The 54,427-nt window shown below is 37.4% G+C and carries 47 protein-coding genes and 1 tRNA gene (1 of these 48 cut by a window edge); 25 read left to right on the top strand and 23 right to left on the bottom strand.

What is annotated here, in order from left to right; translation table 11 throughout:
* On the bottom strand, nucleotides 1–1,657 hold a 1,657-nt coding region (locus tag GY065_RS06440), incomplete at its 3' end, for a DUF6531 domain-containing protein (RefSeq protein ID WP_202984043.1).
* Between the two features lie 604 nt (nucleotides 1,658–2,261).
* On the opposite strand from GY065_RS06440, the gene GY065_RS06435 reads away from it, so the two are divergent.
* Complete coding sequence (locus GY065_RS06435) at nucleotides 2,262–2,684, top strand: hypothetical protein (protein WP_174833501.1); 423 nt, start codon at nucleotides 2,262–2,264, stop codon at nucleotides 2,682–2,684.
* A 502-nt stretch (nucleotides 2,685–3,186) separates the two neighbouring features.
* Here GY065_RS06435 and GY065_RS06430 read toward each other — a convergent pair.
* The 6 genes from GY065_RS06430 to GY065_RS06410 all read right to left on the bottom strand — a co-directional run bounded on the left by GY065_RS06430 (nucleotide 3,187) and on the right by GY065_RS06410 (nucleotide 7,550).
* On the bottom strand, nucleotides 3,187–3,414 hold the full coding sequence (locus GY065_RS06430; protein WP_174833500.1) for a hypothetical protein: 228 nt from the start codon (nucleotides 3,412–3,414) through the stop codon (nucleotides 3,187–3,189).
* A gap of 126 nt (nucleotides 3,415–3,540) precedes the next feature.
* Complete coding sequence (locus GY065_RS06425) at nucleotides 3,541–4,227, bottom strand: hypothetical protein (protein ID WP_174833499.1); 687 nt, start codon at nucleotides 4,225–4,227, stop codon at nucleotides 3,541–3,543.
* 243 nt (nucleotides 4,228–4,470) lie between these two features.
* Nucleotides 4,471–4,599, bottom strand: a complete 129-nt coding sequence (locus GY065_RS13365) for a hypothetical protein (RefSeq protein ID WP_256433024.1) — start codon at nucleotides 4,597–4,599, stop codon at nucleotides 4,471–4,473.
* 269 nt (nucleotides 4,600–4,868) lie between these two features.
* Nucleotides 4,869–5,300, bottom strand: coding sequence for a hypothetical protein (locus GY065_RS06420; RefSeq protein ID WP_174833498.1), 432 nt, complete (start codon nucleotides 5,298–5,300; stop codon nucleotides 4,869–4,871).
* Between the two features lie 956 nt (nucleotides 5,301–6,256).
* On the bottom strand, nucleotides 6,257–6,688 hold the full coding sequence (locus GY065_RS06415) for a hypothetical protein (RefSeq protein WP_194241836.1): 432 nt from the start codon (nucleotides 6,686–6,688) through the stop codon (nucleotides 6,257–6,259).
* Between the two features lie 511 nt (nucleotides 6,689–7,199).
* On the bottom strand, nucleotides 7,200–7,550 hold the full coding sequence (locus tag GY065_RS06410; RefSeq protein ID WP_174833497.1) for a hypothetical protein: 351 nt from the start codon (nucleotides 7,548–7,550) through the stop codon (nucleotides 7,200–7,202).
* Nucleotides 7,551–7,911: 361 nt separating this feature from the next.
* Here GY065_RS06410 and GY065_RS06405 point away from each other — a divergent pair, with 361 nt between their 5' ends.
* Together GY065_RS06405 and GY065_RS06400 are read left to right on the top strand one after the other, a co-directional pair.
* Nucleotides 7,912–8,145 (top strand): hypothetical protein, encoded by a 234-nt coding sequence (locus tag GY065_RS06405; protein ID WP_174833496.1) that lies wholly within the window; start codon nucleotides 7,912–7,914, stop codon nucleotides 8,143–8,145.
* Between the two features lie 1,545 nt (nucleotides 8,146–9,690).
* Nucleotides 9,691–10,545, top strand: a complete 855-nt coding sequence (locus GY065_RS06400; protein WP_174833495.1) for a WlaTC/HtrL family glycosyltransferase — start codon at nucleotides 9,691–9,693, stop codon at nucleotides 10,543–10,545.
* 357 nt (nucleotides 10,546–10,902) lie between these two features.
* On the opposite strand, the gene fabI is transcribed toward GY065_RS06400, so the two are convergent.
* The 4 genes from fabI to GY065_RS06380 form a co-directional block, all read right to left on the bottom strand.
* A complete protein-coding gene (gene fabI, locus GY065_RS06395; RefSeq protein ID WP_174833494.1) occupies nucleotides 10,903–11,712 on the bottom strand; it encodes an enoyl-ACP reductase FabI in 810 nt (269 codons plus the stop codon).
* Between the two features lie 156 nt (nucleotides 11,713–11,868).
* The gene (gene trxB / locus GY065_RS06390; protein WP_174833493.1) at nucleotides 11,869–12,825 is read right to left on the bottom strand and encodes a thioredoxin-disulfide reductase; all 957 of its coding nucleotides are present in this window, start codon (nucleotides 12,823–12,825) and stop codon (nucleotides 11,869–11,871) included.
* 134 nt (nucleotides 12,826–12,959) lie between these two features.
* The gene (locus tag GY065_RS06385; RefSeq protein ID WP_174833492.1) at nucleotides 12,960–13,151 is read right to left on the bottom strand and encodes a zinc-finger domain-containing protein; all 192 of its coding nucleotides are present in this window, start codon (nucleotides 13,149–13,151) and stop codon (nucleotides 12,960–12,962) included.
* Nucleotides 13,152–13,243: 92 nt separating this feature from the next.
* Nucleotides 13,244–14,167, bottom strand: coding sequence for a branched-chain amino acid transaminase (locus GY065_RS06380; RefSeq protein ID WP_174833491.1), 924 nt, complete (start codon nucleotides 14,165–14,167; stop codon nucleotides 13,244–13,246).
* A 330-nt stretch (nucleotides 14,168–14,497) separates the two neighbouring features.
* Here GY065_RS06380 and GY065_RS06375 point away from each other — a divergent pair, with 330 nt between their 5' ends.
* From GY065_RS06375 to pyrF, 3 genes are all read left to right on the top strand, one after another.
* Nucleotides 14,498–14,839, top strand: a complete 342-nt coding sequence (locus tag GY065_RS06375; protein WP_174833490.1) for a lipopolysaccharide assembly LapA domain-containing protein — start codon at nucleotides 14,498–14,500, stop codon at nucleotides 14,837–14,839.
* 1 nt (nucleotide 14,840) lies between these two features.
* Complete coding sequence (gene lapB / locus GY065_RS06370) at nucleotides 14,841–16,025, top strand: lipopolysaccharide assembly protein LapB (protein WP_174833489.1); 1,185 nt, start codon at nucleotides 14,841–14,843, stop codon at nucleotides 16,023–16,025.
* Nucleotides 16,026–16,247: 222 nt separating this feature from the next.
* Nucleotides 16,248–16,976 carry an orotidine-5'-phosphate decarboxylase gene (pyrF, locus tag GY065_RS06365; RefSeq protein ID WP_174833488.1) on the top strand — a complete coding sequence of 243 codons (729 nt, stop codon included), beginning with the start codon at nucleotides 16,248–16,250 and terminating at the stop codon, nucleotides 16,974–16,976.
* A gap of 75 nt (nucleotides 16,977–17,051) precedes the next feature.
* Here the strand turns inward: pyrF and ubiM are convergent, their stop codons facing one another.
* Entirely contained in the window at nucleotides 17,052–18,266 is a 1,215-nt protein-coding gene (ubiM, locus tag GY065_RS06360) for a 5-demethoxyubiquinol-8 5-hydroxylase UbiM (protein WP_174833487.1), read from the bottom strand.
* Nucleotides 18,267–18,446: 180 nt separating this feature from the next.
* Here ubiM and GY065_RS06355 point away from each other — a divergent pair, with 180 nt between their 5' ends.
* From GY065_RS06355 to prmB, 4 genes are all read left to right on the top strand, one after another.
* Entirely contained in the window at nucleotides 18,447–19,073 is a 627-nt protein-coding gene (locus GY065_RS06355; protein ID WP_174833486.1) for a Smr/MutS family protein, read from the top strand.
* 428 nt (nucleotides 19,074–19,501) lie between these two features.
* The gene (locus GY065_RS06350; RefSeq protein ID WP_174833485.1) at nucleotides 19,502–19,816 is read left to right on the top strand and encodes a DUF2062 domain-containing protein; all 315 of its coding nucleotides are present in this window, start codon (nucleotides 19,502–19,504) and stop codon (nucleotides 19,814–19,816) included.
* Between the two features lie 10 nt (nucleotides 19,817–19,826).
* The gene (locus GY065_RS06345) at nucleotides 19,827–20,333 is read left to right on the top strand and encodes a type IV secretion protein Rhs (protein WP_174833484.1); all 507 of its coding nucleotides are present in this window, start codon (nucleotides 19,827–19,829) and stop codon (nucleotides 20,331–20,333) included.
* Nucleotides 20,334–20,410: 77 nt separating this feature from the next.
* Nucleotides 20,411–21,316: a 50S ribosomal protein L3 N(5)-glutamine methyltransferase gene (prmB, locus tag GY065_RS06340; RefSeq protein WP_174831748.1), complete on the top strand. Its 906-nt coding sequence runs from the start codon at nucleotides 20,411–20,413 to the stop codon at nucleotides 21,314–21,316.
* Between the two features lie 44 nt (nucleotides 21,317–21,360).
* Here prmB and GY065_RS06335 read toward each other — a convergent pair whose 3' ends face one another.
* The 3 genes from GY065_RS06335 to clpB form a co-directional block, all read right to left on the bottom strand.
* Entirely contained in the window at nucleotides 21,361–21,834 is a 474-nt protein-coding gene (locus GY065_RS06335; protein WP_100116833.1) for a CYTH domain-containing protein, read from the bottom strand.
* Nucleotides 21,835–21,931: 97 nt separating this feature from the next.
* Nucleotides 21,932–23,092 (bottom strand): serine hydrolase, encoded by a 1,161-nt coding sequence (locus GY065_RS06330; protein WP_202984042.1) that lies wholly within the window; start codon nucleotides 23,090–23,092, stop codon nucleotides 21,932–21,934.
* 328 nt (nucleotides 23,093–23,420) lie between these two features.
* Nucleotides 23,421–25,994: an ATP-dependent chaperone ClpB gene (gene clpB, locus GY065_RS06325; protein ID WP_037395109.1), complete on the bottom strand. Its 2,574-nt coding sequence runs from the start codon at nucleotides 25,992–25,994 to the stop codon at nucleotides 23,421–23,423.
* 559 nt (nucleotides 25,995–26,553) lie between these two features.
* Between clpB and GY065_RS06320 the strand changes: the two genes are divergently transcribed.
* Nucleotides 26,554–26,898 carry a hypothetical protein gene (locus GY065_RS06320; RefSeq protein WP_174833482.1) on the top strand — a complete coding sequence of 115 codons (345 nt, stop codon included), beginning with the start codon at nucleotides 26,554–26,556 and terminating at the stop codon, nucleotides 26,896–26,898.
* Nucleotides 26,899–27,539: 641 nt separating this feature from the next.
* Here GY065_RS06320 and GY065_RS06315 read toward each other — a convergent pair.
* From GY065_RS06315 to yaaA, 5 genes are all read right to left on the bottom strand, one after another.
* Nucleotides 27,540–30,800 (bottom strand): type I restriction endonuclease subunit R, encoded by a 3,261-nt coding sequence (locus tag GY065_RS06315; protein WP_174833481.1) that lies wholly within the window; start codon nucleotides 30,798–30,800, stop codon nucleotides 27,540–27,542.
* Between the two features lie 5 nt (nucleotides 30,801–30,805).
* Nucleotides 30,806–32,035: a restriction endonuclease subunit S gene (locus GY065_RS06310; protein WP_202984041.1), complete on the bottom strand. Its 1,230-nt coding sequence runs from the start codon at nucleotides 32,033–32,035 to the stop codon at nucleotides 30,806–30,808.
* On the bottom strand, nucleotides 32,035–34,290 hold the full coding sequence (locus GY065_RS06305; RefSeq protein WP_174833480.1) for a class I SAM-dependent DNA methyltransferase: 2,256 nt from the start codon (nucleotides 34,288–34,290) through the stop codon (nucleotides 32,035–32,037). The genes GY065_RS06310 and GY065_RS06305 overlap by 1 nt, the downstream gene beginning before the upstream one ends.
* 963 nt (nucleotides 34,291–35,253) lie before the next feature.
* Nucleotides 35,254–35,344: transfer RNA gene (locus GY065_RS06300), tRNA-Ser, on the bottom strand.
* A gap of 107 nt (nucleotides 35,345–35,451) precedes the next feature.
* A complete protein-coding gene (gene yaaA, locus GY065_RS06295; protein WP_174833479.1) occupies nucleotides 35,452–36,234 on the bottom strand; it encodes a peroxide stress protein YaaA in 783 nt (260 codons plus the stop codon).
* A gap of 210 nt (nucleotides 36,235–36,444) precedes the next feature.
* On the opposite strand from yaaA, the gene GY065_RS06290 reads away from it, so the two are divergent.
* The 3 genes from GY065_RS06290 to GY065_RS06280 all read left to right on the top strand — a co-directional run bounded on the left by GY065_RS06290 (nucleotide 36,445) and on the right by GY065_RS06280 (nucleotide 39,909).
* Nucleotides 36,445–37,629, top strand: a complete 1,185-nt coding sequence (locus GY065_RS06290) for an O-succinylhomoserine sulfhydrylase (RefSeq protein ID WP_174833478.1) — start codon at nucleotides 36,445–36,447, stop codon at nucleotides 37,627–37,629.
* A gap of 149 nt (nucleotides 37,630–37,778) precedes the next feature.
* Nucleotides 37,779–38,108 carry a thioredoxin TrxA gene (gene trxA, locus GY065_RS06285; protein ID WP_100116569.1) on the top strand — a complete coding sequence of 110 codons (330 nt, stop codon included), beginning with the start codon at nucleotides 37,779–37,781 and terminating at the stop codon, nucleotides 38,106–38,108.
* A gap of 538 nt (nucleotides 38,109–38,646) precedes the next feature.
* A complete protein-coding gene (locus tag GY065_RS06280) occupies nucleotides 38,647–39,909 on the top strand; it encodes an MFS transporter (protein ID WP_174833477.1) in 1,263 nt (420 codons plus the stop codon).
* Between the two features lie 99 nt (nucleotides 39,910–40,008).
* Here GY065_RS06280 and GY065_RS06275 read toward each other — a convergent pair whose 3' ends face one another.
* The 3 genes from GY065_RS06275 to aroA form a co-directional block, all read right to left on the bottom strand.
* Entirely contained in the window at nucleotides 40,009–41,397 is a 1,389-nt protein-coding gene (locus GY065_RS06275) for a phosphomannomutase/phosphoglucomutase (protein WP_174833476.1), read from the bottom strand.
* Between the two features lie 89 nt (nucleotides 41,398–41,486).
* The gene (ruvB, locus tag GY065_RS06270; protein WP_174833475.1) at nucleotides 41,487–42,527 is read right to left on the bottom strand and encodes a Holliday junction branch migration DNA helicase RuvB; all 1,041 of its coding nucleotides are present in this window, start codon (nucleotides 42,525–42,527) and stop codon (nucleotides 41,487–41,489) included.
* Between the two features lie 80 nt (nucleotides 42,528–42,607).
* Entirely contained in the window at nucleotides 42,608–43,921 is a 1,314-nt protein-coding gene (aroA, locus tag GY065_RS06265; RefSeq protein WP_174833474.1) for a 3-phosphoshikimate 1-carboxyvinyltransferase, read from the bottom strand.
* 192 nt (nucleotides 43,922–44,113) lie between these two features.
* Here aroA and GY065_RS06260 point away from each other — a divergent pair, with 192 nt between their 5' ends.
* The 11 genes from GY065_RS06260 to hisS form a co-directional block, all read left to right on the top strand.
* Complete coding sequence (locus tag GY065_RS06260) at nucleotides 44,114–44,731, top strand: hypothetical protein (protein WP_174833473.1); 618 nt, start codon at nucleotides 44,114–44,116, stop codon at nucleotides 44,729–44,731.
* A 220-nt stretch (nucleotides 44,732–44,951) separates the two neighbouring features.
* Nucleotides 44,952–45,626: a (d)CMP kinase gene (gene cmk, locus GY065_RS06255; RefSeq protein WP_174833472.1), complete on the top strand. Its 675-nt coding sequence runs from the start codon at nucleotides 44,952–44,954 to the stop codon at nucleotides 45,624–45,626.
* Nucleotides 45,627–45,853: 227 nt separating this feature from the next.
* Nucleotides 45,854–47,536 carry a 30S ribosomal protein S1 gene (rpsA, locus tag GY065_RS06250; RefSeq protein WP_174833471.1) on the top strand — a complete coding sequence of 561 codons (1,683 nt, stop codon included), beginning with the start codon at nucleotides 45,854–45,856 and terminating at the stop codon, nucleotides 47,534–47,536.
* 6 nt (nucleotides 47,537–47,542) lie between these two features.
* Nucleotides 47,543–47,860 (top strand): integration host factor subunit beta, encoded by a 318-nt coding sequence (locus tag GY065_RS06245; protein ID WP_100116562.1) that lies wholly within the window; start codon nucleotides 47,543–47,545, stop codon nucleotides 47,858–47,860.
* A 148-nt stretch (nucleotides 47,861–48,008) separates the two neighbouring features.
* Complete coding sequence (gene zapE, locus GY065_RS06240) at nucleotides 48,009–49,169, top strand: cell division protein ZapE (protein WP_174833470.1); 1,161 nt, start codon at nucleotides 48,009–48,011, stop codon at nucleotides 49,167–49,169.
* A gap of 88 nt (nucleotides 49,170–49,257) precedes the next feature.
* On the top strand, nucleotides 49,258–49,683 hold the full coding sequence (gene ndk, locus GY065_RS06235; RefSeq protein WP_174833469.1) for a nucleoside-diphosphate kinase: 426 nt from the start codon (nucleotides 49,258–49,260) through the stop codon (nucleotides 49,681–49,683).
* A gap of 251 nt (nucleotides 49,684–49,934) precedes the next feature.
* Nucleotides 49,935–51,017, top strand: coding sequence for a 23S rRNA (adenine(2503)-C(2))-methyltransferase RlmN (rlmN, locus tag GY065_RS06230; protein WP_174833468.1), 1,083 nt, complete (start codon nucleotides 49,935–49,937; stop codon nucleotides 51,015–51,017).
* A 4-nt stretch (nucleotides 51,018–51,021) separates the two neighbouring features.
* Complete coding sequence (gene pilW, locus GY065_RS06225) at nucleotides 51,022–51,789, top strand: type IV pilus biogenesis/stability protein PilW (RefSeq protein WP_174833467.1); 768 nt, start codon at nucleotides 51,022–51,024, stop codon at nucleotides 51,787–51,789.
* Nucleotides 51,789–52,676, top strand: a complete 888-nt coding sequence (locus tag GY065_RS06220; protein ID WP_174833466.1) for a RodZ domain-containing protein — start codon at nucleotides 51,789–51,791, stop codon at nucleotides 52,674–52,676. Before pilW ends, GY065_RS06220 begins: the two co-directional genes overlap by 1 nt.
* 1 nt (nucleotide 52,677) lies before the next feature.
* Nucleotides 52,678–53,946, top strand: a complete 1,269-nt coding sequence (gene ispG / locus GY065_RS06215) for a flavodoxin-dependent (E)-4-hydroxy-3-methylbut-2-enyl-diphosphate synthase (RefSeq protein WP_174833465.1) — start codon at nucleotides 52,678–52,680, stop codon at nucleotides 53,944–53,946.
* 66 nt (nucleotides 53,947–54,012) lie between these two features.
* Nucleotides 54,013–54,427, top strand: the start of a protein-coding gene (gene hisS / locus GY065_RS06210; protein WP_174833464.1) for a histidine--tRNA ligase. The gene runs 878 nt beyond the window's last position; only the first 415 of its 1,293 coding nucleotides appear in the window; it begins with the start codon at nucleotides 54,013–54,015; its stop codon lies off the right edge, out of view.

Genomic DNA, 54,427 nt, shown 5'->3' with positions numbered 1-54,427 from the left:
GACGGTGATAGGTCATGCGCCGGTCGCTGTTGTAGGCAAATTCGCGGGTCTGGCGGTTCTCGGCATCAAAGACCTGTTGCAAATCACCCTGTTCGGTGTACTGGTAACGGTTCAGTAAGCGGCTGCTGCCGTCGCTTAGCTCTTGGCGGATTTCGGTCACGCGCTGCGGATGGCGCTGATCCTGATAGTGCAGGCTGATGCGGGCGGCGTTGTCGTTATCGGCAATTTCGACGATGCGGCTACGGGAATCGCGGTAGATAAGTAACTGGTTGTCGTTACGGTCCTGCAGCATGCTCAGCAGCAGACGTCTGGGGTTGTTGGGATCGGGCTCGAACAGGCGGTAGAGGCCGTCATCATCTTCAATTACCCAGCAATCCTGCTCACCGCGGCGGATGGTGAGATTTTTATTGATGCCGCGCATGCCGTGGTTGGGAAGGAGGGCTTCAATCTCAAGTTGTCGTCCCTGTTCGTCGGTATAGATGGCGGCGCAGGAACCGTCGGGCTGAGGATCGATTTCCATTTCGATTTCATAGCCTACGCTCCAGCCGGTACCGAACATGTTGTAATTGCGGGTGTCGACGCTGTTGTAAAAGCGCTGCCATTCGAAAGGCAGGTGAGCGGGCAGGGAGAAGTCGAGCTCTTCAGAACCGTCAAGTATTTTGGCGCCAGTAGGTATATGAACAGGATGACCGGATTTTAGTGCGTCTACCAGGGTCGAGGTAATCATACTGCTACCAGCACCAATCATAAAATCTGTAGCGAAACAGAATATTTTTGTGCAAATTTTACCGGGACGCCTTGCCGCCATGATGACAGAAAGTATCAGGCCGATTGGGTGTTTGCCACTTTTGATTTCGCGGACAACAACAGACTCTCCGCCGATACGTACATTGTTGGAAACTTTAACGCTGCCTTCGCAATCTTCGGTGACTTTGGCTTCGCAGGTACTGCGGTCATTGCTGCGTACCGCCGGCTGGCTGTTGATATAAACTTTCTTGGAACCTTCAGCCATATATTCGGCCGCACCTGTAATCGATCCTATTGCGGCAGTGGTGACACTAATCCCGAGCTCCAGAACACCCAGTGCAGGTGAACTTGGCATACCTATATCGGAGAAAGAAGACGGGTGTTTTTTACAACTAATTTTGTCGTCATCTCTGGGTTCGGTTGTATTCGGATCCGGCGAAGCGACGGTCGGTCTGACCATTTGTTTTAGGGTTTTTCCTATTCCTTTCAATATATTGCCAGCTGTGTCGATAAAACTTTCCGGTTGTTGCGGTTGTTCATTATTTGCTATTTCTTGAGCTGGTTTTACTATGCCTGCTGCACGGGCGGAAGGTAAGCTATTGGTACGAGTATTTTGGGAACCGGTTTTAATCTTACCATCTTCGGATAGCGGAAATATGCTGCTGGCTGCTTCAGCTAACCCTGATATTAACTTGTCACCTCCTGTAAGGTTCATGACTACACCAACAAGTATACCTATGGCAAATGCAGCCAGTCCGCCAGTTGCTACCGTGCCAAAGATTGCCAGGCTTACTGCGGCTGTTATGGCCGCATAACAGGCTATTTCAACGGCAGCCTCTACAAGATCTGCGAGCATGGAGGTATGTAAAAGAATGTCTCCCTCACGGGCTGCCCAGTATGCTTTCCCCATATTGAATTTCCCTGTTTGTAAATTAAAATAAAATATGTAAATTAATATTAATATATTATAATATTAATATAATAAATAACTCAAATATATATAATTTAATATAAATTAATATTTTTTAGCTAATGTTATTTTTATATAATTTAACTAAAGATATTATATTTTTTAAATATATGAATTATTTGAAATACTGATAAATGGACAAACAGACTGTATTTACTGTGTTAATTTATTCGTCGGGATGGAGTAAGCAGATTTTTGGAAAAGATACAAAATTGATTTGTTGAAAATAGTGTAAACTATCTGGATGATAGTCAATACTGCTGTTAAAGGTTGAGATATTAGTTTATAAAATATGAGTGAATAAAAATCAAAAAGAATTATTAAAAAGGGAATATTAAAAAGTTAATTTTTATCAGAAATTAAAATAATGAAGATAATTTTACTATTTATATTAATATTTATTAAGTAACGATGTTTTTAGTAGAATCAACCCAATAGATGAGATATCAAATAATCTAGATAATAAAATAGAAGCTAATTTTACTACTATAAATCAATTATCTGAAATTCTTTTAAAAAAAGATATTGATGTTTTTCAGAAAGAATGGAAAAAGAAGTTAATAAAAAATGTAACCGGGTATATTCTAATATTGATATTTATTTGTTTGGGCAGGAAGATAAATTTAGTTATCCGTTATGTTTACTGAGTGAACAAAATTCTATAATTAATGAATTAATTTTACTGATAAATCATCAAAAAATATTAGTGAATACTGAATTACAACAATTTATGACTAACATTCCAGAACAAAAACAGTACAATATTTATTTTAATCTATTAACAGAAAAATATGCTTTAAAATTTTGTAGTTCATTTTATACTTCAACTGATATCAAAGATTGTATAAAACGTTTTTTATTGGCTCAATATATTTCAGAGGAATATGGATTTAAACTTACAGTAGATAAAAGTTATTTATATGATTCACAGAATTTGGCTGATAAAACAAAAAATATATTAAGTTAGAGGAGATAAAATAGAATTATTAGGTTATGAAAATAATTTTTATAAAATCGAATATATGTAGCAAAAGAAAATAAGATAATAAAAAAATGGCTGCACTGCTCTGTTATTAATGCTTATATCTCAGATTAATAATGCAAAAATTTTAAGTCTTAATTTGTAATCAGTTTTATACTAAGTAACTTAAATCAAAAAGAACATATATCTATGTTTAATTAAAATTTAATAAGAAAATTAAATTAGATTAAATAAATAAAAATTTATAGAAAAATGATGTATTTAGTAAAAGGTTAAGCAAAACCAAACCAGCAATTTATAATCAAAAAATCATAAAAACATTTCTGTAAATAGAAATTTTTGGAATCAAATGGTTGTCAGTTTATTTGATAAGATTTTCCATCGTTTATACACTCAAGTTTTTAAATTTATTCTATTAGATGTTTTTTGATTTTCATGCATGGTTCCTTTTTGTCATGTTATCATATTTTGGGACAATTGCATGAAATTAATTAAGATTGATGACAATATGAGTATGCTGATGCTTCAAGTCATTTGGTAAATATTTTTCTAAAATATTTTCATCATCATCAACTAAAATAACATGAATAGAACAACTCTCTTTTAATGAAAAAAGTGCTGATGCTAACTCAGTGAAGCGTTGTTTTTGTAGTTTAATTGATAAAGGGTCATCATCTTCATAAATTTTTGATTCCGATATCTTTAATTCCTGCAAAGATCGCAACTTCTGTATTTTTGTTAAAGTTAATGGTTTTACTTGAGTATGATATAACTCTAATTGCTTAACTTGATTTAAGAATCCTTGATCTAACCATTGATTAAAGAGTGTATCTTCAATAGATCAGATAGATAGATTATTGGCAAAAATATTCTGCTTTGCTTGTAAATGATTAAAGGTTTTAAAATCAATCTCCAAATCATCGCGAGGAACTAAGCATGATACATAAGCATAATCGCCTTTTACAATCACTTGTTGAATTTGATTTTGAACATTAAAAAACAATTCTAATTCACCTGTATGATGTGTGCCTTGATAATCTAAATAGCGCGATTGAATTTTTTTAAATGAATTATTTTCCCATTGCAAAAACCATTCTCTGTCGCCCGTGGTTTCAGTAATATCAATATGTTTTTCTTCGTATTGTTTTAACCTACCCGTACCGTCAGGATAAAAACTGATATCTTTTACAATCCAACCATTAATACAAAGTGATTCACCAGATACAAATCCTGCAAAATAATCATAAAATAAGCCAGTAAATGGCTTACCAAGATAAGTATAAGGAATATCATTCATCTCATAGTCAAAATCTCCACCATGGATAAGTCCAGAATCTACTTTTATCATACTGTTAGTTTCAAAAAAACCATAATCTCGACTGCCAGTAATCTTTCCGTTGGTTATTTCATAGACTTTATAGAGCTGATTATCACGATGATCGTACGCCTCGCCGGTAAATAAAATGTCATTATAAAAATAGTAATTACTACGATTTTCTAGTTGATTGAGTTCTATTCTGACTATCATGTTATTATCTCCATAATCTTTTAATTATCAACGCGACCAGTAGGAATATTAATTCCTTTTGATTTAGCGAGAATACAGCTACAATGTCGACAGGCAGGGAAGGCTTTACCTTGCTCGTATTCGGTTAACTGTGGTATAGACCGTATTCTCTGTCTGAATACTTTCCCTGATACATCAGACTCTGTTGTACTGGGATATATATTCCGTTTCCTGTATCAGTTTCCCTGGCTGGAACTTTGTTTCTTAAATAATCTCACCGACTTTCTTTGTCAGCTTTTCTTGTGTGCAGTTGCTAATTACTGATTCTGTGTCTGTACGCATTAGCAGTTCAAAACTGTCTGCTTCGCGATATATATGTACAGACATTCCCATTTGTCAGCGCCGTTTTTCTAAATGATTTGCGGTCTGTCCTGTATTAAAATGGTAAAGTAGGCTATCTTTGTCATCGGTGTATTTCTATCCTCCAGCTGAGTTCATCAATGTATCCGTAGTGTTACGATAGTCGAATTAAACTTAAGGGCTTAAGTAAAAGAAGCGAGTTATTTGGTGGATTAAACAGAAATTTAATAATAAACTTAGAAATATTAATTTCTTTCACGGTTTATTAAATATATTGTAGTTAATCATTTTAAATATATTATTCATAATGTTTGAAATTTTGATAAACAATAATTTCCTTTTTCATAAATACAACTAATTAAAACATTTCCTTCTGTTTGAATAGCTGCTACACGATCACAGCAATATTGTTGATTAACAGACCATTCTATATTAGCAATATCAAGATAATTTAAAATAAGTTCGAAACTGGTTTCTGGATATAAAATAATATTGTCTAGTAATGAAACTGGATAATGAGTTAAATCAAACCCTAATGAATATATTTTGAAATTAATGATTCTTATTTGTAATGCTTTAAAAAAATAAGAAAATCCTCTATTTTTGTTCAATTTGTCAAAATAATGCTTCTTTCCTAAATCCTTTTTTTTGAAATAAGAATATATGTCTTCTTCTGCTAATCCAACTTTTAACTTCAAATACATTCCTGTTCTAAGAAAATTAGTTAAGTCCATTAAATCTCCAATATTATTGAGTATCGAACTATAATATAGTTCAAATACAATAAGTATAAATACTAATAATGATATACTTACATTGCTAATTTGGTTAGTCATTTTATTTATAATTAAATACTATTCACCTACATGTATTCATCAAATATTTGAAACTTTGATAATCGATAATCGCCTTTATCGTATACACAACCAATGAGAGTATTTCCTTCGGTTTTAATTGTGAGTTCACGGCTATAACAATACTTTTGGTAAAAAGACCATTTTATATCAGCGATATCAAGATATTTTATAATGAGTTCAAAACTCGTTTTTGAAGATATAGTGATATCATTAAGTAACGTGACCGAATGACAGGCCGGATCAAATTGTAATGAATATATTTTAGAATTAATCACCATTATTTCTAGTGCATTATAAAAATAAGAAAATCCTTCATTCTTATTCAATTTATTATAATAGTGTTTTTTACTTAAATCTTTTTTTTTAAAATGGAATATATTTTTTTTTCTTTTAAGCCAACTTTTAGTTTTAAATATACTCCAGTTCTAAGAAAATTAGTTAAATTCATTAATTCTCTCCAATATTGTTGAAAACCTATTCATGCAACACTCCGGTTATTCTAAATTAATTTTATAATAATTTAATACATTTTTAAAGGCAATCCAAAGATTTAAATATTTGTACTTTAACTTGCCTCATAAATTTTATTCTCATTCAACCTTATATAAATTTATCTGCTTGATTAATTTATTTCTTACTCTCTATATAAATCATACTAACTGAAAAATAGTATAGAGCAGCCTGGTTTTTCTATTTAAATAATGTCTCTGAAATCTCATTACTCAACGACAAGCTCATTAGTAATAGCAATATGAAAGATTTAAGCTAAAATTATCAATAGTATTAAAATTTCTAAGCTATTTTTTAGACTACTAGGATAATTTAAAAATATTCTAAAAAATTTTATGTAATTTTTTTTTAGATATTTTTAAATCTTTAGCAATTATTTCAATATAAAATTTATTACTTTGAATGATATAGTGAAAATATTCTCCCAAGTCATATTTTTCCCAATCAGGAAAAAAAGAATATCGTTCTTTTTTAAGTTTTTCTAACCATGAAGAATCAGGAATAATCCAATAGCATGCACGATAATTATCTTCTTCACAGTTAATGTAGTAGTATAAATTTTTGTTTCGTTCAAAACGCATTGCCCAAACATAAGAGAATTTAAATATACCTGTATAAACTGAGTATTTAGCCGGTGAAACCCATATTTTAAAAAAAGCACTTAATGAATCATTTTGGGATTTAATAACAATATCATCATTTGGAGCTTGCCAATATGGAAGCTCGATAGCATAAGCAAAGTCTTTTTTTATCATAATATTTAATTCTTATCTACTTTAGAGAAGATTAGATGTACCTTTTTAATTAACAGAAATTAAAAAAAATTGATATCATTAATTTTAACAAAAATTTTACTTTTCTCAAGTTTTAAATTTTCATTTAGCAATCTCTACAGATCAATCCAAGTTAATCTGTCAGACGTATACTGATACAAAATTAATCTATTTCACAGTCCAATCGGGTAAATGATCTTTATCAGAAATCATAATACCTGAAAGTATTGTCGTATAGTCACATTATGCTTTCTAAATATTATCTCTGATATCTTAGGATTTTGTGGCATAGTATCGCGCAATATTGCCTTGTCTGTATTGGTTTAAGCCACAGTTATAATGAACATTCATTCACGTTATTTAGTATTTACTTTTCCGTTTTATCATATGATGGTTTTCATAAAGGAAAATTTTTTTCTATTCATGTGGTTTCTGGCATGCTATAGCTGTCTAATTCTTAATTTATAGCTCTATTGGATAAAGCCTGACATTATCAGGAATGGTAAAAAAAACATATGAATTTATTTATTTCACATGTGCCGGATGCTTCTATAAGAACAATATCATTTCCAAAAGATAAAACCCAGACTCCATTAACTTCACATGATATCACTTTTGCACTAAAAAAAATTTTATTATCAGAAAGATAAATACTTGATTCACTTCTTTTTTCAAGAGTAATATTTTTTTCCCATTCAAAAAAATCATCAATATCCAATTCAATATCATAAGAGTTATTTAATATTGGCAGTTTATTATTTTCCCAAGTAGCAGCTCCATAACCTAGATTCGATTCAAATTCTACGATATTATCATTTAAATTTGCTTTTAAAATAATTTTCATTTTTGTAATGGCACCCTAATCATCGTATTATCAGCATTTTTCACAACTTTAATTACAAAATCATAAGTTTATGTTTCTTTATGATAGTGATATTCGGGTAACTTATTATTCATTTCATACTCATTGTCACATATCTTCTTTTCCATTAGCCGACAATATTCTATCAGTGTTGAATATACCTGTTCTAGGTTGTTCAATTAAATAAGACTCCAGCCCAAGAAATTTATAACATTTTTGTAAGGCGTTTTTAGCTTTACCTGTCATTGAGCTAGAGTACTTTATTGTACTCACGTTTTGTAGATTTTCTGCGTCAGATACTGAAGACAAGTTCCAAAGATATCAATCCATATCAGCACAAGATGTGCTGTATCTGATTGTTGATTATGGCTATCTGTGTAAAGGTATACTTAATTTAAACAAAGAAAAAATTGAAAAAGCTAATTTATATAAAATATTATTAATAGAACAATATGATTGGAATCAAATTAGAAATGCAATAGGTGAAAAACTTGCCTGTATTAATCCTGATGAAGGACAACAAGCTTATGACAGTTTAGCTAATATTTTTTATTGGGAGTATGAAGGTATGAAGTAATATTAAATATTTAGTGTTTTTAATATAGGTAATTCTCATAATTATTTTAATAATTTTTTTAGATATATGCTATATATAATAGAAAGCAAACTTCTAGCAATGGTGCGAATTAATATAAAAAATCGCACATATTTCGATACAACAGATAAAATAGTTAAGTCATAGTGATTGAATAATATAATTTAGATGGCGATTTTTGAGAATAGGAAGAATATTGGTTGGCATAATTTTAAAATTCCATAAGGGATGTACTGCTTTTGTTTAGCGGACATGTATTTACAACAAAACGATAATATTCTCTATTGTTATGATCTGATTTCAGAAAAGTAAATAAATTTGGTCAGCTGGATATTTGGCTATACTCATGTTCTAGATTTTATTAAAATAAGATTTATGTGAAATTAATACTGCACCAAAACGTTATTTTATTCATAGAGATTTAGAATGATTACTGATTTTATTTGATGAGATTAAAATCTGATGTAATTAGTTTTGTTAAAAACGTTAGGTTATGTTGATTTGATAAACTATTTGGGTCGAAATCAAAACTACCAAATGAGCAATAAGTAAAAAATTTAAGATTAATTAACACAGAGTATTCAACATGGTAAAGTTGGTGTAAAAAATAGAAGAAAATTGAACAGGAAGTGGAAATGTCGTACTTTCACCGACTAAAAGCTCTACATAAAACTTTATCAGATATTACACCAAAACAGGCATAAATTTTATTCACATTTACTAACAAACGTTGGCTAAACCAAAATTTAAAAATGAATGTTAACGCAAAAAACTAATGAAATATCAGATAATGAACTAAGCTTAATAGTTCAGCGTTGTAATAAGGCAAGTAAAGGACCATGGAAATCATATGTTGAAGGTAGAGATCACGTTAGTAGCTCAAATTTTACTATGACTGGAGTTGGGATGATCGCGGAGAAGATATTGGGCTTATTGGAGTAACTATAGATGATCAGGAATTTATAGCACATGCACGGCAAGATATTCCGCGGCTTATTAAAGAAATTAAAAGGCTGAAGAAATTGGTTAAAGATAGATAATTTAGCAACAGTTCCCCCTTAAATCACAAATGGCAACTAATAATATTACTACAATGGCGAAGAACACATGATCAAAGTAGGTGTAAAGAAATAAACAACTTGTGATAGCTTATATGGCAGAATAGATATTGGTCATTAATATGGATTGTTACTAACAAATCTGCAGAGCGTACCTCATAGTTAAATACTGTTCAGTTATAATTATTTTATAGTTTTGTCTGGCTTAACTTACATAAATAGTATTGACCGAAATAATTATGCTGAAAGTTAGAAAATAAGCTTTTTTCTAGAAAAAGAATATATGCAATAAATTGTTCATATTCTGATACAATAAAATCTATGTCATCAGGGACAATATTTGAACTTAAATAGTTTTGGGTTCCCTGAAAATAAGTAGTTTTGGTGATTAGGGTAAGCCCTTATTAAATTTTGAGGCCATTGGTAGTGTTGTTGGACTTAGTCGTAATGTACATAAGTAGGTGAGATAATGAATAAGAATATTATAATTGTAACTGCTTTTATTGATATAGGAAGAGGAAACTGGACAGGTAAAACAGGCGACTTCAAACGTTCAGCTGAGACGTATTTATCTTATTTTGAAAAGCTGGCCACTTTAGAAAATGAAATGATCATTTTTACAACAAAGGAATATGTAGCAAAAATTAAAGAAATTAGGGGAGAAAAACCGACTGTCATTATTGAATTTGATATTCATAAAAAACTTAAGTATACAATTAAAAAAGTTCAAAAAATTTTAGATAGCGTATCCTACCAAAATCAAATACCTTTAAATTTACGTGATAATCCTGAGTATAAGATTGCTGAATATGTAGTATTAATGAATTTAAAGTATTACTTTATGAATCAAGTACAGAAAATTATACCTAAAGCTATAGATGATATTCTTGCATGGGTTGATTTTGGTTATTGTCGTCGGCATTCAGTGCTTAATGGTGCTACTATGTGGAATCATCCGTTTGAAAATAATTTTATACATCTATTTACACTTAAAGATTCGTTAGAAATAGAGAATGAAGATGTTATGCTTCAAAAAGCATTAAATAATGATTTTTACTTTATTGGTAGTGTTATGGTTGGTTCTGTAGAAACTTGGAAAAAATTCTACTTACTTACTACGAGTTTGCAAAAAAAATATCTGCATCAAAATATTTGTGATGATGATCAGGGAACTTTATTAATGGCCTTCTGGAAACAACCTGAATTATTTAAAATTCATAAAATAAAAGGTTGGTTCAGCGTTTTTAGAAAATATAATAAAGGATCGAAGTATCGTACAGTTTATTGGCGGTTGAAATCTTCAATAATGAAGCTAATTTACTAAGCTCTTCTTTAAAAATAATGGTCTTTATGTATATAAAAACCAGGATTTTAGTTTTAGATTAATAAAATGTGTAATGTTGACACCCAACATCATCTGAGAAATAACTTATGCCAAAAAATCAAATTTAGCGAAGAAATCATACATTTTAGGGAAAATTGAAAATTAAATTTTTGAATTGATATGTAATTTTTATTATATAAAATTTTGAGTTAAAATGGCTATGAAATAGTTAATAAAAAGAAGAGTATATATCTATAGATAACATCTATTGGAATATTAATAAAAAAGTCAAATCTATTTGGATTTGACTTTTCTGACTTAAAGACACTATTTATAATACTAAAATTTATTTGCAGTTTAGCTGTTATGAGTACTTACCAGATCTTCCGGTACGCCCAGAGCATTAATACTGTAACCGCCATCAACATATGTGATTTCACCAGTGATTCCTGAAGCCAGATCAGATAACAAGAAAGCAGCAGTGTTACCAACTTCATCAATAGTGATATTACGACGAATTGGATTTTGTGCGGACACATGAGCTAGTAAACGACTGAAGTTTGCAATGCCTGAAGCAGCAAGTGTTTTAATCGGGCCAGCTGAAATACCATTGCATCGAATTCCTTCCTCTCCGAGGCAAGCTGCTGTGAAGCGGATACCTGCTTCTAATGATGCTTTAGCCATGCCCATTACATTATAGTTAGGTATAGCACGTACTGCACCAAGATAGGTCAGGGCAAGAATAGAGCTGTTATGTCCACTCATTAACGGGCGGGCAGCTTTAGCCAGTGCAGGCAAGCTATAAGCAGATACTTCATGAGCCGTCATAAATGCTTCGCGTGTAATACTATCCAGAAAATCCCCGTTTAAGGCTTCTTTTGGTGCAAAAGCAATAGCATGTACCAGACCATCAAGTTGTGACCAGCTTTTCCCCAAATCAGAAAACAACTGGCTGATTTCATCATCACTTTGTACATCACAGCGATATACCAGTTCTGAACCCATTTCGGCAGCCATTTTGCGTACCCGGTCTTCTAGTTTGTCTACAACATAGGTGAAAGCCAGTTCTGCTCCCTGTTCACGACAGGCTTTGGCAATGCCATAGGCAATAGAGCGTTCAGAAATCATACCGGTGATGAGGATTTTTTTGCCTTGCAAAAAGCCCATAATTATTATCCTTGAACGTGATTTGTGTTTAGCTTAAAGGTCGCATTATAACTAATATTTACTTTTACGCGAAATATAGCGCTAGAGTAGAAACTTTAAAACCGGCTGATGTGATGACATTCAGCCGGTCAATATATAACTAAATATAACTAAAAATTATTCAGTTAATCCGGATAAATAATGGTCTGCATCCAGTGCAGCCTGACAGCCTGATGCCGCGCTGGTAATAGCCTGACGGTATATGTGGTCTTTCACATCTCCTGCGGCAAATACGCCAGGAATATTTGTTGCGCCGACGTTGCCATCATTACCACCTTTGGTAATGAGATAACCTGTTGCATCCATATCCAGCTGACCTTTGAAAATTTCGGTGTTGGGCTGATGGCCGATAGCAATGAATATGCCGGTTACTGCCAGAATTTCACTTTCATTATAGGCATAATTGATGCGTACTGAGTTTACTCCTTTATCATCACCAAGAATTTCATCAACGGTAGCATTAAGTTTAAGAATGATTTTGCCTTCTTTTACCCGCTCCAGTAATCTGTCAATCATGATTTTTTCAGCACGAAAGTTGTCACGGCGATGTATCAGGGTAACGGTACGTGCGATGTTTGCCAGATACAAAGCTTCTTCAATCGCAGTATTACCCCCGCCGACAACAGCTATATCTTGATCTTTGTAGAAAAAGCCATCACAGGTGGCACATGCGGAAACGCCTCTGCCAGCAAAAGTTTCTTCACTGGGTAATCCCAGGTACTTGGCAGAAGCACCTGTTGCAATGATTAATGCATCACAGCTGTAACTTCCCATATCACCAATAAGAGTAAACGGGCGCTGCTGTAAATTCACCTGATTGATATGGTCAAAAATCATATTGGTACCAAAGCGTTCGGCATGTTCCAGAAAACGCTGCATCAGTTCAGGGCCTTGCACACCATTGACATCAGCCGGCCAGTTATCCACTTCGGTTGTTGTCATCAACTGACCACCCTGTGCCATACCGGTAATCAGTGTAGGTTTCAAACCTGCACGGGCTGCATAAACCGCAGCTGTATAACCGGCTGGTCCGGAACCAAGGATAATTAATCGGCTGTGTGTGAGTTCGCTCATGACATTTCCTTATTATTTGGTCAATACTAGGTAGGATAAATGGAGGTAACTGTACCACAATATCAAAAAAGAATTAAATTCTCCAATTTCGATTTAATAGAGTAGTTATTGGTTATCTGCACACCAGAACAAAGTTAGTGATGATTGTCAGCAATACCATCCAGATGATATTGTTTGCCACAATAGGGGCATTCAATACTACTGTTAGATTGAATGGGTAAAAACACACGAGGGTGACCATTCCAGGTTTCATGTTCCGGACCGGTACATATCAATGGTAAATCATGCGGTGTAATGGTTGTAACTGATTGGGTAGTATTACTCATAATTATTTCCCTTGGTTGAACTGAGAGCTAATCATACAAAACAGGCCTGATTACAGCAAATATTGTTGTAATCAGGCCTTTTATTCAGATAATTAAATGATATAAGTCAGCCAGGATTCATATTTGGTATTTTTGCCATGAACAATGTCAAAATATCGCTGCTGAATCTCTGTAGTCAACGTACCGCGGGAGCCACAACCAATTACGCGACCGTCAACTTCACGTATAGGAGTTACTTCAGCTGCCGTGCCTGTAAAGAATACTTCGTCTGCGCAATAAACTTCATCACGGGTAATATGCTTTTCAGTAACGGTTAAATTCATATCAGCTGCGATAGCCATTACTGTACGCCGGGTAATCCCATCTAAAGCTGCATCCAGAGCCGGTGTGTAAAGTTTGCCATCATTGACGATAAATATGTTTTCCCCGGATCCTTCAGCAACAAAACCGTTTGAATCCAGCATAATGGCTTCATCATAGCCATTACGGGTAGCTTCGGTATTAGCCATAATAGAATTCATGTAGTTGCCATTGGCTTTAGCTTTAATCATGGTGATATTGGGGTGATGACGGGTGAACGAGCTGATTTGCACGCGAATACCCTTTTGCATACCTTCTTCGCCAAGATAGGCTCCCCATGGCCAGGCAGCCACAATTACCTGTACATCATTTTGATCTGGAGCTACACCCAGTTTGTTTGAACCATAAAAAGCCATAGGTCGAAAATAGCAGGAAGCCAGTTTGTTGGATTTAACTACTTCAATGTGAGCCTGATTGATTTCTTCCATTGTGAATGGCAGATGCATGCCAGTAATTTTAGCGGAGTTAAACAGACGTTTAGTATGATCCTGTAAACGGAAAATAGCTGTTTCATTTTGCGTTTCATAAGCACGTACGCCTTCGAAAACCCCCATACCATAATGCAATGTATGAGTTAAAACATGAGTTTGAGCATTTCTCCACTCAACAAGATTACCATTAAACCAGATAAAACCGTCTTGGTCGGCCATAGACATAATAAAACTTCTCCAAAATAAGACATTAAGCTGCGGTGGCCGGAACCCTGTGTTGCAATGGATAGAGCAAGGCAGGATTGATGACTAGGCAGTACAAAAAATAATGGTAACAACAGCTGTTGGTCTTATCTTTAGCCAATAGCTGCTGTTACTTTATGTAAAAGTAAATATTATCACTGCCAGTTTTGCTTGCCAATGCTGAAAGCAGGGGGCAGTTTTTGCTAAAAAGGCGTGAAATCGTTTAAACTGTGTTGCTTCCTCAATAATCCGGCTTGTATCTGACGTATGATTGAATATTCAGAAAACAGTACAGTGTAAGGTGAAGTAAGTATGAAAATTATTTATGCATTAATAAAAATAGCGGTGTTGCTGATATTGTTGCTGCTTGCTGTAAGCAATACACAAATGATTGCATTCAATTATTTACCCGGACAAATTGTCAATTTGCCATTAATTGTCCTGTTACTGATATTTTTTATTATTGGTGCTGTGTTTGGTGTGTTTGCCATGTTTGGGCGATTATTACGTCTGCGCAGTCAGGTCAATCAGTTACAGGCTAAGCTTGATAAACAAATTAAGGCAGCCGCTCAGGCTGTACGTACTGAAAATCTTGCCGCTACTGCCACTCAGCCACAATCCGGTAATTCTGATCAGAAGAAAGTAAATAATTAATATGGATAGTAATGATTTCTGGATGTGGCTGGCGCCGGTTGTTTTGTTACCTGTATTTTTTGCTATGGGCTGGTTTGCTGCCCGGGTAGATATGCGGGCAGTGCTCAAGCAGGCGAAATCCATTCCGGAAGGATTTTATAAAAGTCTGGATGCTCTGGCTGAGAACAAAAGTGCAGTAGCAGTGCGCGAACTGGCTGAAGTTGTCGACCAGCAAAATGATGCCCGTCAAAGCACGTATGAACTGCATCTGACATTAGGGAAGCTGTACCGTCAGCGTGGTGAAAATGATAAGGCCATTGCTCTGCATCAGAAATTACTGGAGTTGCCGGAAACTATTGCAGAACGTCGTGATATCGTTGCTTTCGAGCTTGGACAGGATTATCAGGCCGCCGGTTTGGTAGACCGTGCTGAGCAGATTCTGGTTGGTTTGCTTAATGGCAGTAAAGCCAGACAGGCACGGCAGATATTGCTTAATATTTATCAGCAGGATCGGGACTGGGAAAAAGCCATTAAGCTGGCAGAAGAGCTCAGTACCGGAGATCAGACTTATCAATTTGAAATTGCTCAGTTTTATTGTGAGCTAGCTCAATTGGCTTTGTATCAGTCTGAGTACAATAAAGCACGTGAATATATTTTTCAGGCTTTGGCTGTAAACCGAAAATGCAGCCGGGCTAACATGATCCTTGGCGATGTAGAACTGAAACAGCAAAATTTTCAGGCTGCTGTAGATGCTTATAGTGCTATTGAAAAACAGAATTATGAATACCTCAGTCTGGTGGGTGAACGTTTATATGATGCCTATGATGGTATGAATAAAGCAGCAGACGGTCTGGAAGTTCTGATTGGTTTTGCTCAGACGTTTCCGCAGCTGGATTTATCTGGTGTAATTTATGAAAAATCCATTCCTGTATATGGTGATGACAGGGCTACAGAAATCGTTATTGATCTGGTGAGACGTAAACCTACTCTGACCGGGACTTATCGTTTGCTCGGAGTTTTACAAAATAATATTGCTCCGAAATGGAAAGCTGAAGTTGATATGATGCGTTCAGTAGTAGGCATGCAGATGCAAAAATCTGTGATGTATCGCTGTCGCCATTGTCATTTTAAATCTCAAGTTTACTTCTGGCATTGCCCGGCCTGTAATAAGTGGGAAACATTTACCCCCAATCGTATTGATGTATAGCAGCTGAGTAATTTTATTAATTGCTAAACTATTTACTCTGTTTTATAAAAATTTTGCCCGGGATCAGTTAAGAAGATTTTTTGAATTCACATAATTGAATATCAAAAATAAAATGATATTAAAATTAGAGTTTAATATCATATTTGAATATTTCGTTCAGAGATCCTTTAGCAATCGATATATGCATTGTTAAAGCCAATATTGAAAAATAATTGCTAGAATATGAATCCATTAATGCTTGATACTACTATGATAAACCGGACAACCAAACCAGTAATTGTAGCACTGGATTTTGCCAATGCTGAAACAACGCTGGATTTTGTTCGTCAGTTGGACCCGGATTTGTGCCAGCTTAAAATAGGTAAAGAACTATTTACTGCTACTGGCCGCTATCTGGTTGAGCAGCTTGTATTACAAGGCTATCGGATTTTTCTTGATTTAAAATACCATGATATTCCCAATACCGTAGCATCTGCCTGTAAAGTGGCTGCTGATATGGGAGTGTGGATGGTAGATATGCATGCATCGGGTGGTCGAAGAATGATGGAAGCTGCTGCTGAAGCTGTTAGTAATTGCAGCCAGCCGCCATTATTAATTGCAGTAACGGTATTAACCAGTATGACTCAGAATGAACTGGTAGAAATCGGTATAAACTCATCTATAGATGAAGCAGTTATTCGTCTGGCTGAATTAACCCGGCAATCCGGTCTTGATGGCGTGGTTTGTTCTGCTCAGGAAGCATCTTTATTACGCAGACAGCTCGGGCAGGATTTTTTACTGGTTACGCCCGGTATCCGATTACAAAATTCAATTACAGATGATCAGCGGCGCATTATGACTCCAAAAGCAGCTTTAGCAGCAGGCAGCAGCTATCTGGTAATGGGCAGACCGGTAACGCAAAGTAAAAACCCGATTGAGCTATTGCAACAAATTAATAACGGTCTGATTTAAGCAGAAAAGTTTTGATAAAAAATAGCTGCTAACACATATATAGTTAGCAGCTGTTTTATTGGTGGCATGAAAGGATTATCCGGTTAACTGTTTACTAATCAGTTTTTTCACCGGAGGCAGATTATTGCTGATACGCAATACCAGTGAGCGCATCAGTCGGGCAGGGTGGCTGTCGTTAGTAAATAAAGACACCATAGCGTTAGTTCCGTGATACAGAATCCGGGTATGCGGCATATGCTGTCTCTGATATTGAGCCAGTAAAGTCTGACTGCCAATATCTTTTCCTTTAGATACGGCTTCGTTAATCAGTTTCGATAATATGCCTACTCCGCTTAGTCCAAGATTAAAACCATGAGCTGTTACTGGATGCATACCAACTGCCACATCTCCAATCAGAGCACTGCGCTGAGCATAAAATGCATTGGCATGGACGCCGACAAGCGGGTAATGATGAACAGTGCTAACCAAATGCATCTCACCTAGTTTACCTTTGAGCTGTTGGGTAATATCTGCGGCCAACTCAGCGGGAGACATGGCCAGAATGTCACCTGCATGTTCATTATTAATAGTAACAACACAATTAGTGAGATTTTCTTCAAGTGGCAGCAAAGCAAGAGTACGCCCGTAATGGAAACATTCCAGCGCAGTATGCTGGTTACTCAATGTATGCTGCATCCGGAAAACAATTACTGTACGCCCGAAATCGTGAATCTGGGCAGAAACTCCCAACTGGCGGCGTGTATTGGAAAAACGGCTATCGGCAGCAACAAGTAGTTTCCCTTTGATTAGCCGGCCATCATCCAGCTTGGCTTCAATTTGATTTGCATGTTCATTTTTTACATCAATAATACTATGGCCAGTAATTATATTTACATTATTAAAGGCCTTGACTGCTTCGTATGCAGCACGCCGGATATTATGATTACTGATTAAAAAACCCAGTGTATTGGCCGGTTTGCCGCGAGCCATAGTTGGCTGTTCAAAATGGAGCTGATAGTTAGAATAGCCGTTAATTACTTTAGCATCACGCAAAGGATAAATTTCATCTGGTGCAATTTTGTCCCACATATCCAACTGCTGCATTAATTCCTTTGAATAATGTGTCAGAGCAATTTCCCTGCCATCAAAAGGCGGGTGCGCTACTACAGCCATTTCCTGTTTTTCAACTACAGTAATTGAAAGTCCTGATGGAGCTAAAGCGCGTGCCAGACTTAAACCAGCTGGTCCGGCCCCGACGATAATGACATCAGTTTCTTTATCTGAGTGTGAAGACACATTATTTGCTGCCATAAAATCCATTCCTGAATGAATATATTCAATACAGCGTTAGAATAACTGAAAATGAACTTGAATCCTATATCCGTTTGAAAGAAAGTTAATAAACGTCAAGCTTAACTCTTAAATTATTGCTCTGTTAAAATCATGGTAATAGGATTTATATATGAATGATTATACAAAATGATTATACAAATGGTTAAAAACTCATTTCAGGATCAATTGCAGCAACTGGGTAAACAGGCTAAAGCGAAACGTCTGGCAGAAGAGCAGCAGGCAAAAGAAGTACAAAAGCGCCAGACGGATGTTAATTTTGCTGAAGCGATCGGAAAAGATATTACGCCATTAAAGGCAAGAAATCAGTTTCAGCATCCGCGTGATACCAGCCCGATCAAGCTGCGAGTACAGCAGAAAGAATTAATTAACGACGTTACCAGCTATTTTTATATAGGTGAAAGTCAGGATAATACGGCTCCGGCAGTTTTTAGTAAAAATGGTCGTGGTAAGGCTGATATTAAACGCTTGCAGGCGAAGCAATGGCCAATTGTGGCTTATGTAGATTTACATGGCTATCGTCAGGATGAAACCCAGGAAGTATTGAATGAATTTATAGATTATATTCAGCAATACGGTGTAGTTGGTGAAATAGTCCATGGCAGCGGACTAGGATCAAAAGATTATCAGCCTGTATTGAAAACGCTTGTACGCCGCTGGTTAATGGCACACCCTGAAGTGCTGGCTTATGCCCAGCCAAATGAACGTAATGATGGTGCAGTATACGTGCTGGTTAAAAAGAAACATCGTAGATTTGAACAGGAATAATTTGTGATTAATTACTTGTCTTAAACGTTTTGCTTAAAAATAAAGGCAAAAATAAACAGATAATCAGGTTAAACTAAATTCGGATTTTTAGTTATTATAAATAATCGAATTGTTATTGTTTTATCTGTAATTAATGAATTGATTATATTTAATTCATTATGATTATTTGTATTGGTTATTTTTTGAATTTTGTCATGCCGAGATGATAAACAGTAGTCTGACCAAATGGCTTCAGTATATGCGGCAAAAAATGCCAACACAGGCATCATTATTTGCTTCTTTATGGTTTAAACCATTTGCGCGCTGTTTTGACCGGTCATATAACTGGCAGCTCTATTGAGAAAGTGCTGCCTCTGCTGTAGCTGTTGGCATGTTTTGTGGTCCCATACCCGGACCTACCCAGATGCCTACCGCTCATGGTGGCTTATTTGATACGCACACACTTACCCGTGGCACTTTTAACTACGCTGTATACGAATCCACTAACTTATATACCTTTATATCACTGTGCTTATCAGATTGGTGAGGGTTTATTATATGGTCAGTGGGGTAAAGCCATGCCTGAATTGCCAGAGTTTAAATTAGGTCATCTCGGGACTGAATTATGGCAATGGCTGATTCAGTTTGGTAAGCCTTTAATTTTGGGTATGCCGGTATTGGGTATGATACTCGCAGCTCTCGGATACATTGTGGTTTGGAATGGCTGGCAGTGGTTTGCCCGCAGACATACAACCATTAATTAGAAATAAAGACATGCAAAGATCATTAACAGATAACGAGTTGAGGTTGGTCAGAAAGTTTCTGGGTAATGCAGCAGACTGGACAAAAGTGCAGATAGTACGTGATGCATGGTGGCTAGTACATCCGCATGCTGCCATAACATGCGGAAATCATATTATTTTTCCGGCGGCATATTATGTTGATGATTTTACTCAGTCGGATTTGAGCATGCAAGGCTGGCTGATGCATGAGCTTATGCATGTCTGGCAAAGCCAGCATGGTTTTCCAATTTTATTTGCCGGAGTTTGTCTTGCACTTAAAGCAGGCTACTATCAGGCTCGTGCCTACCGGTATCCGCCTCCGGAAACAATTATCAGCCTTAATCAGCTGAATATGGAGCAACAGGCGAATATAGTACAGCATTATTTTCTGGCATTGAGCGGTGATAGACGATATCAGCATTCACTGGTGGATTTTCGTCGCTTGCTTAAACCGCTTATCAGACATCCGGATAATCGTAGTCTGTTACCGCATTATTAACAGCCGGCTTTGGCCGGTTATTTTTGATAACTTTTTAACTGTTATAATTCACACTTGTTTTATTGCCGGAGTGATACATGTCTGTATTTGAAGCAGCAGCGCAGCAACTGCATACTGTACGTGATTTTTTACGCTTTACTGTGAGTCAGTTTCAAGAGGCAGAATTATTTTTTGGTCATGGAAATGATAATGCCTATGATGAAGCTGCCTACCTGATATTACATACCTTACATTTGCCACTGGACACATTAGAGCCGTTTCTTGATGCCCGTTTGCTCGACACAGAAAAGTCACTGCTGCTACAGCTTGTTCAACGCCGTACCAGTGAACGCATACCAGTGGCTTATCTTACCCATCAGGCATGGCAGGGTGCCTATGAATTTTATGTTGATGAAAGAGTAATCGTGCCGCGTTCATTTATTTATGAGCTTTTAGGTGCACCGCTTCATCCATGGATTGAATATGATGAACTGGTACATAGAGCACTGGATTTATGCACGGGCAGCGGTGCACTGGCTATTCAGATGGCGGACATTTATCCGGATGCGATGATTGATGCAGTAGATATCAGTCTTGATGCGCTTGAAGTAGCAGGTATGAATATTGAAGACTATGGATTAGAGGATCGAATCAATCTGATTCATACCGACCTGTTTACCGGTATTGATACAACTTATGATTTAATCGTGTCAAATCCGCCCTATGTAGATGCCGAATCAGTCGCACAATTGCCAGAAGAGTATCTGCATGAGCCAGAACTGGCATTAGGAAGTGGGATTGATGGTCTGGATGCTACTCGGCAGATTATTCAGCAGGCTGCCAGATATCTTAACCCAAAAGGGGTATTGCTGGTTGAAATCGGACATAATCGCCAAGTACTGGAGCAGGCATTTCCGGAATTGCCATTTACCTGGATGCATACCAGTGGCGGAGATGGTTTTGTCTTTTTACTGACACGCGAACAATTATTAGGTGAAGCATAGATTAACTGTGATATATCTGGTTAGATTGTTCAGAAGTCCGCAAATTAAGACTTATGCCACGATGTGAAAGGCTTTCTGACCAGATTATTATTGAAATATCTGGGATCATCCGATACTTCCTGTCCTATCCAGTCAGGAAAAATAATATGCTCATCAGTGTGGTTTAATTCAACTTCAGCCACAATCAAACCTTGATTCACACCTAAAAATTCATCAATTTCCCAGATAAGTCCATTTAGAGGTATGCAGTAACGGTATTTTTCAATTATTGGCTGCTCTGCCATATGAGTGAGCATATGTCTGGCATCTGCAACCGGAATTGAGTATTCAAATTCAGTACGAGTAATGCCACGATTTGTGCTTTTAATCGTTATCCATGCTTTATCATCACAAATACGGATACGTACGGTTCGTTCTTTAACCGTCGATAAATAGCCCTGACAAAAATGCTTCGCTGATGCCAGATTCCGCCACGCATTGCCTACTACCAGAAATTTACGTTCAATTTCCTGTGCCATAATAAAATCTTGTGAATTAACCTATATGCTAAAAAGCACCAGAAACTGTTTGGCAGTAAACTGGTGCACAGATTTGTGTCAGGCTGAATAATAACAGTTATGATGCAAGTCTGTTAGCAATTGCATTAAACATTAAAGATGCTTCCAGTGGCTGTTCCAGAAAAGAGGGCTCAGCTTTAGGCCAAGTAGACCATTGCACAATAACCAGCTTCTGTTTCTGATTAACCATAATAATCTGTCCGTAAATTCCTAAAGCCCACATGCTGTCCTGACTGTTCAGCCCTGTTTTTGGAGAAACATCATTTACACTAGCCGGTACACTATTATTCCACCATTCATAGCCATAACTTCCTTCTGGATGCAGTTTGCTGACTGAATTTTTCGCCTGATTCCAGTTACGGGAATCTTTAACCCAGTTTTTAGGTAATATCTGCCTACCATCTGGCAGCATACCATTATTCATTACGAAAAGGCCAAATTTACCCCAGTCTTCAAGCGTGGCATTAAATCCGTGTGCACCCACATCATGTTGTCCCACGGTATAACTGTGCCACACACCATCTTTGCTCATACCGAATGGTTGCCAGATTTTACTCTGTAGATATTGAGCAATACTTTCACCAGTTGCTTTTTCAAGCGTGTCTCCTAGCAGCCATGCACCACCGGATGAATAAGACCATGCTTTACCGGGCTTAGCATATGATTTTCGGCCGGGTGCTTTTACCAGACTGTTAACGCAGGTATAAGTATCAGGATTGGCCTCACATTGAGTAAGTTGTGAAAAATCTGATTTCGGATCAGTGTAATCTTCGTTCCAGTTCACACCAGAAGTATGTTGAAGCAGTTGACGAATTGTCACGTGCTCCCATGCTGTTCCCCGCACATCAGGATTATATTTCACTATCTCATCATTCAGCGATTTGATTTTACCTTCTTTAAGAGCAATACCTACAAGTATAGAAACCACCGATTTACCCACTGAGCGTGATGTCCAAAGTGTAGTAGGATTATTACCATTAGCGTAATAATCCCATACTACTTTGCCATCTTTAATTACCATCATTCCAGCTACATTATTACGCTTTAAATAATCTTTTAGCAGATATGACTGACCATGAATCTGATAATTTACATTAGACAGATTTTGAGGCGCTCTGGGCAGTGGCAGGCCATGAGCAGCATGAAAAACATCACCGGGATAAGAGCGATAGTCATTACGAAAGCCAATTGCCCGTTGTTGTTGATTCCAGCTTAACATGTTTTTGACATCTGGTAATTTTTTGTCCAATGGGGCAGGGCAATTGTTGAGACCTAATAATTTACAGCTATTTGGCGTAGTTGTTGCATGAATGTTAAAACTGGTAGTTAAACATAGAGTTAACAAAGCCGCTTTAAAAATTTTGTTTGTCATTTTGATAAAATATTCTGTACATTATTTAAATCGTCAAGTATAGATAAAGTTAAAAATTCAGAAATTATCAGATTAATGCTTCCAATAATTTTAGATAATACCAATATAGATAAAAGATAAAGCTAATTTAGAGGTTAAAAAAAACCTGCTTTACAGCAGGTTTCTCAATTAATAATCAGGCAAAAGTCAAAATACCATCCTGAGCCGTTAACATAATTGTACTGTTAGGAGCATAGTCTCCAGCCAGTAATTCTTTAGCCAGTGGATTTTCGATTTCGGTCTGAATAGCCCGTTTCAGAGGACGTGCGCCATAGACCGGATCAAATCCCACCTTAGCCAGTACATCCAAAGCGGCATCATCAACCTGTAAATGTAAATCCATTTTTTCCAGACGCTGACGCAGACCGGCAAGCTGGATATTAGCGATAGCACGAATATTGGATTGGTTAAGACTATGGAATACAACAACTTCATCAATACGGTTAATCAGTTCAGGGCGGAAGTATTGTTTAACTTCATCCATTACTACTGCCTTAATCGCAGCATAATCATCGCTTTCCATTTTCTGGATCTCCTGACTGCCAATATTGGAAGTCATAACGATAACCGTATTTTTGAAATCAACTGTACGTCCCTGACCATCAGTTAAACGACCATCATCCAAAACTTGTAGCAAAATATTGAATACATCCGGATGAGCTTTTTCGACTTCATCCAGCAAAACCACACTATAAGGATTGCGGCGTACCTGCTCAGTTAAAAAACCGCCTTCTTCATAACCAACATAGCCAGGAGGTGCACCAATTAAGCGCGCAACGGAATGTTTTTCCATATATTCCGACATATCTACCCGAATCAGATGGGTTTCGCTATCAAACAAAAAGCTTGCCAGAGTTTTACACAACTCTGTTTTACCTACACCGGTGGGGCCGAGGAACAAAAAGCTGCCATATGGTTTATTCGGGTCTGATAAACCGGAGCGTGAGCGGCGGATTGCATCTGCTACAGCACGTACAGCTTCATCCTGTCCCACGACACGTTCATGCAATACCTCTTCAATTCTCAATAGTTTTTCCCGTTCACCTGCCATCATTTTGGATACCGGAATACCGGTCATGCGCGAAACAATTTCGGCAATTTCTTCTGAGCCTACTTTAGTGCGTAACAGCTTGTTAGGCTGATTATTCTGTTGCCCGTTGTCAGCAGCCTGTAACTGGGATTCAAGCCGGGGTAATTCTTCATACTGCAGCTTGGCCACTTCTTCCCATTTACCATTACGCTTAAGCGCATCCATCTTAACTTTTAGCTGATCAATCTGCTCTTTAATTGTAACGCTGCCTTGAGCTTTGGCTCGTTCCGCTTTCCAGATTTCATCCAGATCAGCAAACTCACGCTTAACATTATCTAGTTCTTCATCCAGTAGTGCCAGACGCTTTTTGCTGGCTTCATCATCTTCTTTCACCAAAGATGCGCGTTCAATTTCCAGCTGTATTTCACGGCGTTTAAGTTTGTCCATACTTTCAGGCATAGACTGGCTTTCAACTTTAATTAATGATGCAGCTTCATCAATCAGGTCAATGGCTTTATCTGGTAAGAAACGGTCGGTAATATAACGATTAGATAATTCAGCAGCAGCTACAATTGCCGGATCAGTGATTTCTACGCCATGATAGATTTCGTAGCGTTCCTGTAAGCCACGTAAAATGGCAATGGTATCTTCAACTGTCGGTTCTTTTACCAGTACTTTCTGGAAACGGCGTTCCAGAGCAGGGTCTTTTTCAATATATTGACGATACTCATCCAATGTTGTCGCGCCGATGCAATGTAATTCACCCCGCGCAAGAGCTGGCTTGAGCATATTACCTGCATCCATAGCACCATCGGCTTTACCAGCTCCTACCAGTGTATGTATTTCATCAATAAAAATAATGGTATTGCCTTCGTCTTTAGCCAGATCATTAAGTACTGCTTTCAGACGTTCTTCAAATTCACCCCGGAATTTTGCACCGGCAATCAAACTAGCCAGATCCAGCAAAAGCAAACGCTTATTTCGCAAAGAATCCGGAACTTCATTATTCACAATTCGTTGAGCCAAACCTTCAACAATGGCAGTTTTACCTACACCCGGTTCACCGATGAGTACAGGGTTGTTTTTAGTACGCCGTTCAAGCACCAGAATAGTGCGCCGAATTTCATCATCTCGCCCGATTACGGGATCCAGCTTACCCGAACGTGCTTTTTCAGTCAGGTCGGTTGTATATTTTTTCAATGCTTCACGTTGATCTTCTGCGTTAGGATTATCCACACTTGCGCCTCCGCGAACGGCATCTATCGCCGAATTCAATTTATCTTCTGTAACACCAGCCTGTTTAAGAATACGTCCGCATTGTCCGTTTTCCTGAACAGCGCCAAGCAAAAACAACTCGCTGGCAATATAAGCATCATTACGTTTAATAGCAGCTTTATCCATCAGATTAAGAATGTGCTGCAATTCAGTACTGGGTAAGATTTCTCCACCCTGACCGGACACTCTGGGTAAACCATTAATAGTAGAGTCAACCTGCTGTTTAACCTGTGCAACATTTGCACCAGCCTGGGTAAGTAAAGCTGCACAGCCACTATCATTATCATTCAGTAAAGCCTTCAATATAAATACGGCTTCCAGATAACCAGCATCCTGTCCTAAAGCAAGACTTTGTGCATCTTGTAAAGCTTGCTGAAACTTTGCGGTAAGCTTATCGAATCTCATCAAAATTTCCTTTATTTAAATTTTAGTTATCAGATATATTGGTCTCAGAAAATTATTGTCAAGTACCGGTATGAATAAATATTCAGAAGTTCATTAATATGTTGTTATACAAAATTTATTCAAATTCTTTTAATATGATTTAAACATCAGAGTTAATCACTTTTGTATCAGATTATTGAGTTTGAAAAAAATATTAAAAACATATTGTTAAAGTTATTTTTATTCTTTTATTAAAATTTTTGGCTTACAACAAAATTTTAGTATTTCACAAAATTTGTGAGTATATCTGTGGATAACTATAAAAAAATAAGGATAATCAATCCAATTTAAGTGTGATTAATTTTTGTGCAGAAAACAAGATCAAAATTTAATATAAATTGATTTATATATCTAAATAATTTTAATAATAAAATTATAAAATAAACATCCAATTCCTGAGTAAATTGGATAATACTTGATATTCAAGATTTTATTTATTTTTTAAGATGTTCTTTGTAAATGGTGTAGAATTCGGCAATAGAGAATTTTTTAACTAAAATTTTTGAGAGATCAAATAGCTATGAGAACAGAAGAGTTTAATAAATGCCGTGAGTTTCTCGAAGGACAAATCATACGTAATCCTGATAATAAGGAATTGATTTCTGCCTATCAAAAGCTGCTTGAGCTGAAAAGTATCTACGATACTAAAATCCACACTTCGATACTTGAGAAAAAAAAACGTGATACTGAAGCACAGCAACAGATAAAAACTAATACTGCATTGGCAGCTGAAATTGATAACAGTCTCAAGACTAACACTCAAAATTTAACTGAAGTCCGGCCGGATCGATCTAATCCTATGCTAAATCAAAAGAACTGGTATGACTTTATGCAGGTTCAGCAGCATCATTTTGGTAATAGCTGATTGGTTTGATAAAATAAAGTATATATATAACTGATATATATTAAAATTTTTAAATAAAAGTTTCACGGTATTGATGCGAAACTTTTATTTTACACATCACAATAATTTACTGTATCTTTTTAAAACTATAGTAAGAATTTAGTTTTTTATAAGTAAATAATCTTGCTTTTAAATTAGTCATTTCTACTAATATTCTTTAGTTGAGACAGAAAATGCTCTTTCTACTATCTAATTATTAAAAATTAAATTTTTAAAATTTAAATTTATACTTTAATAGCAGTTACTGAAAATAATGTTTCAATATATTTTGTAATAATTCTTCAAATCAGCCACCTTCTAGAGTCACAAATAACAGAATAACTTTATTTTGAAATTAAATGCTGCTTCTAGAAAAGCTCCCGATAAATTAAAGTTATGAAATTTGTTACATTATCATCGGATGTTTAAAATCAAAGTATTAATGCTGTCATTTTTTTAAAACCAAACTAATTGACAAAGGAATTGGGGATTACTCTTATAATGGGCTTTAAAAGTGCATAAAAAGTGATTTTGCCAGCACAGTCACGTATGTTAAGTACATTAAGCAGTGACTGCACTTTACAATTTAACTTTATATGATTATTAAAAATAACTATAAATAGTTATTTTCGTTTGCTGTTATCGGCAATTTTTATCATCATTGCAGCATAAATTAGCTCTTGAAGCTCCTTCATTTTTTTAGGATCTTTCAAGCATGTCATGGTTATATCATTATTTGTTTTACCTGAAGCAAACATCGCATTAATGAGCTCTTTAGGGAAGTCGCCCAGCATGACGTGTTGTTTAGTATTATTTTTTAATTGATTGATAATAATTGGGTTATCTTCTAATTTATTGGTTATATTTGTGAAGTAGCTTACAGTATCGTTTTCCGTCAGCTGATCTCCGCTAAATAGACTATTAAATCTTGCAATTATCTCAGACAGTAATACTTTATTTTGATCTTTAGGCGAGCCTGTTCCTATACCTGTTGTGGGTGGTAATTTGCTATCTTTTGCTTCTTCAGCCTTGAGCTTAATATCTTGTTGTTTTAAGCGTGCCAGGCGATAATGTGTCATTTGCACATTGCTTAAATCAATTTCCTCAATAAATGGAGTTTCTTTTAATAATGGACGTAAATAACGCGCATAGAGATTTAATTTTTCCAAGCGTATATCTTCATAATTAACCAACTGAGACATAAATTCATAAAAGCGGCTAAATGAACCTAAGTCTTTTTTAAAGATTTCTAGACGATCTTTTTCTTTTTTAGCTTCGTTTAGTGAAGTTTGTGCATTATCAATAATGACATCATCAGTTGTATTTTTGACATGCTCATAAAATTCCAGTGCTTTTTTATAAGTTTCTACAGCATTGCTATAACGATTTTGCCAACGGTCTATCGCTGGTTTACAAATATTGCTTATGGCCGCACTACTTTTATTTTTATCAAAAAATGCTTGGCAGAACTGTTCTACCTCCGTCCACTGAAAAATACCCGCTGCTTTTAATTTTTCAAATAGATCAAAAATAATATCAGGATCAGAAACATCAATAAGTTCGGCTGTTTGGTAGTAAGGCAAAAAAGCTTTTTTTATTTCTTGTGGATCGTTACAAAAATCAATAATAAAGGTGCCTGTTTCTTTTTTTCCTGGGTAAGTACGATTCAAGCGAGAAAGTGTTTGAACACAATCCACCCCTCCTAGTTTTTTATCCACATACATAGCACATAGTTTGGGTTGATCAAAACCTGTTTGGAATTTATTAGCAACAAGCATCACTTGATAATCATCTGTATCAAATGCTTTGCGCATATCCCGCCCTTTAAGGCTTGGATTCATATTGGTTTCTGTAAATTTCTCACCCAACAAACCAGCACTATCAGGATCATTTTCAGTGAAGCATACTTCGCCAGAAAAGGCTACAATTGCCTGAATATTGGCATATCCTTTTTCTTGAATATAGCGGTCAAAGGCCAGTTTATAACGTACAGCTTCTTTACGTGAACTGGTAATTAACATTGCTTTGGCTTGTCCCGCTAATAAGTCCATAATATTATCTTTAAAGTGCTCTATAACCACTTTTGTTTTTTGCGCAATGTTATGCTCTTGCAAACGTACCCATTGATTAAGTTTAATTTTTGCTTTTTTACCGTCTACCTGATAATCTTTGTCGGCAATTTTGCGTGCTAATTTATACGCTACTTTATAAGATGTGTAGTTTCGCAATACATCTAAAATAAAGCCTTCTTCAATTGCTTGGCGCATTGAGTAAACGTGAAATGCATAAGGTTTGTTTTTTTTAGAGGGCGGTAGCGTTGGGTTAGGTAAAATTCCAAACAACTCTAATGTTCTAGGTTTTGGTGTGGCCGTAAAAGCATAATAGTTTAGATTAGCGTTGCCTCGTCTAGCCTCCATCATATCATTAAGTTTATCTTCGATATCTTGTTCTTCCTCATAGTTCTCTGATAGTAAAACATCTTTAACTTTATTCGCTGTTTTTCCTGTTTGGGAAGAGTGTGCTTCATCAGCTATGATGGCATAGCGACGTCCTTTTAGCTGCGTATCTTTCTCGATGAAATCCAATACGTGAGGAAAGGTTTGAATGGTCACAATAATAATAGGTTTGTTAAGCTTGAGTGCCTCAGCCAGTTTTTCAGATTTTGAACCATTACCATCTTTGTGTGTTATTTTGGCTACCATCCCTTCTTCATGTTCAAATTGATAGATGGTATCCTGTAACTGATCGTCCAATACGGTTCTATCAGTCACAACAATGACCGAGTGAAACTGTTTTTCGCCTTGTTCATTATGAAGTGTTGCCAGTTGATGTGCTGTCCAAGCGATAGAGTTAGACTTTCCAGAGCCTGCACTATGCTGGATAAGATAGCGATAACCAGCACCTTTATTTTTTGCCGCTGCTATTAATTTTTTGACGACATCCCATTGGTGGTAACGGGGAAAGATCATAGACTCTTGTTTGTACTTAAGTCCTGTTGCATCCTCTTTTTCTTTAATTTCCAGATGGATGAAACGTCCGATAATCTCTAACAAGGTTTCAGGGTATAGGACCTCATCCCATAAATATTGAGTGGCATATTGATTAATATCTTCAGGGACATCATTGCCTTTACCACCTTCTTTTGTACCTTTGTTAAAAGGTAGAAAGTTTGTTTCACTACCTTCTAGTCGTGTAGTCATATAGACTTCATACTGACTTACCGCAAAATGAACGAGTGCCCCTTGTTTAAATGTTAGTAGGGGTTCTGATTTACCTGTCTCTGGGTCAACTGGTAAACGCTGAGTTTTATATTGGCTAATGGCTTTATCAACATTTTGTTGAAACTCTGATTTAAGCTCCAATGTTGCAATGGGTAAACCATTTAAGAACAATACCAGATCAATACGCCAGGCTTTAGCTTTTTCGCCTGTCTGTTGCAACTGCTCAGCTGTCGCATAGGGGCTATAAACCAATTCAGGAACTAAACGGAAACAATTAGCCTGATAGCTGGCTTGAATATCGGGGTTTAATTCATGTTCAGGGTTAAATTGACATAGCGAGAATGAGCAATTACGAATCCGCAAACCGTGGCGCAGTACGCCTAGTGTACCAAAGGTTCTGAGTTCTTTTTCTACTGCATTGGGATCAGCTTTTTGTAACTGTTTTGTTAAGTGTTCTATAAAGTGTTGCTCAGTATTTTCAGGAAAAAGCTGAGTAAATTTTTGCCATTCTTGAGCTTGCGTGGTTTGAATAAAAGCCAATGTATCTTCGGAATATAAAGCATATTTTCTATTATAGAAAGAAGACTTACCGAGTTGCCAACCTTGCGCACATAATGCATCAATAATATTTTGTTGAAAGATCTTTTCTAGACTTTTATCCATTGAGTTTAGACCGTTATTGTAGGAGCCTGCCAGTCACGCACATCTATTTTACCTGTAACAGCAGCGGAAATTAAGGCGGTTCGGCGTTCTTTTAGAAGAATAATGGTTTGATTAGCTTTTTCAATTAATAGATCTAGTTTACTTATTTCTGCTTTTAAGTAAGATATGATTTCTTCTTGCTCCTTTAGTGGAGGTATTACAAAAGATAGGTTTCCCATAAACTCCCAACTTACTCTAGGCATTTTTGCTCCAAAAGTTGAACCATTAATAATAAATATTACTTCCTGAGTAAGTAAGCAAAGTTGTAGAAATCTACTTATTACTTTGGGTTTAGTTCTTAAGACAAAGAAATCACCAATAGCTTCCCCATCGCTCTCTGCAATATATACTTTAGCTAAATACGGTCTTAACTTTCCGAAAAGAATGTCTCCAGCTTTAAAAGCTATACCATCACCAGAATAATCGTTTTCAGTTTTAACATATTTTCCTGACCAACTTTCTATATTCTCTAAAGCAATTAAGTTATTCTTAAAACAACTTTTTGAGGTTTTAAGAGTAGTGATTGTTTTTAAACGATAAATCTCCCAATATTCAGGGATTTCACCTAACCACTCCACACCAGAATCTTTCATAGACACATTAGGATTTAAACCTTTAGTCACAGCATGACTAATCACTGCCTGGCGCTTTTCTTCTAATAACTTGATAAGTTGTTGCTGTTTTTCTATCAACATGTCCATTTTGGAGGTTTCATAGTCAAGAAAATTTGCTATGTTTTGTTTTTCTTCATAATTTATAGGAATATAAAAGATATTATTACTCAAGTTTTCTTGAGTCATGCTTGGTAAAGCAGTACTAGTTATGTATTTCCCGAATGGTATGGTAAGACAAAGATAATAAAAAAATTTTTCAGGAATTTCATTTTTTATTTCTGTGTAATACATAGTATCTACAGTCCAGAAAGGTTCATCTATATAGATAGGCTTATCAACAGTTCCCTTACGCCCTAATAATACAGACGGTCTATCATATAAATATTTGCTTGAAGCGGTAAACTGCCCTCCCGAACCTAAAACGGGATAACCAGTATCTACCTCAATGGATTTATAATCCTGCCCGTTTTTGATTTTAGCTAAAAACTTTAACTTTTTTCTGTCCCAACTTTGGGGAATGTAGCTTAACCTTTCATCTTCAGAATCTTTATATCTCGAATAAGTCTTATATTTCTCCATCATCAGCTATGCACCTCTCGTAATAGCTGCATAATTTCGCTGGTTAGCTGATCTAGCTCCGCATCGATTTCCTCTAAAGGTCTGGGTGGCTGGTAGATATAGAAATGACGGTTAAAGGGTATTTCATAACCAACTATGCCAATCTCATGATCTTTATGGTCTTTTTTTCCTGCATCAATCCAAGCATCAGGCACATGAGGGGCTACTTCTTGCGTAAAGTAGTCTTCTACCAGTTGCTTGGTTGGAATTTTAGGATTAAGCAGGATATTTTCGTAATCACGCAATTCGCTGTCTGTTTCAAAAGTCACTATTTTACCTTGGTAGCTCCATTCGCCATAAAGTGGGTTAGATTTATGAGTTTTAAGTGATTTTTTGATAATAGGTTCAGCCTTAGGCTCTTTCCAGCTAATGGCTTCAATCAGCTGTTTGTATTCGTTTTTATCAAACTCTATACTTTCGGCTTTAGCTGTTTTTTTCAAGACAGGTTCAAAGGTATTAAAATCATTAAAAACCTCCGTGCCTAACTGTTGTTGCAGTTGTTTTGCTTTTTCCATAAGGGCTTTTTGAGCAAGCCATAATTTAGCATTTAAGATTTCTTTAATATCTTTTTCTTTGAGTTTGCTCTGTTCTTGTTTCAGACGGGCTCGAATATCTGCCTCAAAGTCGTTGAGCTCACCATAGGTTTCTGCTGTCCATTGATGACCATAATCATGATATATCATCTGCATAGCTTCAGTATAGTTTGCTTTATTGGAGTAACGGAGCTTTTCTATATTTTCTCCAGTAAATTGACACGCCAAGCGCAGAGGTCTTTCAATCGTAATTCGCCGATAACCAAATTGATAGGGTTCAAAAACTTTGCTTAATGGCTGGTTTGTTGTCGGATCAGTTTGTGAGGCTTCACTAAATTGCCCAAAGGTTTGAATAACGGTAGCAGCATGTTCTTCGGTAAGATAGTTACGCTTTGAACCTAATGATTTGCGCATCTTATCGAAGAGGTTAACTGCATTAATCAGTTGTACTTTACCTTTACGCGCTGTATTTTTATTATTGGTCAGTATCCAGATATAGGTAGCGATACCTGTGTTATAAAACATATCATTAGGGAGTGCTATGATGGCCTCAAGTAAATCATTTTCTAAAATATGGCGACGTATTTCGCTTTCACCACTGCCAGCTGAGCCTGTAAATAGCGGAGAACCATTTAAGATAATACCAATACGGCTGCCTCCATCATCAACATCTTTCATTTTACTGAGCATATGCAATAAGAATAGCAGAGATCCATCAGAAACACGAGGTAGCCCAGCACCAAAACGTCCGTTGTAGCCCTGAACTAGATGCTCTGTCTTGACAATATCTTCATCTTTTTTCCAGTCCACGCCAAAGGGTGGATTAGAAAGCATAAATTCGAATTGCTCACAGCGAAGCTTATCATTAGTAAGAGTATTGCCTAATTTAATTCTCTCAGGGTCTTGCCCCTTAATCAGCATATCTGCTTTGCAGATCGCATAAGATTCAGGATTAAGTTCTTGGCCGAATGCCACAGGAACTATTTCACTATTCATTGCATGTAGTGTTTCCATAGCAGAGGATAAAAATCCTCCTGTCCCTGCCGTTGGGTCATAAATATAAACAATTTTTCCACTGGAAGAAAGGACGTCATTTTTGTCTATAACAACTAAACTTGCGACCAGCTCCACAATATCTCTTGGGGTAAAGTGTTCTCCCGCTGTTTCATTGGAGTTTTCTGCAAAACGGCGGATTAATTCTTCAAATACCAACCCCATTTCATAGTTGGAAACGGCCTCGGGGCTAAGGTCAGTATGGGCAAATTTTTCTACTACTTTGTAGAGTAAGTTTGCACTTTGCAGTGAAGAAATATGCTCTTCAAATTTAAAATGTGTGAAAATTTCACGGGCATTTTTAGAAAAGCTTTGAATATAGCTGTTTAAATTAGTCCTAATATCCTTATAACCTAATTTAGACAGGTTCATTGGGGATAGATTGTAAAAAGACAGATTTGAAACTAATTGCAATATATTTATGAGGCTTTCCTCAGGGAGGTTTTGCGATTTTACTTGTTGATAATGCTCTAGAATTTGCTTTTTACTTGGTTCTAGGACACATTCTAGCCGACGTAAAAGTGTAAAAGGTAAAATGATACGTCCATACTGTGATTGCTTAAAATCACCTCTTAATATATCTGCTACTGACCAGATAAAATTGGCTATTTCTGAAAAACTCTTAGATGTCATTGCTATGCCAGAGTATAATTTAAACACTAAATAAAATTTTTAAATATACCACTTATTTTTTTTGATGAACATATGAATTAATTATTTCCTGCCAGCATATGCACGTTTTGTGATAGTATTTTTATAAATTAACTTGTTTGTACATAGTAGTAGCTAGTATCAAAAATTTTATTCATGCTGTAATTTTTTTAGTATAGGTAGGCTTATTTAAGTGCAATACACTTCCTAAAAAGGCATAAATAGAAATTGGTCTTGGTTACATTTTATAGATAATAAAACTAAACTACAGTGAATATGAGTAGACAGATAGCATGGTCACTTTTAGCACAAATGTTTATTCAAAAATTTCTATCTATTTTTTTGTGAAGAAATCTGTATCAGTTGCTTTATATGTAACTCGAAGCGACTCTTTTCCGGGATAAAATATCTGTATAGTTCTTAGTCTATTGTGCACTAACAACCTAAAATATATTCTGACTATTTGTGTTGCTACAGCGTTTTATTCTTTGTTAATTTTTTGCAAAAAATTTTACATGTAAAATTCTTTTTTCAAAAAGTGATGGCATTATCTGTTTTATATTTTTATCAGTTAAGAGAAGAGAAATGCTCTTAAGCACCTCAAAAACATTTTTCAAGGGACTCTAATCAATATGAAGTGCTGTTTAATGAAACAGCGATTTGAAGTATTTTGCAAACATTCTTTTTCAAAAGTTTTTAATACCCGCGATGTCTGTACCATGTTACAAAACCGTATCTGGTATGCACCATCATTATGAAGTCCTAGCTTAGTTATTTTACAAACTGCCAGTGTTGTTATTTTGCGTAATTGATGCTTAATATTCGACCTGAAATTTAGGGTTAGATTTTATTATATGCGTATTGAATATACGTGTTGATAAAAAATTGTCCACTAAAAATTAGTACAAATTAATAATTTTTAGTAGACAATCAGTTCTAATGATCTGGCGGAAGCGGTGAGATTCGAACTCACGGAGGGCTATCAACCCTCGACGGTTTTCAAGACCGTTGCATTAAACCGCTCTGCCACGCTTCCGTCTTTGAAGATGCGCATAATAGACGATTAATACGGATTTGCCAAGTGTTTTGTATAAGCAAACAGCAAATTTCTGGTTAAATCGTTCATTTTATTTTTGATTAAATTTAGTGATGGCTGTTTTCATCACGCAGGAATACCCACTCTGATTCACTGGATGAAGCTTTATCATAATAATAGCCATCATAATCGAATTCTTTTAACTGTTCCGGATCTGTTAGCTGATTTTCTGCTGCAAAGCGCATAAACAAACCTCGCGCACGCTTGGCATAAAAGCTGATAATTTTATATTTACCATTTTTCTGATCTTTAAAAACAGGTGCAATAACAGGTACAGATATTTTTTTAGTATTTATTGCTTTGAAATATTCTTGTGACGCCAGATTAATAAGTACTTTATACTCTCCTGACTGTATATTCTGTTCAATGGTGTTGGTAATGATGTCTCCCCAGAAAGTATATAAATCTTTGCTGCGAGCATTTTTAAGTTTAATACTCATTTCTAAACGGTAGGGCTGAATTAAATCTAAAGGTTTAAGAACACCATATAAACCTGACAGGATAGACATATGTTGTTGCAAATAATCTAACGCAGATTCAGATAAATGCAGAGCATCCAAGCCTTCATAAACGTCACCATTAAAGAGATATACAGCCTGTTTGGCATTTTCAGATGTAAAAGGGGGGTGCCAGTTATGGTAGCGTTCGGCATTTTGTAAAGCGAGTTTATCGGAGATACTCATAAGAGTAGCAATTTCGTGGGGAGCCAGTTGTTGTAGTAATGGCATTAGTTGTTGTGCCTGATCCAAAAGTTTAGCTTGCGTATACTTTTTGGTAGGAATCTCTACTGATTCATTTAATTTTTTTGCTGGTGAAATGACAAAATACATTTTTTATCCTTATTTTCAATTATTTTTTCCAAAATATATAAATTATCAAAATGCATGATAAACATACACTGAGGCACTGCTATTTGCTTGATGTATGGGGCTTGAAATAAAGAATACTATATTCTTAATTTATAAAAGCCGGTTATTTGCACAATTATAAAAAAAGCGGCACAATTCTTTACTCAATATTTATAGATAAATTAAACAATCATGTCTACTTTACAATTGCATCCTGAAACTATCGCCATCCGGGGTGCTAAGGAACAAACTCCTTTCAATGAACACAATTCTGCACTGTTTCTGACCAGTAGTTTTATGTTTGAAAATGCAGAAACTGGTGCATCTTTATTTGCCGGTTCTACACAAGGTTATACTTATACACGTACTAATAATCCAACTGTTGCGGCTTTTCAGGCAAGGGTAGCTCAGCTCGAACAGGGAGAGGCTGGTCTGGCAACGTCTACAGGAATGGCAGCAATCAATGCTACTTTTCTTGCTCTGTTAAAAGCTGGCGATCATTTGGTAGCCAGTAAAAGTTTGTTTGGTACTACGATTGGATTACTGAATAATATTTTGCCACGTTTTGGGATTGAAGTGACACTGGTGAGTCAGACTGATATTACTGAATGGCAGGCTGCTATCCGCCCTAATACCAGAATGCTTTTTGTTGAAACGCCGTCTAATCCGCTGAATGAACTGGCTGATATCACTAAACTTGCAGAAATTGCACATGATAATCAGGCTATACTGGTTGTTGATAACAGTTTTCTATCGCCGGCTTTGCAACAGCCGCTGCGACTGGGGGCAGATTTATCAGTAGAGTCTGCTACCAAAGCGATTGATGGTCATGGGCGTGTAATGGGGGGAGTTATCTGCGGCAGTGCTGCATTGGTAAACGAAATTTTTTTACATGTCCGTACTACCGGCGAAGTGTTGTCACCTTTTAATGCATGGATACTCCTAAGTGGTTTGGAGACTTTGTATATCCGCATGGAAAAGCAGTGTGCTAATGCGCTGGAAGTAGCTCAGTTTCTTTCGACGCAACCACAGGTAATAACAGTACATTATACTGGTCTGTCTAATCACCCGCAGAAATCACTGGTGCAAAAGCAACAGCAAGGTGGCGGAATTGTTGTAGCTTTTGAGGTCAAAGGTGGTGAAAAAGCTGCCTGGCAGGTAATTGACATGTTAACTCTGTTTAGTAAAACCGGAAATTTGGGCGATGTTAAATCAACTGTCACTCATCCATGGACGACTACACATGGCCGTATGCCTCCGGAAGCCAAGCTGGAAGCTGGAATTCAGCCTGGATTAATACGTTTATCTGTAGGGCTTGAACATGCTGCCGATTTAAAAGCTGATTTAGTCAATGCATTAAGCAAGATAACTATTTAATCTCTTGAAATAATGTATTTAAATGCTACTAGTCATTGATGAATTGATTGTCTGAACTATCAAGTGATGAGTGAGTTTTGTTTACTATTGCATTGATGGCTGATTAGCTATATTTTATATAAAGAAACCCGATAATAAAGGAAATCATAATGAGTAGCGATTTAATTGTTCATGTAGGTGATGGTAATTTTGAAAAGGAAGTTTTACAGGCAGAAGTACCGGTATTACTGGATTTCTGGGCTCCCTGGTGCGGGCCGTGCAAAATGATTGCACCAATTTTGGAAGATCTGGCTCAGGCTTACCAGGGTAAGCTGAAAATTGTAAAACTCAATGTAGATGAAAACCAAGAAACCCCAAGTAAATTCAATGTTCGCGGGATACCTACTTTAATGATATTTAAAGATGGTGCTAATGTTGCTACTAAAGTTGGAGCTTTAAATAAAGGACAATTGGAAGCATTTGTTAATGCTTCAATTTAATATTTGATTGAAAATTAATTAATGCTTTCAAACTGATTAAACGTTATATAAGCCTAAAAACTTTAGTTTAATTTTTTGGAAGCATTAATTTTATATTACTAAAAATAGTTAATGTATTTTATATAAAAAACAATTAATTATAAAATATATGCAATTAATATTTATGTATTAATATTTTAGAGTGATTCTAAGATTAAATTAGCTTTTTTAATTAAGTTAAAACAAAAATTAATTATGGTGATATAATTTATATACTAATTGTAATATGGCGTAAACTTAAAGTTAGAAAATTAGTCAAATAAGGTTATATTTGTAAAAAAGAGTGGAATATTTTATTAAATTGGCATTTTAGAAGCACAATATTTTTTAAATATGAATAAATTTGGATTAATGTTTAATTTTATTGTTTAAAATAATGTAATTTAAACTAATTATATTTAATCTTAAGTATTTACTAACTTTATTGTGTACGTATCATGGGTTTTGTTAGAATGATTTTGTGATATTTCATTCGGAATTAAACGAAAGCGAGTACGCTATGAATCATAAATCCAATATGTCAGTTTCTCCGCCAAATGCTGATCAATCCAATGTACTGAATAAAACATTTGTTATTGCTTGGTTTATTTGCGCCATTTTTTATTTTGTACAATATGCATTACGCTCGGCTCCTAGTATTATGCAGGCTGAAATTATAGGCACTTTGCATATTTCTAAAGTTGAAATGGCTGGCATTATCGGTCTGTATTTTTATTCATATGCTTTCTTTGCGCTTGTATCAGGTGTAATGCTTGATCGTATCGGGCCGCGTTTTACTGCCTCGTTGGGTATTATTTTAGTTGCTATTGGTTGCGTATTGTTCTGTTCAGGAACAGTTATTACTGCTCAATTCGGTCGATTCCTGCAAGGTGCAGGTTCCGGACTGGCTTTTACCAGCGCAGTATTTCTGGCCACACGTGGTTTTCCGAAAAAATGGCTGGCAACTGCTGTCGGTATGACTCAGTGTTTCGGTATGCTTGGCGGATTTATGGGACAAGCTGTTGTATCGCCGATTATTAAAAATCAGGTGCTGACATGGCAGATGTTCTGGATGGTAGCTGCTGGTATACTGGTTGTGGTTTTCTTTGGTTCAGTGTTTTCTACACCACGTACTCGTGAGGGTAAAATTGACTGGAGTGGTTTAAGCCATCCTTATATTGTGGTATTGAAAAATCCACAGTCTTACATTTGTGCTTTCATTGGCGCCATGATGTTTCTGCCTACCAATGTCGGTAATATTGCATGGGGAAATCAGTTTTTACAGGACGGACTGGTTGTTAAAAATGATGTAGCCTTACGTTTGGCAATGGTGCCGCTAGGCTGGGTAATTGGCTGTCCGATATTAGGTTATTTATCTGATGTAATTGGTCGCCGTAAACCCGTTGTGATGGGTAGCCTTATTGCAATGGGCATTACTGGTGGTTTTATTGTTTACCTGCCTGATGTTATGCCGCCTTTTTTAATGGGCTTGTTATTCGGTATTGCTTCCGGTGCGGCTATGATTCCTTATACTATGATTAAGGAAGTAAATCCTGATGAAGTTAAAGGTACAGCTACTGGTGTGATTAACTTTTTCGTATTCGTAATCAGCGCAATTATGACCAATCTGTTTAATAAACTGATTGAACATTTGACAACAGCAGAAGGTCAGCTGAATTTGAAAGTTTTCCAGACTGCAGACTATGTTTTTGTTGGTGGTTTGATCCTGGCATTTATCGTGACAATGTTTGTTCGTGAAACAGGTAGTAAAGCCAAAAAATAATCTATCAATTGATATGTGATCATCAGTATTAAAGTTTAAAAAAACGGCTACTTTAAGTAGCCGTTTTAATATCGTAACAATCAAAAAGATTATAAGGATTTAATTCCAGTTTAAATCGGGGTTCTGAGAAATTACTGTTTTAAACTGAGCAATAATATTATCTAAAGCCTGCTGATTATCAGCTTCAAAGCGTAATACCAGCACTGGTGTTGTATTGGAAGCTCTCATCAGCCCGAATCCGTCTTTAAATTCCACTCTAAGGCCATCAATGCTGATGCGTTCAATTTCATTATCAAAATGCGCATTCTGTGCCAGACTGGAAATAATTTCATGTCCGGATTGTCCGGCCGGAACAGCAATATTCAGTTCTGGAGTAGAAACGCCTTCAGGTAGATCATTCAAAACAGCAGAAGGATTTTCATGTTTGGATAAAATTTCCAACATACGTGCACCGGCATATAATCCGTCGTCAAAGCCTAACCAGCGTTCTTTGAAGAATACATGACCACTCATTTCACCGGCTAATAGTGCATTGTGTTCTTTGATTGCTGCTTTGATAAAGCTGTGGCCAGTTTTGCTCATAATGGCTTCACCGCCATGCTGTTCAATCCATGGTTTTAATAATCTGGTGGATTTTACATCATAAATAATTTTTGCTTGCGGGTTACGTGTCAGTACATCTGCTGCGAAAAGCATTAATTGTCGGTCCGGATAAATAATCTGACCATCTTTGGTAACTACTCCCAGACGATCGCCGTCGCCATCAAACGCCAGCCCGATTTCTGCATCGTTGTTTTGCAGTGCCTGTATTAAATCCTGCAAATTGGCCGGTTTAGCCGGATCAGGATGATGATTGGGAAAATTACCATCTACCTCACAAAATAATTCCTGTACTTCGCAACCAAGAGCGCGATATAAATCACCGGCATAAGCACCTGCCACACCGTTTCCGGCATCTATAACAATTTTCATTGGTCGCTGCAGTCGAATCTGATTAGTTATATAACTAATATATTCAGAAGCGATAGCTAATGTAACAACGCTACCGGGATGTTCAGATGTGGCGGCAAGTTCACCGGATTCAATAATTTTACGTAAAGCCTGAATGTCATCACCAGCCAGAGTAGTTCCGGCCAGCATCATTTTAAAACCATTGTAGTCAGGCGGGTTATGGCTGCCTGTAATCATGATACCGCTGCCATGACAGTGTTCAATAGCAGCAAAATACAGCATTGGTGTGGCAACCATACCAATGTCGATTACATTAATGCCACAGGCTGTGATGCCCTGAATCAGGCTTGTTGCCAGAACAGGACCCGAAAGACGTCCATCCCGCCCAATTGCAATCTGATCTACTCCTTTGCTGATCGCTATTGTGCCAATAGCCTGGCCAATCAGTTCTGCGGTGTCTTTATTCAGTGAAACATCTACAATACCGCGGATATCATAGGCTTTGAAAATGCCGGCATCTATCTGTCTGGAGTTCATTAGTTTTCCTTCTTTAATTCTGTAATAAGTATAAGCCGCATTTGGATTTTATTGATTTTCAAAGATATAGCAATATACAAAGGTGGTTATTAAATTTTAGCGCCGGGCGCTGGTAAACCAAAATGACTGTAGCTTAACTCAGTAGCCAAACGTCCCCGTGGAGTACGCTGTAAAAAACCCTGCTGAATTAAATAAGGTTCAATAACATCTTCTATTGTATCAGTTGATTCACCAATTGCTGCGGCAATATTATCCAGGCCTACAGGCCCGCCTGAAAATTTGTATAAAATGGCTTCCAGGTATTTGCAGTCCATAACATCCAGTCCGGACTGGTCTATATCCAGCATTTTTAAAGCTGCATCCGCTGTAACAGCATTGATTTCTCCCTGATGTTTTACCTCAGCATAATCACGTACACGTCGTAACAGCCGATTAGCAATACGAGGTGTGCCGCGGCTGCGTCTGGCTATTTCAGCAGCACCGGTATTATCAATTTTGAGCTGTAAAAGTTGGGCAGAACGGCCCACAATCGTAGTTAAATCTGCATTATTATAAAATTCCAGCCGTGAAACTATACCAAAACGGTCTCGTAATGGATTGGTTAACATACCAGCGCGGGTAGTTGCTCCGACCAGGGTAAATGGTGGAAGATCAATTTTAACTGAGCGAGCAGCCGGCCCTTCACCGATCATAATATCCAGCTGATAGTCTTCAAGTGCCGGATACAAAATTTCTTCTACTACCGGATTAAGTCGATGAATTTCATCAATAAAAAGCACATCATGCGGCTCAAGGTTAGTAAGCAGTGCCGCCAGATCTCCGGCACGCTCAAGCACAGGCCCGGATGTCTGACGTAAATTCACACCAAGTTCATGAGCGATAATGTGTGCAAGAGTAGTTTTGCCAAGCCCAGGAGGACCGAACAATAGAGTATGATCCAGAGCTTCACGGCGTATTTTTGCTGCCTGAATAAATATCGAGAGCTGCTCTTTGGCTTTATGCTGGCCTATATAATCTGATAATGCCCGTGGACGCAGAGCGCGTTCCAGCAACTCTTCCTGGGTTGAAGCTGCTTGCGGACTGATGACACGTTGTGGCTGTGCGCCTGATAATTGGTCTGTCTGTAACATGAGTGAATAAAAAAATAAATTATATCAATATTGAACTGAAACTTGAGTAAATGGAAAACAGACTAAGTAAAGTTATGATTTTAAAGAGGTGTGCACATACTGGTAAAAACCTGAAAATATTCAGGAAAGGTCTTGTTGACACACTGCGGATCATCAATATAGACAGGCGTGCCAAGTAAGCTAATGAGTGAAAAGCACATAGCCATTCTATGATCATCATATGTGCTGATATGAATATCTGAATGTAGTTTTGCTGGTGGTGTAATGCTGATACTGTCATTTGTTGCAACTACTTTGGCGCCTAATTTACGTAATTCGCAACTCATGGCATTAATACGATCAGTTTCTTTAACACGCCAGCTGGCAATATTGCGAATGTGACAGGTACCTTTGCTGGCAAGAGCGATAATAGCCAGTGTCATTGCAGCATCAGGGATATTATTGGCATCAATATCAAATGGTTTGATGTACTGATTCAAAACACGGGATATTTCAATAAACTGTTCACCCCATTGTACAGATGCGCCAATTTTCTCAAGTTCATTTACAAAAGCTATATCACCCTGAATACTATGGGCATCAATGCCATTTACCCGGACAGGATTGCCTGAAATTAAACCAGCGGCAAGAAAATAGGATGCACTGGAAGCATCACCTTCAACATAAATTTGTGCCGGAGCATGATAGTGCTGTCCTGCTGCCAGTCTGAATGTCTGGAAATGATCATGCTCAACGTTAACTCCAAATTGTTTGAGCAGATTCAAAGTTATTGCGATATAGGGTTTGGATATTAATTCTCCAACTACTTCAATAGTATAAGCTTTTCCTGTTAAGGGTAGGGCGATAAGCAAAGCAGTTAAAAACTGGCTGGATACATTACCTTTGACGCTAATATGAAAATTATTTTGTTGCCGGTTATCTTGAATTTGTAGGGGGGGGAAGCCATTTTGTCCTTTATACTCAATAGTAGCACCAGTCACTCGTAGCGCATCAACCAGATCACCGATAGGACGTTCGTGCATACGATTTACCCCGTGTAAATAATACTCTCCTCCTATTATCGCCAATACAGCAGTTAATGGCCTAAATGCAGTACCAGCATTGCCAAGAAATAAATCAGCTTTTTGCTGAGGGAACTTGCCGTGACAACCATATATTCTGATATTCAAGCCGGAATTAACACTTCCGGCAGGTAAATATTCAAGCTTTACCCCCAGAGTTGTTAATGCTTTAAGCATATAACGGGTATCATCCGAATCCAGTATATCGTAGATTTCACTAATATTATCCGATAATGCAGCCAGCAGCAGCGTGCGATTACTGATACTTTTAGAGCCGGGTAAATTTATACTGGCTGGATGGCAGGCAGAGGCTTTTAAATGCAGGGTATTCATGTGTAAATTGACCGTTTAAAGTATTTAACTAAAAGTCTATCAGTTAATTGTATTACAGAATATGTATATAAAGACGGATTAAAAAAATGAGCAGGTTAATATAAAATCATACATTAATATAATTCAGGTAAGAATGAGTAATATTAGATATAATATTAACTACATTAACAAGTTAATTTAATGAGCATGAATATGAATTTTGATTGGCACTGGTCCAAATCCAGTACGGTTTTGTTACTAATGATACTGGCAGTTCCTTTTGCTCAGCAATTACACATTAATCCAGACTGGGTATCTTATGTAGAAAATACCCAAACATTATTTCTGCTGTTTTGTTTTGGATTTACTTTATTGTCAACTTTATGCGGTGGTTTAAAAGGCAAAGAAAAAGCTTTCTGGTTCTGGGCATCGCTATGGTGGCTGGTATTGCTGGGGCGTGATCAGAACTGGGGCAGGCAAACCTTTCCAGGGTATTCACATACGGTATATCATGGTATCGCTGCTGTACTGATTTTAGGGTTGGTTTTAATGTTATTATGGCCACGGCTGCGTGCAGGAATCAGATATTATTATCATCAGCCGTTTCCTGTATGGAATTTTCTTTTGGCTGCAGCCGGTTTTTTACTGGCGGATGCTATTGAGCGTGGTCGCTGGATTGCTCAATTTATTTTATTTAATCCGGTTTATGATGATATGCTGGAAGAATTGTATGAATGCCCTTTTATGATTGCATTATTTGCTGTTTCTGCTGTATTACAATGGCGGACAATTTTACAAATGAAAAGGTCTTTAAAGCAGGTTAAAGTGTAAAATTTATTAATTTAAACAATATATAAATTGAGCCATCAGGAATTATTTGCCAATATGATGGCTCATTAATTTTTTGATGTAGATGGGTGCCAGTTTGTGTTTTAAGTGAATTTTATGTTACATAATTTGTAATATCGGATATTTAGCTGTTATGAATATAAAATTCAGGATAATCAATCTATAAGGCTGAGAATAGCTTGTGTGAAAAGGTATTAATAATATGGTTGCAATACAATCAGAACCGCGATTAAAAGTAATTGCAATTGATGGCCCCAGTGCATCAGGTAAGGGAACGGTAGCTGCGCGGGTGGCTGCTATTTTATCCAGAAATTATCTGGATTCCGGAGCGCTTTATCGACTAACTGCCCTGTATGCCCGGCAACTGGGTATTAGCTGGGAAAACGAACATGAAGTGGCTGCAATTGCACAAAAATTACCAGTTGTTTTCGAAGAAGATTTGATTGTTTTGAACAATGAGAATGTAACTTCGGCAATTCGAACCGAAAGAATTGGCATGGGTGCATCAGCTATTGCGGCTTTTCCTGCTGTGCGAGCAGCATTATTACAGCGTCAGAGAGATTTTTTAACAACAAATGGGCTGGTTGCGGATGGCCGAGATATGGCTTCTGTAGTATTTCCGCAGGCTGAGCTTAAAATTTTTCTTACCGCCAGTGCACAGGTACGGGCACAGAGAAGGGCTTTACAGTTAGGACTGGCTATTGATGGTCCGGATTTTTTGCAGATTCTTTCTGATATTGAAAAGCGTGATCAGGCGGATCGTCAGCGTACTGTGGCACCGCTTAAACCTGTCAGCGATGCTAAAATTCTTGATACCTCATCGCTTAATATTGAAGAAAGTGTGAAAAAAGTACTTGATTGGTATCGAAAAATCTGAAAATAGGTTATAATTACCGTCTTTTGTACAAGTATTCATTGCACTATATAAATACGAAAGTGTTTGAATCTTGTATTAAATATTTGTTTTATCTATTTTTTGTGCTGATGGATGCATGATTGATATCAGTACAAGTGTTATGGTTTCACTGGCACAGTCAGGGTGTGCCAGTTTTTATTAACTAACTTTTGTATCCCCTGGCGATACCTGTTTGAGAACATAAATATATGACTATGGAAAATTTTGCCCAGTTGCTGGAAGAAAGTTTCACCTTGCAAGAGATGAATCCCGGCGAAGTCATCACCGCAGAAGTTGTTGCCATAGACAATAATTTCGTTACCGTGAATGCCGGTCTGAAATCAGAATCTCTGATCGAAGTGAAAGAATTCAAAAATGCAGCGGGCGAGATTGAAGTTAAGGTTGGCGATTTTGTCACTGTAACTATTGAATCTGTGGAAAACGGTTTTGGTGAAACCAAACTGTCACGTGAAAAAGCTAAACGTGCTGCTGACTGGATCAAGCTGGAAGAAGCCATGGAAAATGGTGAAATTCTGTCTGGTGTGATTAACGGTAAAGTCAAAGGTGGTCTGACTGTGATGATTAACAGCATCCGTGCATTCCTGCCCGGTTCGCTGGTTGATGTACGTCCGGTTAAAGATACCTCTCACTTTGAAGGCAAGGAAATTGAATTCAAGGTAATCAAACTGGATAAACGCCGTAACAATGTTGTGGTTTCACGCCGTGCTGTACTGGAAGAAACACTGGGCGAAGAACGCAAAGCATTGCTGGAAAACCTTAAAGAAGGTTCAGTAGTAAAAGGTATTGTGAAAAACATTACCGATTACGGTGCTTTCGTTGATCTGGGTGGCATTGACGGTCTGCTGCATATTACTGATCTGGCATGGCGTCGTGTTAAACATCCAAGCGAAGTGCTGGAAGTTGGTCAGGAAGTTGAAGCCAAAGTATTGAAATTTGATCAGGAACGCAGCCGTGTTTCTCTGGGCTTGAAACAGTTGGGTGAAGATCCGTGGAATGGTCTGGCCCGTCGTTATCCTCAAGGTACCCGTCTGTTTGGTAAAGTTACCAATCTGACTGACTATGGTGCATTTGTGGAAATTGAGCAAGGCATTGAAGGTCTGGTACATGTTTCTGAAATGGACTGGACTAACAAGAATGTTCATCCAAGTAAAGTAGTTCAGATGGGTGATGAAGTAGAAGTGATGATTCTTGAAATTGATGAAGATCGTCGTCGCATCTCTCTGGGTATGAAACAGTGCCAGGCTAATCCATGGCAGGAATTCGAATCCAATCATGAAAAAGGCGATAAAATCAAAGGTGTGGTGAAATCTATTACTGACTTTGGTGTATTTGTCGGCTTGCCTGGCGGTATTGATGGACTGGTTCATCTTTCTGATCTGTCTTGGACTGATGGTGGTGAAGAAGCAGTACGTCAGTTTAAGAAAGGTGAAGAAGTTGAAGCTGTGGTTTTGGCCATTGATGTCGACAAAGAACGTATTTCTCTGGGTGTGAAACAGCTGGCAGGCGATCCGTTCAGTAATTATGTTAGTGTAAATGACAAAGGCAGCATGGTAACCGGTAAAGTAAAATCACTGGATGCTAAGGGTGCGGTTATTACACTGGCTGATGATGTTGAAGGCTATCTGCGTGCATCAGAAGTTTCAAATGATCGCGTTGAGGATATTCGCAATATTCTGAAAGAAGGGGATGATGTTGAAGCTGTGATTACTACGGTAGATCGCAAAAACCGCAACATCAATTTGTCTATTAAAGCTAAAGATGCACAGGAAAATAGTGCTGCTCTGCGTTCGTTAACTGCTAACAATGCTTCTGCCGGTACTACCAGCCTGGGTGATTTGTTAAAAGCTAAATTATCTGGTGAAAGCGAATAAGCGTTTATGACGAAGTCGGAGTTAATGATTCGATTGGCGGAGTTGTATACTACTAATAACGATAGTACTGTATTAAATGCTAAGGATGTTGAGCAAAGTATTAAGATTCTTGTTGATACTATGACTCGGGCTTTAGCCAAAGGCCAAAGAATCGAAATTCGTGGATTTGGTAGCTTTGATCTTAACCATCGTCCAGCTCGTGTTGGCCGTAATCCTAAAACAGGGGAAAAAGTGTCAGTACCGGAAAAATATGTACCGCACTTCAAGCCTGGTAAAGAATTACGCGAACGTGTTGACAAAGCTCTTTTGTCTACGAATAAATAATACCTTTTTATTTAGTTAGATGTTAACGCCGCAGTTTCTGCGGCGTATTTTTATTTTATAGTGGTCGAATGTTTAATGTGTGTGCTAAGGTTACGTCTTTTAACTTTTGCTATATACAATTTCTAACTCCCAGAAGAATTCATATCATATGACCACATCAGTATTTGTTGCTCCCGAATTTAATAATCAAAGTCCTCTGACCTGGTATCAGGCCGCAGAAAGGCAACCCGGATTTATATATGATGCTGCCCAGTTACGCGCAATTAAGCAACTGGACAGACTCTGGACAGAGTTGATGATGTTCAAGCGTAAACGAAATCGTTTTTTAGGGCGTAGTTTACGCTCTCCGCGTGCGCCTAAAGGTCTGTACATGTATGGAGGAGTCGGGCGTGGCAAAAGTTTTTTAATGGATGCTTTTTTTGGTTGTTTACCTTATCGGCGTAAACGCAGAGTCCATTTTCATGCTTTTATGGCAGAAGTACAACAACGACTAAAAGATCATCATAGTCAGGCTAATCCGTTAAATGCAGTCGCACAGGATATTGCGCGAGAAGTAAGAGTGTTGTGTTTTGATGAATTCCACATCAGTGATATTGCGGATGCTATGATTCTCGGACGATTGCTGGAAGGTTTATTTGAACAGGGGGTGGTTATGGTGGCTACATCAAATTACGCTCCATCCGAGCTTTATCCGCAAGGGCAAAATCGGTCTAGTTTTTTACCTACTATTGCATTAATTGAAAAAGAACTGACTATCCTGAATGTTGATGGTGGTGAAGATTATCGTATGCGTACATTGCAGCCGGCAGATGTATTTTATATACCGGCAGATGCAAGCAGTGAAAAAAAATTAACAGAGTTATTTCACAAAATTAACGGTGAACAGGAAATTACTGGCGGAGAAATTGAAATACTGGGGCGTCAATTACCATATAAAGCCATTTCTGATACAACAGTTTGGTTCGATTTCAGCACATTATGCTGTGGTCCGCGCTCGCAAAATGACTATCTGGAACTGGCAAAAAAATTTCGCGTATTAATTTTATCGGGTATACCTAAAATGGGATCTGCTCAGATGGCAGAGGCACGGCGACTTACATGGTTAATTGATGTTTTGTATGATTATCGGATAAAACTATGCGCCAGCTGTGAGGTTGATATCGAAAATATTTATACAGATGGTGATTTTGCTAATGAATTTACCCGGACTGCCAGTCGTCTCACAGAGATGCGTTCGGAAGAGTATTTAACTTTGCCACACCTGACTCTGGATAATGAAACTGCAAGTATAGGAAAAGATATTAAATAAGGCTGAAATTTGTTAAAATGACAAAATATATTTTTGCTGTAATGTTTACTGCAAAAAATTCAATATATTTAACATAATGGAAGTAAATATGACTATCGAACGCACATTATCTATTGTTAAACCGGATGCAGTTGCTAAAAATGTTATCGGACAGATTTACAGTCGTTTTGAAAATAACGAACTGAAAATTATTGCAGCTAAAATGAAACAACTTTCCAAAACAGAGGCTGAAGGCTTTTATGCTGTTCACAAAGAGCGGCCGTTTTTTGCAGATCTGGTAAATTTTATGATCAGCGGACCTGTAATGATCCAGGTGCTGGAAGGCGAAGGTGCCGTTGCCAAAAACCGTGAGCTGATGGGTGCAACCAATCCTAAAGAAGCTGCTGCAGGAACAATTCGTGCAGATTTTGCCGATTCAATTGATGCTAATGCTGTTCATGGCTCTGACAGTCTTGAAAATGCTGCTACTGAAATTGCATATTTCTTCACTGCTGATGAATTATGCAGCCGCTAATCAGGCAGATAAATCTATAAATTAGTCCACCAGGAAGGTGGACTAATTTACAATCTATATTTATAAATTAACAATTTCAGTTTCTAGTTTTTAATGTATTATTCTATAAATATAATTTACACTAGAGATGATTTTTGTAGAAGTTAAATAATTGTATAAATTATTGAATAAATTTGAATTATCAGCATAATGAATCCTGAAAGATTGATTGCCTACCTGTACCATTATCTGCTTTTTATTGTGTTACCTAGATGAAAACCAATTTGCTAAATTTCGATTTACCCGGTTTAACTGCCCATTTTTCACAAATGGGTGAGAAGCCTTTTCGTGCCAGACAGGTTATGCGCTGGATGCACTTAAGCGGAGTGGCCGATTTTACTGATATGACTGATCTGGCCAAATCTTTACGTCACAAATTACTGGATAAGGCTGAAATAAAAGTACCGGATTTGCTAGTTGAACAAAAATCTGCTGATGGTACTTGTAAATGGTTACTGGATGTAGGTACTGGTAATGGTGTGGAAACTGTTTTTATTCCGGAAGATACCCGGGGTACGTTATGTATTTCCTCTCAAATAGGCTGTGCACTCGAGTGTATGTTTTGCTCTACCGGCAGGCAAGGCTTTAACCGTAATCTGACTACTGCTGAAATTATCGGTCAGTTATGGTGGGCAAACAAAGCGCTTGGTGTTACTCCAAAAGACGAAAGAGTTATTTCCAATGTGGTAATGATGGGAATGGGGGAACCATTAGCTAATTTCGATAACGTGGTAACAGCATTAAGTATTATGCTGGATGACCATGGCTATGGCTTATCACGTCGCCGAGTCACAGTTTCTACTTCTGGTATGGTTCCTCAAATGGATCGTTTGAAAGAAATAATGCCGGTAGCTTTGGCTATTTCTTTGCATGCGTCTAATGATCAAGTGCGTGATAAGCTTATTCCGCTGAATAAAAAATATCCTCTTAATCAGTTAATGTCTGCCTGTCAGCGTTATCTGGTAAAAGCGCCGCGTGATTTTATTACGTTTGAGTATATTATGCTCAAAGAAATCAATGATGCTCCCGAACATGCGCGCCAACTGATAGAACTGGTTAAAGATGTGCCATGTAAATTTAATCTTATACCGTTTAATCCGTTTACCAATTCGGGTTTTGAACGTTCAACAAATGAACGTATCCGCATATTTCGTGAAATTTTACAGGAAGCAGGTTTTGTGGTTACAGTCAGAAAAACCCGTGGAGATGATATCGATGCCGCATGTGGTCAATTGGCAGGTAAAGTAAAAGACAAAACTCAGCGACAACAAAAATGGCAACTTGTACAGGAATGATTTTATGAAAAAAAAATTAGGGTTAATATTATTGTTTTCACTGATATTATCTGCGTGTGCTAACCAGCCAAAAATAAAAAAACCAACTGCGGCACAGCGAGCTAAAGAAGTTGCAGAAATAAAGACTCAGCTTGCAGTTGAGTATATGAAAACTCAAAATTACCGTCAGGCTGTAGAATCCATTGATGAAGCCTTAAAAAATAATAGCAGTTCATTTGAAACATGGTTAATACGGGCTCAAATATGGCAGTATCTAAAAGAACCGGGCAAAGCAGAGGAAAGCTTCCAGCGCGCTTTGTCTTTGGCTCCTGACAGTGCAGAGGTAAATAATAATTATGGCTGGTTTGTTTGCGATTTTCTAAAAAATCCGAATAAATCTATCCCTTATTTTGATAAAGCTTTATCAGATCCTACATATCCTACACCGGAAGTAGCTCAGTTCAATAAAGGTATTTGCAGTAGCCGCATGGGACAATATCAGATTGCTAACAGCTATTTTGAACGCGCGCTAGCTGCAAATCCGAATTTTATAATAACCAAGAAAGAAATGGCACGCAACGAATTGCAGGCAGGTAATACATCAGATGCCAACTATCTGTTTAAACAGTATCAGAGTCAGATAAACAGATTATCAGCAGATGATTTATTACTGGGATGGAGAATTGCAAAATCCTTGGGAAATATACAGGCTGCTTATGAATATGAAGCACAATTGCGCAATAATTTCCCTTATTCTGCTGAACTAGAGCAGGTTTCTACAGGAAAATTCTGATGAATGAGCAAACCAAAAATACCGAATCCGGCCCAAATGCTGCTGAAACTCTGGGTACCATACTTTCGCAGACCCGAAAACACAGAGGTCTGTCTGTTGGTGAAGTTGCTGAACGCTTAAAACTACCAGCCAGACAAATTGAGGCGATGGAAAGCGGTAGTTATAAAGGTTTGCCTGAGGCTGTATTCATCAAAGGCTTTCTGAGCTCATATGCCCGTTTGCTTGAGCTGGATGAAAAAGAGTTAAAGCAGTATTTTCAGCAGATTTTTCCAGCAGCTAATCATTATTCAACTGCAGACAGCAGTAAAGTTGAGTCAGCTGATCTTGATTTTAAGAATAAGCCGCAACGTCGTCATTTTCCGAGTTGGCTGATTGCTGTTCTGGTAGTAATTTTAATTGGTGCCGGAGTCTATGCATGGCAGACTAAATCCACTTCTGAAAGTGCCAGACAAGCAGCTACTGCCAGTCAGGAAGTATCTGTGCAAGCTGCTTCAATTAGCGATATTGCCGCAAGTAATATTCGGGTTGTGCCAATGACAACCAATGAACAAATCAGTTCTCAGCCTGTTTCTGCAGCAAGTAGTAGCAGTCAAACCGCTACAAGCCAGAATGCCGGTATGGAAGCATCTCAGCCTGCCGCATCTGCAGCAGACACATTAGTAATAAAAATGACAAACAGAAGCTGGTTACAGGTGAGTGATAAAAACGGCAAAGTACTTATTGGTCAGGTTGTTGATGCAAATAGCACACATCAGTTTAGCGGGGCCGCACCTTATAAGGTAGTACTTGGCTATACACCAGGGGTGAGTATTCAGTTTGCCGGCAAAGATATTGCTATTGAACAGAACAAAAAAAGAACTGCAGTAATGATTGTAGGTGGAAACTGAAATGACTTTGGCTGGCGTACGCAGAAAAACACATCAGGTAAAAGTTGATCATGTGGTAATAGGCTCTGATGCACCAGTCAGAGTGCAGTCGATGACTAATACGGACACGGCTGATGCAGAACAAACAGCCATTCAGGTAAAAGCACTGGCAGATGCTGGCTCAGAACTGGTACGTATTACAGTTAACTCACCTCAGGCGGCAGCCAGAGTATCTGAAATTCGCCAGCGTCTGAATGACATGGGCTGTAATGTCCCCTTAGTTGGTGATTTTCATTTTAATGGCGATCGCCTGCTTAAAGATTATCCGGATTGTGCAACAGCACTTTCAAAATACCGGATTAACCCCGGTAATGTGGGTAAAGGGGTGAAGGGTGATGAAAAATTTGCTTTCATGATCCATACAGCAGCAGAGCACGATAAAGCTGTTCGCATCGGAGTAAACTGGGGGTCGCTGGATCAGGCTCTTGCAAAGCGCATGATGGATAATAATCTGGCCTTAGCAACCCCCCAGCCTGCTGAAACAGTTATGAAAGAAGCATTGATTGTTTCTGCACTGGAATCTGCGCAAAAGGCAGAAAGTCTGGGTTTACCGGCTGACCGGATTATATTGTCTTGCAAAGTATCAAATGTACAGGATTTAATAGAGGTTTATTATAATCTGGCCGCACGCTGTCTGTATCCGCTGCATCTTGGTTTAACCGAAGCAGGAATGGGAAGTAAAGGTATTGTAGCCTCTTCTGCAGCTCTTGCTATTTTATTACAACAGGGAATTGGTGATACTATTAGAGTATCGCTTACTCCTGAGCCGGGAAGTACGCGGACTCAGGAAGTAGTGGTTGCTCAGGAAATCCTGCAAACCATGGGCTTGCGCTCTTTTACGCCGCTGGTAACAGCATGCCCGGGGTGCGGACGTACAACCAGTACCGTGTTTCAGGAACTGGCACGGGATATTCAGCAATATTTGCGGGAAAAAATGCCAGTATGGCGGCTTCAATATCCTGGTGTTGAAAATCTGAATGTGGCCGTTATGGGTTGTGTCGTTAACGGCCCGGGTGAAAGTAAACTTGCTGATATCGGTATATCTTTACCAGGTACCGGTGAAACACCTGTTGCTCCTGTATATGTTGACGGCGAGCGCAAAACCACCTTAAAAGGCGAGCATATGGCTGAAGAGTTTCTGGCTTTGGTAGAAGAATATATTCAGACCAATTATGGTGAGCAGGGTAAAAAGCGGGAAACAGCGAAAGTGATTCCGATTACGGCTTTATAAGATAAATATACTGTTATAGCTGTCAGCAGCTAATATAGTTTAATAGGGATAAACAAATTAATTAATATGGGTCAGAAAATCCAGGCCGTTAAGGGCATGAATGATTTACTGCCATTAGAGCAGAAAGATTTTAAACTGACATCTGCACTCTGGCAGGCGTTTGAAGACGTAGTGGTCGCATGGACACGCAGTTTTGGTTATAACCAAATTCGTACACCGGTTGTTGAGCAAACAGGTTTGTTTGTACGTTCAATCGGTGAAGAAACCGATGTTGTGGGCAAAGAAATGTATACATTTGCCGATTCTAACGACAAACTGAGCCTGAGCCTGCGGCCGGAAGGTACAGCCTCCTGTCTTCGTGCAGTTGTTGAGCACAACTTACTTTATAATAGTCCGCAAAAATTATGGTATATGGGGCCGATGTTCCGACGGGAACGCCCACAAAAAGGACGATATCGTCAGTTTCATCAGGTTGGTGTTG

Source organism: Snodgrassella sp. ESL0323 (assembly GCF_013346865.1).
In the GTDB taxonomy this organism is placed as follows: Bacteria; Pseudomonadota; Gammaproteobacteria; order Burkholderiales; family Neisseriaceae; genus Snodgrassella; species Snodgrassella alvi.
This window is presented reverse-complemented; position numbering and strand designations above follow the sequence as displayed.

Coding starts and splice junctions, on each gene's coding strand:
- GY065_RS06435 (WP_174833501.1), top strand. CDS start 2,262: ATGGAAAAAGAAGTTAATAAAAAATGTAACCGGGTATATTCTAATATT.
- GY065_RS06425 (WP_174833499.1), bottom strand. CDS start 4,227: ATGATAGTCAGAATAGAACTCAATCAACTAGAAAATCGTAGTAATTAC.
- GY065_RS13365 (WP_256433024.1), bottom strand. CDS start 4,599: ATGGGAATGTCTGTACATATATATCGCGAAGCAGACAGTTTTGAACTG.
- GY065_RS06420 (WP_174833498.1), bottom strand. CDS start 5,300: ATGGACTTAACTAATTTTCTTAGAACAGGAATGTATTTGAAGTTAAAA.
- GY065_RS06415 (WP_194241836.1), bottom strand. CDS start 6,688: ATGATAAAAAAAGACTTTGCTTATGCTATCGAGCTTCCATATTGGCAA.
- GY065_RS06410 (WP_174833497.1), bottom strand. CDS start 7,550: ATGAAAATTATTTTAAAAGCAAATTTAAATGATAATATCGTAGAATTT.
- GY065_RS06400 (WP_174833495.1), top strand. CDS start 9,691: ATGAATAAGAATATTATAATTGTAACTGCTTTTATTGATATAGGAAGA.
- fabI (WP_174833494.1), bottom strand. CDS start 11,712: ATGGGCTTTTTGCAAGGCAAAAAAATCCTCATCACCGGTATGATTTCT.
- trxB (WP_174833493.1), bottom strand. CDS start 12,825: ATGAGCGAACTCACACACAGCCGATTAATTATCCTTGGTTCCGGACCA.
- GY065_RS06385 (WP_174833492.1), bottom strand. CDS start 13,151: ATGAGTAATACTACCCAATCAGTTACAACCATTACACCGCATGATTTA.
- GY065_RS06380 (WP_174833491.1), bottom strand. CDS start 14,167: ATGTCTATGGCCGACCAAGACGGTTTTATCTGGTTTAATGGTAATCTT.
- GY065_RS06375 (WP_174833490.1), top strand. CDS start 14,498: ATGAAAATTATTTATGCATTAATAAAAATAGCGGTGTTGCTGATATTG.
- lapB (WP_174833489.1), top strand. CDS start 14,841: ATGGATAGTAATGATTTCTGGATGTGGCTGGCGCCGGTTGTTTTGTTA.
- pyrF (WP_174833488.1), top strand. CDS start 16,248: ATGAATCCATTAATGCTTGATACTACTATGATAAACCGGACAACCAAA.
- ubiM (WP_174833487.1), bottom strand. CDS start 18,266: ATGGCAGCAAATAATGTGTCTTCACACTCAGATAAAGAAACTGATGTC.
- GY065_RS06355 (WP_174833486.1), top strand. CDS start 18,447: ATGGTTAAAAACTCATTTCAGGATCAATTGCAGCAACTGGGTAAACAG.
- GY065_RS06345 (WP_174833484.1), top strand. CDS start 19,827: ATGCAAAGATCATTAACAGATAACGAGTTGAGGTTGGTCAGAAAGTTT.
- prmB (WP_174831748.1), top strand. CDS start 20,411: ATGTCTGTATTTGAAGCAGCAGCGCAGCAACTGCATACTGTACGTGAT.
- GY065_RS06335 (WP_100116833.1), bottom strand. CDS start 21,834: ATGGCACAGGAAATTGAACGTAAATTTCTGGTAGTAGGCAATGCGTGG.
- GY065_RS06330 (WP_202984042.1), bottom strand. CDS start 23,092: ATGTTAAGCTGGAATCAACAACAACGGGCAATTGGCTTTCGTAATGAC.
- clpB (WP_037395109.1), bottom strand. CDS start 25,994: ATGAGATTCGATAAGCTTACCGCAAAGTTTCAGCAAGCTTTACAAGAT.
- GY065_RS06320 (WP_174833482.1), top strand. CDS start 26,554: ATGAGAACAGAAGAGTTTAATAAATGCCGTGAGTTTCTCGAAGGACAA.
- GY065_RS06315 (WP_174833481.1), bottom strand. CDS start 30,800: ATGGATAAAAGTCTAGAAAAGATCTTTCAACAAAATATTATTGATGCA.
- GY065_RS06310 (WP_202984041.1), bottom strand. CDS start 32,035: ATGATGGAGAAATATAAGACTTATTCGAGATATAAAGATTCTGAAGAT.
- GY065_RS06305 (WP_174833480.1), bottom strand. CDS start 34,290: ATGACATCTAAGAGTTTTTCAGAAATAGCCAATTTTATCTGGTCAGTA.
- yaaA (WP_174833479.1), bottom strand. CDS start 36,234: ATGTATTTTGTCATTTCACCAGCAAAAAAATTAAATGAATCAGTAGAG.
- GY065_RS06290 (WP_174833478.1), top strand. CDS start 36,445: ATGTCTACTTTACAATTGCATCCTGAAACTATCGCCATCCGGGGTGCT.
- trxA (WP_100116569.1), top strand. CDS start 37,779: ATGAGTAGCGATTTAATTGTTCATGTAGGTGATGGTAATTTTGAAAAG.
- GY065_RS06280 (WP_174833477.1), top strand. CDS start 38,647: ATGAATCATAAATCCAATATGTCAGTTTCTCCGCCAAATGCTGATCAA.
- GY065_RS06275 (WP_174833476.1), bottom strand. CDS start 41,397: ATGAACTCCAGACAGATAGATGCCGGCATTTTCAAAGCCTATGATATC.
- ruvB (WP_174833475.1), bottom strand. CDS start 42,527: ATGTTACAGACAGACCAATTATCAGGCGCACAGCCACAACGTGTCATC.
- aroA (WP_174833474.1), bottom strand. CDS start 43,921: ATGAATACCCTGCATTTAAAAGCCTCTGCCTGCCATCCAGCCAGTATA.
- GY065_RS06260 (WP_174833473.1), top strand. CDS start 44,114: ATGAATTTTGATTGGCACTGGTCCAAATCCAGTACGGTTTTGTTACTA.
- cmk (WP_174833472.1), top strand. CDS start 44,952: ATGGTTGCAATACAATCAGAACCGCGATTAAAAGTAATTGCAATTGAT.
- rpsA (WP_174833471.1), top strand. CDS start 45,854: ATGACTATGGAAAATTTTGCCCAGTTGCTGGAAGAAAGTTTCACCTTG.
- GY065_RS06245 (WP_100116562.1), top strand. CDS start 47,543: ATGACGAAGTCGGAGTTAATGATTCGATTGGCGGAGTTGTATACTACT.
- zapE (WP_174833470.1), top strand. CDS start 48,009: ATGACCACATCAGTATTTGTTGCTCCCGAATTTAATAATCAAAGTCCT.
- ndk (WP_174833469.1), top strand. CDS start 49,258: ATGACTATCGAACGCACATTATCTATTGTTAAACCGGATGCAGTTGCT.
- rlmN (WP_174833468.1), top strand. CDS start 49,935: ATGAAAACCAATTTGCTAAATTTCGATTTACCCGGTTTAACTGCCCAT.
- pilW (WP_174833467.1), top strand. CDS start 51,022: ATGAAAAAAAAATTAGGGTTAATATTATTGTTTTCACTGATATTATCT.
- GY065_RS06220 (WP_174833466.1), top strand. CDS start 51,789: ATGAATGAGCAAACCAAAAATACCGAATCCGGCCCAAATGCTGCTGAA.
- ispG (WP_174833465.1), top strand. CDS start 52,678: ATGACTTTGGCTGGCGTACGCAGAAAAACACATCAGGTAAAAGTTGAT.